This is a genomic window from Teichococcus deserti, from assembly GCF_001982615.1.
In the GTDB taxonomy this organism is placed as follows: domain Bacteria; phylum Pseudomonadota; class Alphaproteobacteria; order Acetobacterales; family Acetobacteraceae; genus Pseudoroseomonas; species Pseudoroseomonas deserti.
In genome coordinates, this window is record NZ_MLCO01000013.1 from 1 (window position 1) to 55540 (window position 55540).

The 55540-nt window shown below is 70.8% G+C and carries 49 protein-coding genes, 1 tRNA gene and 1 pseudogene (1 of these 51 cut by a window edge); 30 read left to right on the top strand and 21 right to left on the bottom strand.

Going from position 1 to position 55540, the window contains the following annotated elements; all coding sequences use genetic code 11:
- A pseudogene (locus tag BKE38_RS02020) lies at positions 1–593 on the bottom strand (bifunctional [glutamine synthetase] adenylyltransferase/[glutamine synthetase]-adenylyl-L-tyrosine phosphorylase); the annotation flags it as partial.
- 26 nt (positions 594–619) lie between these two features.
- On the opposite strand from BKE38_RS02020, the gene BKE38_RS02025 reads away from it, so the two are divergent.
- Complete coding sequence (locus BKE38_RS02025) at positions 620–3826, top strand: YhdP family protein (protein WP_242662135.1); 3207 nt, start codon at positions 620–622, stop codon at positions 3824–3826.
- An 18-nt stretch (positions 3827–3844) separates the two neighbouring features.
- Here BKE38_RS02025 and BKE38_RS02030 read toward each other — a convergent pair whose 3' ends face one another.
- Together BKE38_RS02030 and tyrS are read right to left on the bottom strand one after the other, a co-directional pair.
- Positions 3845–4237 carry a DUF3574 domain-containing protein gene (locus BKE38_RS02030; protein ID WP_076955705.1) on the bottom strand — a complete coding sequence of 131 codons (393 nt, stop codon included), beginning with the start codon at positions 4235–4237 and terminating at the stop codon, positions 3845–3847.
- Positions 4238–4315: 78 nt separating this feature from the next.
- On the bottom strand, positions 4316–5536 hold the full coding sequence (tyrS, locus tag BKE38_RS02035; RefSeq protein ID WP_076955706.1) for a tyrosine--tRNA ligase: 1221 nt from the start codon (positions 5534–5536) through the stop codon (positions 4316–4318).
- Positions 5537–5605: 69 nt separating this feature from the next.
- Here tyrS and BKE38_RS02040 point away from each other — a divergent pair, with 69 nt between their 5' ends.
- Positions 5606–6700, top strand: a complete 1095-nt coding sequence (locus BKE38_RS02040; RefSeq protein WP_165694092.1) for an anhydro-N-acetylmuramic acid kinase — start codon at positions 5606–5608, stop codon at positions 6698–6700.
- Between the two features lie 63 nt (positions 6701–6763).
- Here the strand turns inward: BKE38_RS02040 and BKE38_RS02045 are convergent, their stop codons facing one another.
- A complete protein-coding gene (locus BKE38_RS02045) occupies positions 6764–7432 on the bottom strand; it encodes an alpha/beta hydrolase (protein WP_076955708.1) in 669 nt (222 codons plus the stop codon).
- Positions 7433–7854: 422 nt separating this feature from the next.
- On the opposite strand from BKE38_RS02045, the gene BKE38_RS02050 reads away from it, so the two are divergent.
- From BKE38_RS02050 to BKE38_RS02085, 8 genes are all read left to right on the top strand, one after another.
- Positions 7855–8331 carry an Rrf2 family transcriptional regulator gene (locus BKE38_RS02050; RefSeq protein WP_083747245.1) on the top strand — a complete coding sequence of 159 codons (477 nt, stop codon included), beginning with the start codon at positions 7855–7857 and terminating at the stop codon, positions 8329–8331.
- The gene (locus BKE38_RS02055; RefSeq protein WP_076955710.1) at positions 8328–9413 is read left to right on the top strand and encodes a cysteine desulfurase family protein; all 1086 of its coding nucleotides are present in this window, start codon (positions 8328–8330) and stop codon (positions 9411–9413) included. Before BKE38_RS02050 ends, BKE38_RS02055 begins: the two co-directional genes overlap by 4 nt.
- A gap of 196 nt (positions 9414–9609) precedes the next feature.
- The gene (locus BKE38_RS02060) at positions 9610–10905 is read left to right on the top strand and encodes an ArgE/DapE family deacylase (protein WP_076955711.1); all 1296 of its coding nucleotides are present in this window, start codon (positions 9610–9612) and stop codon (positions 10903–10905) included.
- Between the two features lie 106 nt (positions 10906–11011).
- Positions 11012–12199 carry a cysteine desulfurase family protein gene (locus tag BKE38_RS02065; protein WP_076955712.1) on the top strand — a complete coding sequence of 396 codons (1188 nt, stop codon included), beginning with the start codon at positions 11012–11014 and terminating at the stop codon, positions 12197–12199.
- 9 nt (positions 12200–12208) lie between these two features.
- Entirely contained in the window at positions 12209–12532 is a 324-nt protein-coding gene (locus BKE38_RS02070) for a ferredoxin family 2Fe-2S iron-sulfur cluster binding protein (protein WP_076955713.1), read from the top strand.
- A gap of 2 nt (positions 12533–12534) precedes the next feature.
- On the top strand, positions 12535–13227 hold the full coding sequence (locus BKE38_RS02075) for a TenA family protein (protein WP_076955714.1): 693 nt from the start codon (positions 12535–12537) through the stop codon (positions 13225–13227).
- Complete coding sequence (mnmA, locus tag BKE38_RS02080) at positions 13224–14330, top strand: tRNA 2-thiouridine(34) synthase MnmA (RefSeq protein ID WP_076955715.1); 1107 nt, start codon at positions 13224–13226, stop codon at positions 14328–14330. The genes BKE38_RS02075 and mnmA overlap by 4 nt, the downstream gene beginning before the upstream one ends.
- Before the next feature lie 39 nt (positions 14331–14369).
- A tRNA-Met gene (locus BKE38_RS02085) sits at positions 14370–14446 on the top strand.
- A 65-nt stretch (positions 14447–14511) separates the two neighbouring features.
- Here the strand turns inward: BKE38_RS02085 and BKE38_RS02090 are convergent.
- A complete protein-coding gene (locus BKE38_RS02090; RefSeq protein WP_076955716.1) occupies positions 14512–14853 on the bottom strand; it encodes a DUF6525 family protein in 342 nt (113 codons plus the stop codon).
- A 214-nt stretch (positions 14854–15067) separates the two neighbouring features.
- Here BKE38_RS02090 and radC point away from each other — a divergent pair, with 214 nt between their 5' ends.
- The 4 genes from radC (at position 15068) to BKE38_RS02110 (ending at position 19776) form a co-directional block, all read left to right on the top strand.
- Positions 15068–15934: a RadC family protein gene (gene radC / locus BKE38_RS02095; protein WP_408887416.1), complete on the top strand. Its 867-nt coding sequence runs from the start codon at positions 15068–15070 to the stop codon at positions 15932–15934.
- Between the two features lie 94 nt (positions 15935–16028).
- Complete coding sequence (locus BKE38_RS02100) at positions 16029–17654, top strand: ABC transporter substrate-binding protein (RefSeq protein ID WP_076955717.1); 1626 nt, start codon at positions 16029–16031, stop codon at positions 17652–17654.
- Positions 17655–17791: 137 nt separating this feature from the next.
- A complete protein-coding gene (locus BKE38_RS02105; protein ID WP_076955718.1) occupies positions 17792–18685 on the top strand; it encodes an alpha/beta hydrolase family protein in 894 nt (297 codons plus the stop codon).
- Positions 18686–18792: 107 nt separating this feature from the next.
- Positions 18793–19776, top strand: coding sequence for an ATP-grasp domain-containing protein (locus BKE38_RS02110; RefSeq protein ID WP_076955719.1), 984 nt, complete (start codon positions 18793–18795; stop codon positions 19774–19776).
- 43 nt (positions 19777–19819) lie between these two features.
- Here BKE38_RS02110 and BKE38_RS02115 read toward each other — a convergent pair whose 3' ends face one another.
- Both BKE38_RS02115 and BKE38_RS02120 read right to left on the bottom strand, forming a co-directional pair.
- The gene (locus tag BKE38_RS02115) at positions 19820–22306 is read right to left on the bottom strand and encodes a sensor domain-containing protein (RefSeq protein ID WP_083747241.1); all 2487 of its coding nucleotides are present in this window, start codon (positions 22304–22306) and stop codon (positions 19820–19822) included.
- A 307-nt stretch (positions 22307–22613) separates the two neighbouring features.
- Positions 22614–23858, bottom strand: coding sequence for a Zn-dependent hydrolase (locus BKE38_RS02120; RefSeq protein ID WP_076955721.1), 1245 nt, complete (start codon positions 23856–23858; stop codon positions 22614–22616).
- A 90-nt stretch (positions 23859–23948) separates the two neighbouring features.
- Between BKE38_RS02120 and BKE38_RS02125 the strand changes: the two genes are divergently transcribed.
- The 3 genes from BKE38_RS02125 to BKE38_RS02135 are packed head-to-tail and all read left to right on the top strand — an operon-like array spanning position 23949 to position 26878.
- On the top strand, positions 23949–24737 hold the full coding sequence (locus BKE38_RS02125; protein WP_076955722.1) for an aldolase: 789 nt from the start codon (positions 23949–23951) through the stop codon (positions 24735–24737).
- Complete coding sequence (locus tag BKE38_RS02130; protein ID WP_083747242.1) at positions 24640–25614, top strand: DMT family transporter; 975 nt, start codon at positions 24640–24642, stop codon at positions 25612–25614. Before BKE38_RS02125 ends, BKE38_RS02130 begins: the two co-directional genes overlap by 98 nt.
- Before the next feature lie 46 nt (positions 25615–25660).
- Positions 25661–26878, top strand: a complete 1218-nt coding sequence (locus BKE38_RS02135) for a class I SAM-dependent rRNA methyltransferase (RefSeq protein ID WP_076955723.1) — start codon at positions 25661–25663, stop codon at positions 26876–26878.
- Positions 26879–26927: 49 nt separating this feature from the next.
- On the opposite strand, the gene BKE38_RS02140 is transcribed toward BKE38_RS02135, so the two are convergent.
- The 4 genes from BKE38_RS02140 to BKE38_RS02155 form a co-directional block, all read right to left on the bottom strand.
- On the bottom strand, positions 26928–27698 hold the full coding sequence (locus BKE38_RS02140) for a methyltransferase domain-containing protein (RefSeq protein ID WP_076955724.1): 771 nt from the start codon (positions 27696–27698) through the stop codon (positions 26928–26930).
- Positions 27695–27880 carry a hypothetical protein gene (locus tag BKE38_RS02145; RefSeq protein WP_076955725.1) on the bottom strand — a complete coding sequence of 62 codons (186 nt, stop codon included), beginning with the start codon at positions 27878–27880 and terminating at the stop codon, positions 27695–27697. Before BKE38_RS02145 ends, BKE38_RS02140 begins: the two co-directional genes overlap by 4 nt.
- A 118-nt stretch (positions 27881–27998) precedes the next feature.
- On the bottom strand, positions 27999–28790 hold the full coding sequence (locus BKE38_RS02150; RefSeq protein ID WP_076955726.1) for a 3-hydroxybutyrate dehydrogenase: 792 nt from the start codon (positions 28788–28790) through the stop codon (positions 27999–28001).
- 32 nt (positions 28791–28822) lie between these two features.
- Positions 28823–30268, bottom strand: coding sequence for a dihydrolipoyl dehydrogenase family protein (locus tag BKE38_RS02155; RefSeq protein WP_076955727.1), 1446 nt, complete (start codon positions 30266–30268; stop codon positions 28823–28825).
- A 395-nt stretch (positions 30269–30663) separates the two neighbouring features.
- On the opposite strand from BKE38_RS02155, the gene rpmH reads away from it, so the two are divergent.
- From rpmH to BKE38_RS02205, 10 genes are all read left to right on the top strand, one after another.
- Complete coding sequence (gene rpmH / locus BKE38_RS02160; protein ID WP_076955728.1) at positions 30664–30798, top strand: 50S ribosomal protein L34; 135 nt, start codon at positions 30664–30666, stop codon at positions 30796–30798.
- A 31-nt stretch (positions 30799–30829) separates the two neighbouring features.
- Positions 30830–31270, top strand: a complete 441-nt coding sequence (gene rnpA / locus BKE38_RS02165) for a ribonuclease P protein component (protein ID WP_076955729.1) — start codon at positions 30830–30832, stop codon at positions 31268–31270.
- Positions 31267–31614, top strand: coding sequence for a membrane protein insertion efficiency factor YidD (gene yidD / locus BKE38_RS02170; RefSeq protein ID WP_076955730.1), 348 nt, complete (start codon positions 31267–31269; stop codon positions 31612–31614). Before rnpA ends, yidD begins: the two co-directional genes overlap by 4 nt.
- A gap of 13 nt (positions 31615–31627) precedes the next feature.
- The gene (gene yidC, locus BKE38_RS02175) at positions 31628–33400 is read left to right on the top strand and encodes a membrane protein insertase YidC (RefSeq protein WP_076955731.1); all 1773 of its coding nucleotides are present in this window, start codon (positions 31628–31630) and stop codon (positions 33398–33400) included.
- Positions 33397–34077 (top strand): ribosome biogenesis GTP-binding protein YihA/YsxC, encoded by a 681-nt coding sequence (gene yihA / locus BKE38_RS02180; protein WP_076955732.1) that lies wholly within the window; start codon positions 33397–33399, stop codon positions 34075–34077. Before yidC ends, yihA begins: the two co-directional genes overlap by 4 nt.
- 97 nt (positions 34078–34174) lie before the next feature.
- A complete protein-coding gene (gene argB, locus BKE38_RS02185) occupies positions 34175–35059 on the top strand; it encodes an acetylglutamate kinase (protein ID WP_076955733.1) in 885 nt (294 codons plus the stop codon).
- 110 nt (positions 35060–35169) lie between these two features.
- Positions 35170–35991: a 2,3,4,5-tetrahydropyridine-2,6-dicarboxylate N-succinyltransferase gene (dapD, locus tag BKE38_RS02190; RefSeq protein WP_076955734.1), complete on the top strand. Its 822-nt coding sequence runs from the start codon at positions 35170–35172 to the stop codon at positions 35989–35991.
- An 8-nt stretch (positions 35992–35999) separates the two neighbouring features.
- Complete coding sequence (gene dapE, locus BKE38_RS02195; RefSeq protein WP_076955735.1) at positions 36000–37127, top strand: succinyl-diaminopimelate desuccinylase; 1128 nt, start codon at positions 36000–36002, stop codon at positions 37125–37127.
- Positions 37128–37134: 7 nt separating this feature from the next.
- Positions 37135–37740, top strand: coding sequence for a hypothetical protein (locus BKE38_RS02200; RefSeq protein ID WP_076955736.1), 606 nt, complete (start codon positions 37135–37137; stop codon positions 37738–37740).
- 233 nt (positions 37741–37973) lie between these two features.
- A complete protein-coding gene (locus tag BKE38_RS02205) occupies positions 37974–39356 on the top strand; it encodes a PleD family two-component system response regulator (RefSeq protein WP_076955737.1) in 1383 nt (460 codons plus the stop codon).
- A 104-nt stretch (positions 39357–39460) separates the two neighbouring features.
- On the opposite strand, the gene rpmG is transcribed toward BKE38_RS02205, so the two are convergent.
- The 10 genes from rpmG to ruvX all read right to left on the bottom strand — a co-directional run bounded on the left by rpmG (position 39461) and on the right by ruvX (position 52351).
- On the bottom strand, positions 39461–39628 hold the full coding sequence (rpmG, locus tag BKE38_RS02210) for a 50S ribosomal protein L33 (RefSeq protein ID WP_076955738.1): 168 nt from the start codon (positions 39626–39628) through the stop codon (positions 39461–39463).
- A gap of 188 nt (positions 39629–39816) precedes the next feature.
- Entirely contained in the window at positions 39817–41388 is a 1572-nt protein-coding gene (locus tag BKE38_RS02215; RefSeq protein WP_076955739.1) for a S41 family peptidase, read from the bottom strand.
- Positions 41389–41450: 62 nt separating this feature from the next.
- The gene (gene rnr, locus BKE38_RS02220) at positions 41451–43712 is read right to left on the bottom strand and encodes a ribonuclease R (protein ID WP_207553463.1); all 2262 of its coding nucleotides are present in this window, start codon (positions 43710–43712) and stop codon (positions 41451–41453) included.
- Entirely contained in the window at positions 43709–46462 is a 2754-nt protein-coding gene (gene topA / locus BKE38_RS02225; protein ID WP_076955740.1) for a type I DNA topoisomerase, read from the bottom strand. Before topA ends, rnr begins: the two co-directional genes overlap by 4 nt.
- Positions 46463–46543: 81 nt before the next feature.
- Complete coding sequence (dprA, locus tag BKE38_RS02230) at positions 46544–47650, bottom strand: DNA-processing protein DprA (RefSeq protein ID WP_076955741.1); 1107 nt, start codon at positions 47648–47650, stop codon at positions 46544–46546.
- Positions 47647–48231: a glycerol-3-phosphate 1-O-acyltransferase PlsY gene (gene plsY, locus BKE38_RS02235; RefSeq protein WP_076955742.1), complete on the bottom strand. Its 585-nt coding sequence runs from the start codon at positions 48229–48231 to the stop codon at positions 47647–47649. Before plsY ends, dprA begins: the two co-directional genes overlap by 4 nt.
- Positions 48231–49520, bottom strand: a complete 1290-nt coding sequence (locus tag BKE38_RS02240; protein ID WP_076955743.1) for a dihydroorotase — start codon at positions 49518–49520, stop codon at positions 48231–48233. Before BKE38_RS02240 ends, plsY begins: the two co-directional genes overlap by 1 nt.
- A gap of 8 nt (positions 49521–49528) precedes the next feature.
- Entirely contained in the window at positions 49529–50470 is a 942-nt protein-coding gene (locus BKE38_RS02245; protein WP_076955744.1) for an aspartate carbamoyltransferase catalytic subunit, read from the bottom strand.
- A gap of 135 nt (positions 50471–50605) precedes the next feature.
- Positions 50606–51778, bottom strand: coding sequence for a helix-turn-helix transcriptional regulator (locus tag BKE38_RS02250; RefSeq protein ID WP_076955745.1), 1173 nt, complete (start codon positions 51776–51778; stop codon positions 50606–50608).
- A gap of 90 nt (positions 51779–51868) precedes the next feature.
- On the bottom strand, positions 51869–52351 hold the full coding sequence (gene ruvX / locus BKE38_RS02255) for a Holliday junction resolvase RuvX (RefSeq protein ID WP_076955746.1): 483 nt from the start codon (positions 52349–52351) through the stop codon (positions 51869–51871).
- A 67-nt stretch (positions 52352–52418) separates the two neighbouring features.
- On the opposite strand from ruvX, the gene gatC reads away from it, so the two are divergent.
- The 3 genes in view from gatC to gatB are tightly spaced (at most 6 nt apart) and all read left to right on the top strand, a layout consistent with a single transcriptional unit that may run on beyond the window.
- Complete coding sequence (gene gatC, locus BKE38_RS02260; protein ID WP_076955747.1) at positions 52419–52706, top strand: Asp-tRNA(Asn)/Glu-tRNA(Gln) amidotransferase subunit GatC; 288 nt, start codon at positions 52419–52421, stop codon at positions 52704–52706.
- A gap of 6 nt (positions 52707–52712) precedes the next feature.
- Positions 52713–54194: an Asp-tRNA(Asn)/Glu-tRNA(Gln) amidotransferase subunit GatA gene (gatA, locus tag BKE38_RS02265; RefSeq protein ID WP_076955748.1), complete on the top strand. Its 1482-nt coding sequence runs from the start codon at positions 52713–52715 to the stop codon at positions 54192–54194.
- Positions 54191–55540: the 5' portion of an Asp-tRNA(Asn)/Glu-tRNA(Gln) amidotransferase subunit GatB gene (gene gatB / locus BKE38_RS02270; protein WP_076955749.1), read on the top strand. Its footprint extends 102 nt past the window's final position; the window shows 1350 of its 1452 coding nt (coding positions 1–1350); it begins with the start codon at positions 54191–54193; its stop codon lies off the right edge, out of view. Before gatA ends, gatB begins: the two co-directional genes overlap by 4 nt.

Sequence of the window (55540 nt, forward strand, 5' to 3'; positions counted from 1 at the left end):
ACCATGAGGTCGATATCCGACGAATAGTTCAGCTCGCCGCCGCCGAGCTTGCCCATCCCGAGCACCACCAGGCCGGAACCACGCGCAACACCGCGGGGGTCGCGGGCGCCGCCGCGCGGCAGCCGCAGCTCGCCGCGCGCCGCTGCCTCGCGCAGCAAATGCGCACAGGCATAGTCGATCGCGGCCTCGGCCAGCGTCGACAGTGCGCCGGTGACGCGGTCCAGCGGCCATTGCCCGGACAGGTCGGCGGCTGCGATCAGCAGTGCCGCCTGCCGCTTGGCCTGGCGCAGCAGGGCAGCCACCGCGGTCCGCGCCGCATCGGGATCGGCACGTCCGAGCGGGTCGAGGGCGAGCGCGAAAGCCTCGTCCGGCCCTCGCTCGGCGAAACGCAGCAGGGTGGCGCTTTCCCGCTCGGCGAGCTCCGCCAGATAGGGGCTGTGGCCGCCCAGCGCGCCGAGCAGCGCGCTTCCGGCTGTGCTCTCGGCATAGGCCCGCTCGGCAGCACCGCGCTGGGCGAAGGCCTCGATCAGCCGGCTGGCGGCGTCGCGGTCGAAGGGGACGGGCAGAGCGGCGGGCGCGGTGCTGGCGGACATGACGCGGAAGCCAAGCCGTGCAGGGGGTGAGCGGTCAAGCCCTGCGTTTCTGCGGCTGGCTGACCCGGCTGCTGATCGCGCTGGCCATCATCGCCGGGCTGGGTGCCGGGGCGCTGGCCTGGCGGCTGTCGCAAGGACCACTGCACCTTCCCGTGCTGGCCCGGGCGGTGGAAAGGCTGGGTCTGGAGCCGGGTCTGAGCGTGGGCGATGTTGCCGTCGCCTGGGCCGGGTTCCGCCAAGGCACCGGCTCGCCGCTTGAGCTGCGTCTTTCCGACGTCCGGCTGCGCGACGAGGCCGGCCTGCTTCGCCAGGTCCTGCCCGATGCCAGCGTCAGCCTGGCGCCCGGCCGGCTGCTGCGCGGCCAGGTGACACCGCTGCGCATCGCCGTGCAGCGGCCGAGCATCCTCCTCGAGCGCGACGCACAGGGCGGCATCAGCCTGGCCATGGGCCGCATCGCCAATCCGGCGCCGTCCAGCGACCCGGATGGGCCGCCGATCGAGGATCCGGCGGCTGCTCAGGCCGGTGGTGGCGAAATCCTTTCCGATCTCCTAGGCAATGGCGCCGCGGACAATCCGTTCGGCGCGCTGCGCGAGGTGCAGATCTCCGACGGCCAGCTGACCGTGCTGGACCGGCAGCTGAACGTTACCTGGCGGCTTGAGCGGGTCTCGCTCACCTTGAACCGGCTGCCGGGCGGGCAGGGCGTGACAGGCCAGGGCAGCGCCAGCCTGGTGCTGCCGGGCCAGGGCAACGTTCTGCCGGTGCATCTCTCGGGCAGCGCCCAGGGCCAGGGACCCGTCTTCGAAGGCAAGCTGTCGTTGCCGCAGCTGGAGCCGGCGCGCATCGCCGGCCTGCTGCCGGCGCTGACGCCGCTGCGGCTGATCGACGGGCGGGCCACGCTGGACCTCTCGGGTCGCTTCGACGGCCGCAGCCCGCAGGCGGCGCCGGAGGTCTCGCTGCGTCTGGCCGCCGGGCCGGGCGGCGTCACCCTCGACAACCACCGTATGGGCTTCGCCGGGCTGCTGCTGCAGGCGGAGGGCACGCCGACGGGGATGAAGCTGCAGCGGCTGCGGCTGGAGCTGCCGCCGATCGCCCGCGAATCCGGCACCCAGACCGCGCCGCCGGTGCTGGAGGCGAATGGCCAGGCCGCCCTGCGCGACGGCCGCTGGCGCGCCGGGCTGCAATTCAGCCTGGACCGGGTGGAGGCTGGCGATCTCGGCGCCTATTGGCCGGCCGAGATCGTGCGCAACGCCCGCCACTGGATCATCGAGAACCTGACCGCCGGCACGCTGCGCGACGGCCGCTTCTCGCTGCAGGCGGAGGCGGGGGCAGATCTCTCCGGCTTCGCTGTCACCCAGCTGGACGGCACGCTGCGCGCCGAGAACGCCACGGTGCACTGGCTGCGGCCGATGGCGCCGCTGGAAGGGGTCAGCGCCACGGCCCGCTTCAGCCTGCCGGAAATCACCATCCAGGTGGAGCAGGCGCGGCAATCCGGCACGGCGCTGACCACCCCGGGCGCCACCATCCGCTTCCACGCCCTCGACACGACGCAGGAACTGGCCGAGATCGAGGCGCGGCTGCGCGGTCCGGTGCCCGATGTGGTCACGCTGATCCGCCATCCGCGGCTGAAGCTCTTCGAGCGCCGGCCGCTCGACCTGAAGGAGCCGGGCGGCCAGCTGGAGGGCACGCTGCACCTGTCCTTCCCGCTGCTGGAAGACATTCCTTCCGACGTGCTGAAGGTGGCCGTCCAGGCGCGCATCACCCAGATGCGGCTGGCCGATGTGCTGATGGGCAAGCGGCTGGAGCGCGGCACCGCCGAGCTCAGCATTGACAACAGCCGGCTGCGCGCCAGTGGCAATGCCCAGCTGGCCGGCATCCCGACCAAGCTGGATCTCGAGATGGATTTCCGCCAGGGGGCGCCGAACCAGGTGGTCGAGCGCATCCGCGCCGAGGCCCGGCCGGACGCCGCCCGCATCGCCGAGTTCGGGCTCGACCTGGAAGGCTTCGTCGCCGGACCGGTCGGCGTGCAGGCGGTGATGGAGAAGCGGCGCAACGGCGAGATGCGCGTCGGACTGACCGGCGATCTCAGCGCCAGCCGCATGACCGTTTCGCCTTTCGCCTGGAGCAAGCCGGCGGGCGTCGCCGCCAGCGCCCAGGCCGAACTTCGCATCGCCGGCGAGGCGCTGCGGGCGGTGGAAAGCTTCCAGGTCGAGGCGCCTGGGCTTTTCGCCAAGGGCCAGGTTGCCCTCGCCGGCGCCAGCAGGGTGGATCGGATCGACCTGTCCGAGCTACGGCTGCAGCAGAGCCGGTTGACTGCTGAGGCGCGGCCGCCAGCCACGGCGGGTGGGCCCTGGCGGTTCCGCGCCTCCGGTCCGGTCATGGATCTCGGCCCCAGCATGGCCGAGCCCGAGCGCCCCGGCGCCGCCGCGGCTGAGGGTCCGCCGGTCACCGTCGAGGGCCATTTCGATCGCGTGCTGCTGGGCGAGGGTCGCGCGCTGACCGCGGTGCAGGGCCGGGCGGCGGCCGATTCGCGCGGCGTCTGGCGCGAGGCGCGCGTGACCGGCCAGGCCGGCGGCGCCAATGGCGGCTTCGACATCACCGTCACCCCGGTCGGCAACACGCGGGATCTGCGGCTGAACGCCTCTAATGCCGGCGCCCTGCTGCGGGCTTTCGACGTGCTGCAGACCCTGGAAGGCGGCCGGCTGGCGGTGACCGGGCGCTGGGCCAGCAACCTTCCCGGCGCCGTGTTGACCGGCAATGCCGAGATGTCCGACTTCGCCGTGCAGGAGGCGCAAGGGGCGGGCAAGCTGCTGCAGGCGCTGACCGTCTATGGCGTCTTCGATGCGGTGCGCGGCACAGGGCTGAGCTTCTCCCGCATGGTGGCGCCTTTCTCCCTGACGCCGGATGCGCTGCTGGTGCGCGATGCGCGGGCCTTCTCGCCCTCGCTCGGCGTCACCGCCAAGGGCAGCATTGGGCGCCATGCTGGGCCGATTGACCTGGAGGGCACCATCGTGCCGGCCTATGTGCTGAACTCGCTGCTTGGGCAGATCCCGCTGCTGGGCCGGTTGTTCAGCCCGGAGCAGGGCGGCGGCCTCTTCGCCGCGACCTGGCGGATGCGCGGGCCATCAGCGGATCCGGCGGTCAGCGTCAATCCTTTGGCGGCACTGACCCCGGGCTTCCTGCGCGGGATCTTCGGCGGCAATCAGAGCAACGTACCGCCGGGGCCAGCGCAATAGCCGAAGGGGCGCGCCGCCTCAGAAGGCGGCGCAGGCCTCACGCACCAGCAGCAGCACCGAGTCCTGCCCGTGACGCTGCCGCCAAGCCTGGGCCAGCGGCGCTGCGCGGTGGGCGGCGCCGGCGGCATCGGTGCCGGGCAGCACCAGCATCAGATGCTTGCTGGGCTCGCGGATCACCTGGCCATCGGCGTTGCGCCACTGGCCGGCGCTGTCCTCGACCGTCAGCCCGTCGGGGAAAGCCGGGGTGACGACATCCGCCAGGAACTCGTCCCAAGCGGAGGGCGGCACAAACCCACCGTCAGGCAGGCCGCGGCCGAAGAACAGCTCGGCGACGCTGACCGGCGCCAGGCTGGAGGGGCAGGGGCTGCAGGCCGCCAGCAGGGGCAGCAGCACCAGGAAGCTGAGCTGCATGCCCGACCCCGTTTGTTAAGGCGATCCTCTGGGCTGCCGCGTCCCACCTTCCGGCGTCGCCGCGGCAGCCCGAAGGTATCAAGGGCGGATCAGGACGTGGCGCTTGCGGCCGGCGGAGAGCTTGGCGGCGCCGTCGCGCAGATCGGCCGCTGTCACCTCCTGCGCCTCGTCGCTGATCGCGGCGTCGTTCAGCTTCAGCCCGTTCTGCCGGATCAGCCGCCGCGCCTCGCCCTTGCTGGCGGCGAAGCCGGCCTGCACTGCCAGGTCGATCACCGTCGCCGGCAGGCTGGCGGTGATGCTGGGCAAGGTTTCGGCCGCCTGGCCTTCCTCGAAGGCGCGGCGGGCGGTCTCGGCGGCGAGTTCCGCGGCCGCGCGGCCATGCAGCATGGCGGTGGCCTCGGTGGCCAACACCTTCTTGGCCTCATTCACCTCCGAGCCGGCCAGCGCGCCCAGGCGGCGCACCTCGTCCATCGGCAGCTCGGTGAACAGCGCCAGGAAGCGGCCGACATCGGCATCCTCGGTGTTGCGCCAGAATTGCCAGTAGTCATAGGCCGCCAGCCGGTCGGGGTTGAGCCAGACCGCGCCGCCGGCGGTCTTGCCCATCTTGGTGCCGGAGGCGGTGGTCAGCAGCGGGGTGGTCAGGCCGAAGACCTCGGCGCTGTCGCAACGCCTGTTCAGCTCGACGCCCATGATGATGTTGCCCCACTGGTCGGAGCCGCCCATCTGCAGCCCGACCCCGTGCCGGCGCTGCAGCTCGAGGAAGTCGTAGGACTGCAGCAGCATGTAGTTGAATTCGAGGAAGGAGAGCGGCTGCTCGCGGTCCAGGCGCAGCTTGACGCTGTCCATGGTCAGCATGCGGTTGACGCTGAAATGCCGGCCGATGTCGCGCAGGAAGGGGATGTAGAGCAGCTTGTCGAGCCACTCGGCATTGTCGAGCATCATCGCGCCGCTGCCGGGCGCGAAGTCGAGGAAGGCGTCGAAGGTGCGGCGGATGCCGGCCTTGTTGACCTCGATCTGCTCGTCGCTCAGCAGCGGCCGGGCGTCGTCGCGGAAGGAAGGGTCGCCAATTTTGGTGGTGCCGCCGCCGAGAAGGGCCACCGGGCGATGGCCGGTCTTCTGCAGCAGCCGCAGCAGCATGATCGACAGCAGGTGGCCGACATGCAGGCTGTCCGCCGTGCAGTCGAAGCCGACATAAGCGGGAAGCGGGCCCTGCTTCATCCGGGCGGCCATGGCCGCCTCGTCCGTCACCTGGTGGATATAGCCACGCTCGCGCGCGACATGCAGAAACTCGTCGGTCATCGCCAATGCCCAGTTGTGGCCCTGGGGGGACTTCCCCCGGGACTGCGGCCCTAGCACAGTAGGAGGATGCTGCGAACCATCGGGCTGATGAGTGGCACCTCGCTGGATGGCGTGGATGCCGCATGGGTTGAGACAGACGGGGAGAGGATCGGGCGGATCGGGCCAAGCCTGACCATGCCCTACGACCCGGCGCTGCGCCGCGACCTGCGCAAGCTGCTGGACCTGGCCGAGGCCATGCTGCCCGACGACCCCTTCCTGCAGGATTGCGAGCGCAGGGTCACCGAGCGCCATGCCGAGGCGGTGCTGAAGCTGGGTCTGGATGCCGATCTGCTCGGCTTCCACGGCCAGACCATCCTGCACCGGCCGGTGGCGGGAAAGCCCGGCGAGGGCCGTACCTGGCAGATCGGCGACGCGGCGCTGCTAGCGCGGCTGACTGGCAGCCCGGTCGCGCATGACTTCCGCAGCGCCGATGTGGCCGCCGGCGGGCAGGGCGCGCCGCTGGTGCCCGTGGTGCATGCGGTGCTGGCCGCCGCACTGCCGAAGCCGCTGGCGATCCTGAACCTGGGCGGGGTTGGCAATGTCACCTGGATCGGCCGCGACGGCCGGCTGATCGCCTTCGACACCGGTCCGGCCAATGGCCCGCTGGACGATTGGGCACGGCGGGCGACGGGGGCCGACTATGACAAGGACGGCCGGCTGGCCCTGGCCGGCCAGGCGGATGGCGCCATGCTGGGCCATCTGCTGGCGCATCCCTATCTGAAGGCGGCGCCGCCGAAATCGCTCGACCGGCTGGATTTCGACCGGGCGTTGCGCGATGCGGGCGCCTCGGGCCTGTCCCCGGCCGATGGCGCGGCGACCCTGGTGGCCTTCTGCGCCTGCGCCGTCGCTGCTGCCGGGCGGCATTTCCCCGAGCCACCGCTGCAGTGGCTGGTCGCCGGCGGCGGGCGGCGCAACCCGGCGCTGATGCGCGCCCTGGCTGGCGCCCTGCCGGAGCCGGTCCGCCCGGTGGAGGTGGCCGGGTGGGACGGCGATGCGCTGGAGGCCCAGGCCTTTGGTGTGCTCGCCGCCCGCGTCGCCAACGGCTTGCCGTTGACCTTCCCCGGCACCACCGGCGCGCCGCAGCCGCTGACCGGCGGCCGGCTGGTGACGCTGAGCAACGCTTAAAAACGAAAGGGGCCGGGAGGCGATTGCCCCCCGGCCCCTTTCGACAGGTTTGCCGACGGAGGGTCAGTCCGCCGCCATCGCCATCCGCGCGCGGTTCAGCATCGTCCGCACATGGTCTTCCGCGGCCGCGGCCACGCGCTCGGTCTGCTCGGCCGTGAAGACATGGCCTGCGCTTTCCTGCACGCGATAGTCGATCTTGATGCCGCGCTGGGTGTTCAGCTTGTCGACCAGCTTCCGCACCGAGGCCTCGGGCACCAGCTCGTCCTCGGCGCCATGCAGGATCAGCCCCGAGCAGGGGCAGGGCGCCAGGAAGCCGAAGTCGTAATGGCTGGCGGGCGCCGCGATGCTGACGAAGCCGCCGATCTCCGGGCGACGCATCAGCAGCTGCATGCCGACATAGGAGCCGAAGGAATAGCCTGCCACCCACAGCATCGAGGCGTTCGGATTGACCGCCTGCAGGAAGTCGAGCGCCGCGGCGGCGTCCGAGATCTCGCCGATGCCGCCGTCATAGCGACCCTGGCTGCGGCCGACCCCGCGGAAATTGAAGCGCAGGGTAGAAAAGCCCATGTCCTCGAAGCGCTTGTACAGCGCGTGGACCACCCGGTTGTTCATCGTCCCGCCATGCAGCGGGTGCGGATGCAGGACCAGCGCCACAGGGGCATTGGGCTGCTTCGCGTGATGGTAACGACCCTCCAGCCGGCCATCCGGCCCGGCAAACATCACCTCAGGCATCGTCCCCTTGCATCCAGTGCGGTGGGCGCGGCAGCGCCCGGTTGGGAAACCGTGAAGCCCAGGCGACCGCGTCAGCGGCATCCGGGCCGGTCAAGGCATGTCCCCGGCGGGGAAAGGGGCGGCCAGGGGAGGGGGCTGGTCTCGGCCGAATGGTTGACGCAATCGGTCGGGATCAATAGCCTCATCCCTCGCGACACGATGTCGCGGCAGTCCGGCTCCCATCATGCCTTTGACGTCTCGGGACAGGCTTCCGCTTCCCGCGACCGGGTTAATATAGGCAAGCGCGCGCCGCTTTCATAACGGATTATGGCATGGCCCCCCCGTCGGCGTGGTTACGCCCTCTTGAGCGCAGGTATCGCTCTGCGCCTGCACTTTCGAAAATTTGAGCCATGCGCCTGTCTACACGGGGGCGTTACGCCGTCATGGCCCTGGTCGAGCTGGCAGCTCGGATGCGAGATCGTCAAAATAGTGATGACTGCCATGCGCTTTGCGCGCCATCGCGCGAGCGCCCGGTCAGCTTGACGGAGATTGCCCAGGCTCAGATTCTGTCCGTGGCCTATCTGGAGCAACTTTTTGCAAGGCTCCGGCGGTCCGGACTTGTCGATTCGGCTCGCGGGCCTGGCGGCGGCTATCGTCTGGCCCGCCCCGCCGACGCCATCACCATCGGCGAGATCATCGAGGCGGTGGACGAGCCGATCACCGCCACCCGCTGTTCCGACGGTACGCCGGGTTGCCTGTCCGGCAATCGCTGCCTGACCCACGACCTGTGGCATGAACTCGGCGAGCAGATCCGGCTGTTCCTGCTTCACACCTCGCTGGCCGATGTGGTGGAGGGGCGGGTCTGCGGCCGCGCCGTGCCGCCAGCAGACTACCGCTGCCGCGACGAAGACAGCGCATGACCCTCTATCTGGACGCGAATGCCACCGAGCCGCTGCGCCCCGCCGCGCGGCAGGCGGTGCTGGAGGCGCTCGACCTGGTCGGCAATCCCTCCTCCATCCATGCCGAGGGCCGAGCTGCCCGCGCCTTGCTGGAAGGCGCCCGTGGCCGGATCGCTGCCCGCTTCGGCGGCAGGGCGCGCGACCTGGTCTTCACCGCGGGAGCCACGGAAGCCAATGCCCTGGCGCTGCTTGGCCTCGGCGCCCGGCGCCGCTTGCTGGCCGGGGCCACCGAGCACCCGGCCATTCTGCGCGCCGCCCCAAGCGTCGAGACCCTGCCGGTGCTGCCCGATGGCCAGCTCGACCTGGCCAGGCTGGAGGCCACGCTGGCCGGTGGCTCGCCGGCCCTGGTCGCGGTGATGGCCGCCAACAACGAGACCGGCGTGCTGCACCCGCTGGCCGAGATTTCTGCCCTTTGCCGGCATCACGGCGCGCTGCTGCATGTCGATGCGGTGCAGAGGGCCGGGCGGTTGCCGCTGTCGCTGGCCGAACTCGGTGCCGATTCCATGGCGCTCTCGGCGCATAAGCTGGGTGGGCCCAAAGGCGTGGGCGCGTTGTTGCTGCGCCCCGGGCTGGACGTCGCGGCCCAGTTTCCCGGCGGTGGGCAGGAACGCGGCCGCCGCGGCGGCACCGAGGCGCTGCCGGCTATCGCCGGCTTCGCCGCTGCGGTGGAGGCGGTCGACCCGGACGAGGCGCCTCGCCTCGCCGCGCTGCGTGATGCCATCGAGCAGGGCGCCGGCCTGCCGATCGCTGGCGGCAGCGCTCCGCGCCTGCCCAACACCAGCTGCCTGATCCTGCCTGGCGTCATGGCCGAGACTCAGGTGATCGCGCTGGACCTCGCCGGCATCCGGGTTTCGTCCGGCTCGGCCTGCTCCTCCGGCAAGGTCGGACCCAGCGGCGTGCTGCTGGCCATGGGGCTGGGTGACGCGGCGGGCTGCGCCATCCGCGTCTCGCTGCCCTGGAACGCGCCGGCCGATGCCGCCGAGCGCTTTCTCGCCGCCCATGTCGCCATGCGGCAGCGTATGGCGGCACGCCGGGCCGGCTAAGGTCGCCCGTATCGGAGGGCGATGGCCGGCACTGGGCGGATGCCCTGGGCCGGGGAACTTCGCCGTTATCGCCAGACAAAATGGCCAGGGCCGGGGTGGGGCTGGTGGCCGCCGGGGCGCGTGCTAGCGTCGTGGCCGAGACGAGTCCGGGCCCACCGGACCGCACGGCGCTCCCTTCCTGCGAGGATTCTTCCCGATGCCTGATCCCACCCTGCTGGCGCGGCTGCGCCAGGCCGTGGATGCGAATTTCGACGCCGAGATCGGCTTCCTGCAGGAGCTGGTGCGCTTCCCCAGCCTGCGCGGCCAGGAGGCCCCCCTGCAGGACTGGATGGCGCGCCAGATGGCCCAGCGCGGCTATTCGGTGGACCGCTTCACCATGGCCGAGTCGCCGCTGGCCGACCATGCCAAGGCCAGCCCGATGGTCGATGTCGACCCCGCCGGCTCGGTTCAGGTGGTCGCCACCCACCGCGCCAAGGACCCGACCGGCCGCAGCCTGATCCTGCAGGGCCATATCGACGTGGTGCCGGAAGGCCCGCACGAGATGTGGACCTACCCGCCCTATTCCGCGACCATCCGCGACGGCTGGATGTATGGTCGCGGCGCGCATGACATGAAGTCGGGCGTCGCCTGCATGGTCTGGGCGCTGGAGGCGCTGCGCAGCGCCGGGCTCGAGCCCGCCGCCGACGTCCATGTCCAGACGGTGACCGAGGAGGAGAGCACTGGCAACGGCGCGCTCTCGACGCTGGCCCGTGGTTACCGCGCCGAGGCCTGCCTGATCCCCGAGCCCACCGGCCATACCCTGACCCGCGCCCATACCGGCGCCGTCTGGTTCCGCATCCGGGTGCGCGGCGTGCCGGTCCATGTCATGCATGCCCAGACCGGCAGCAACGCCATCCTCTCGGCGCTGCACCTGATCCAGGCGCTGCAGGTCCATACCAAGGCGCTGAACCAGGCCGCCAAGGACCATCCGGTCTTCGGCGTCATCCCGGACCCGATCAAGTTCAACCCGGGCATCATCCGCGGCGGCGACTGGGCCAGCTCCACCCCCGCCTGGTGCGACGTGGATTGCCGCATCGGCCTGCTGCCCGGCACGGAGGTCTCGGAGGCCATGGCCGGCGTCGAGCGCTGCATCGCCGAGGCCCGCGCCGGCGACGCCTTCCTGGCCAACAACCAGCCGGAGATCACCTGGCACGGCTTCAAGGCCGATGGCTTCGTCCTGCCTGAAGGCAGCGACGCTGAGAAGGTTCTTGCCAGCGTTCACGGCCAGGTCTTCGACGAGGAAATGCCGGAGCGCCGCAGCACGGCGGTGAACGACACCCGCTTCTACGGCCTGTATTACGACATGCCGGCGCTCTGCTACGGCCCCTCGGGCGAGGGCGCGCATGCCTTCGACGAGCGCACCAACCTGGAGAGCATCCGCCAGACCACCCTGGCGATCGCCGCCTTCGTCGCCGACTGGTGCGGCGTGCGCGAGATCCAGAAGAAGGCCTGACCTCGGCGGGGATGCGCCGGGCCGGGAAACCGCCCGGCGCTTGCTGCCTTGCTGCCCCGAGGCCTCCGCACTTCCCCAGCCGCGGCCCGCGGCCCATATTCACGCCATGGCCGCCGCAAACCGCCCTGTCTACCTGGATAACCACGCCACCACGCCGTTGGATCCGCGCGTGCTGGCGGCCATGCGACCCTGGTGGGAAGAGAACTTCGCCAATCCGCACAGCGTCGAGCATGCGCTGGGCCGCGCCGCCGAGGAGGCGGTCGAGGAAGCCCGCCGCCATGTCGCCGCCCTGATCGGCGCCGATCCGCGCGAGATCGTCTTCACCTCCGGCGCGACGGAGTCGAACAACCTGGCCATCAAGGGCGCGGCGCGCTTCGCCTGCGACCATGGCGACCCACGCCGCCGGCTGATTGCCCCGGTCACCGAGCATAAATGCGTCCTGGAAAGCCTGCGCGACCTCGAGGCCGAGGGCTTCGAGCCTGTCCTGCTGCCGGTCGGCCCCGATGGGCTGCTGGCGCCGGAGATGCTGCGCGCGGCGCTGGAAGTGCCGACCCTGCTGGTCTCGGTCATGGCGGTGAACAACGAGATCGGCGTCGCCCAGGACCTGGCCGGGCTCGCCGCCATCGCCAAGGAGGCCGGCGCCCTGTTCCATTGCGACGCGGCACAGGGGGCAGGGCGGGTGCCGCTCGATGTCCAGGCGCTGCCGATCGATTTGCTGTCGCTCTCCGGCCATAAGATCTACGGCCCCAAGGGCATCGGCGCGCTCTATCTCCGCCGCCGTCCCCGGGTGCGGATCGCTCCCTTGTTCTCCGGCGGCGGGCAGGAGCGGGGGCTGCGCTCCGGCACCCTGCCGGCGCCGCTGCTGGTCGGCCTGGGAGAAGCTGCGCGCCTGGCCGCCGCCGAGGCGGCGACCGACGAGGCCCGCATCGCCGGCCTGCGCGACCGCCTGCTGGCGCGGCTACAGAAAGAAGTCCCGGAGATGAAGGTCAATGCCGCCGCCGCGCCGCGCGTCGCCGGCAACCTGAATCTGACATTTCCCGGCGGTGTTTCGGCCCAGGCCATGCTCGCGGCCATGCCCGAGCTTTGCGTCTCCACCGGCTCGGCCTGCTCCTCGGCCGAGATCGAGCCTTCCTATGTGCTGCGGGCCATCGGGCTGGATGCGGCGGCGGCTGGGGCGACCTTGCGGATTGGCATTGGGCGCTTTACTTCGCCGGGCGATGTGGATAACGCGGCCTCCCTGCTGGCGCGCGCCTGGACCCACGCGCTTTCCATAACCCGAGATGCGGCGGAGTAGACGACGGCGATGCCGAAGATGACCTTCATCGAGCGCGACGGATCGCGCCGCGAAGTCGAGGCCCCGCTCGGCCTCTCCGTGCTCGAGATCGCGCACAAGCATGACGTCGACATCGAGGGCGCCTGCGAGGGCAGCCTGGCCTGCTCGACCTGCCATGTCATCGTCGACGCCGAGTGGTTCGAGAAGCTGAAGGACCCGTCCGAGGATGAGGAGGACATGCTTGATCTCGCCTTCGACCTGCAGGAGACCTCGCGCCTCGGCTGCCAGCTCATCATGACCGAGGAGCTCGACGGCCTGGTCGTCAAGCTGCCCGCCGGCACCCGCGCGGCCTGACCATGACCTTCGCCCCGCCCTACGGCGCCCCCGACGGGCTGCTGCACCGTCTGCGCGATGCCGCGGCGGGGCGCTGGGATGCCTATTGCTGGCACCCCTTCGTGCAGCAGCTGGCCGAGGGCAGCCTGCCGCTCCCCGCCTTCCGCCGCTACCTCACGCAGGACTGGCTGTTCCTGATCCAGTTCGCCCGCGCTAAGGCGCTGGCCGCCTTCAAGGCCGAGAGCCTGGAGGCGTTGCGCAGCAAGGCGAGCTCGCTGAACGCGCTGCTCTCCGAGATGCAGATGCATCTGAACTTCTGCGCGGAATGGGGCCTGTCCGAGGCCGACGTCCTGGCCGAGCTCGAGGCGCCGCAGACCGTCGCCTATACCCGGTGGGTGATCGACCGGGGCCTGGCCGGCGATATCCTGGACCTCGAGGTGGCGCTCGCCCCGTGCACCATCGGCTATGGCGAGATCGCACTCCGCATCGCCGCCCATCCCGGCCGCAAGCGGGTCGGCAACCCCTATGAGGCCTGGATCGAGACCTATGCCTCGCTTGGCTACCAGGCGCTGGCCAGCGGTGCCGCGACGCGGTTGGACCGGCTGGGCGAGACGCATGGCGGCGCTGCCCGTTTCGCCTCGCTGTCTGCTACCTTCTCCGAGGCCGCCCGCCTGGAGGCGGATTTCTGGCAGATGGGGTTGGACGCGAAGTCATGAGGATCCTGGTCGCCATGTCGGGCGGCGTCGACTCCTCGGTCGTGGCCGGGCTGCTGAAGGAGCAGGGGCACGAGGTCATCGGCGCCACGCTGCAGCTCTACGACCATGGCGCTGCCATCGAGAAAAAGGGCGCCTGCTGCGCCGGCCAGGACATCCATGACGCGCGCGACGTCGCCGAGCGCCTGGGCATCCCGCATTACGTCCTCGACCGCGAGCGCCGCTTCCGCGACGCGGTGATCGAGGATTTCGCCGAATCCTACGCCCGCGGCGAGACGCCGATCCCCTGCGTCCGCTGCAACCAGACGGTCAAGTTTAAGGACCTGGTGCTGCTGGCGCGCGACCTCGGCTGCGACGCCATGGCGACCGGCCATTACGTCCGCCGCGTCGACGGCACCGACGGGCCGGAGCTGCACCGCGCCGCCGATCCTGCGCGTGACCAGTCCTATTTCCTCTTCGCCACGACGCGCGAGCAGTTGGCCTTCAGCTATTTCCCGCTGGGCGGCTACGCCTCCAAGGCGGAGGTGCGGGCGGAAGCCGTGCGGCTCGGCTTGGCGGTGGCGGAGAAGCCGGACAGTCAGGATATCTGCTTCGTGCCGCAGGGCAGCTATGCCGAGCTCGTCTCCAAGCTGCGCCCTGAGGCCAGCGAGCCCGGCACCATCGAGCATGCCGATGGTCGCGTGCTCGGCACGCATCGCGGCATTGCGCGCTACACCGTCGGGCAGGGGCGCGGCCTCGGCCAAGCCTCCCGCGATGGCGAGGAGGCGCTCTATGTCACTGCCCTCGACGCCACGCGCCGACGCGTGGTGGTGGCACCACGCGGGGCTTTGGCCTCGGTCGAAGTGCAGGTGGGCGAGGTGAATTGGCTGATCGCCCCCCCGATCGCGCCGGTGTCCTGCCAGGTGAAGCTGCGCGCGCGCGAAGTTCCGCAACCCTCCGTCGCTGTCTGGGACGCGGTTGCCGGCATCCTGCGCGTGCAGCTTGAGCAGCCGGCCATCGCGGCGCCCGGCCAGGGCTGCGTGCTTTACGACGGCGACCGCGTTTTGGGTGGCGGATTCATTCGTCGTGCCGCTCAGGCGGTTGACAGCGCAGGCCGGGCCGCCTAAACGGCGCCACCCGGTTGGAACGCCCGATCGGAAGCTTCTGGCGGTGTAGCTCAGCTGGTTAGAGCACGGCACTCATAATGCCGGGGTCGGCGGTTCAAGTCCGCCCGCCGCTACCAAACGACAAAGGCTGCGTTCCCTGACGGGATCGCAGCCTTTGTCGTTTCAGGACTTTTTCCCGCCGTCAACGGCGGCGGTAGCGCAGCACGCTGGCGCGCGCCGCCAGATGCGGCAAGAGCGTGCCATGCCGGTGGCGATAGGCCTCGGCATAGGCAGCGCGTTCCAGCGCCTCGCATTCGTCGAGATAGCGCAGCAGGCTGCGCAATGCCCGGTCGGAGCTGGCATGTTTGCGGCGGAAGCGGCGCCACAGCGTCAGCGCGTTCACCGCCCAAGCATCGTAAGCATGTTCCTGCAGACGCTGGCGGATCGTTGGCGGCAAGGCTTCGAAGGCCGCCCAGTCGTCACCGGACAGGCGGGTCCAGATCTGCGGGCGTTCGGTGACATCGTTGGTCAAAGCGGGGTGCATGGCAGAAACATTATAACATTCTATCTTCTCTGGCCAGTGACGATGGCTTCTGAACTCACGCCTCCGTGATTTCGGTCTTGAGAAACCAGAAAGTTGAATGATAGGAATCGGTGCGTAAGAGGCCCCGGGGGGGGCGGGGCGATGCAAGAGGGCGAAAGCCATGTGGTTGCAGCGCTTCTTCGGCTCCCGGCCGTCGGCCGCGGCTGGCCTTCCGATGGGACACGCGGCGAACCGGCGTCTTGACCGGGGCGTCCGTCCCGGCTTTGCCGAGGAGCTGCGGGTCTTCGACCCCGTGCGGCTCGACCCGATGCGGCCGCCCGCTGAGCTCGCCTCGGCCCGCGGCAGCCTGCCACGCGGCTTCGTCGCCGGCGAGCCCCGGATGCGTGGCGCCGGGCCGATGCCCTTCCCGACCACCGGGCCGCAGGGCCATCGCGGCCGCATGCGCAGCCGCCTGCTGGAGCGCGGCCCCGGCGGCCTGGCGGATTATGAGGTGCTGGAAATGCTGCTCTTCCTCGCCTTCAAGCAGGGCGACACCAAGCCTCTCGCCAAGTCGCTGATCAACCGCTACGGCAGCTTCGCCCGTGTGATGACCGCGCCGCAGCAGGAGCTGCTCGACACCCCGGGCCTGGGGGAGCACAGCGTCACCGCCATCAAGCTGGTGCAGGACGCCGCGATCCGCCTGAGCCGTGCCGAGCTGGCCGAGCAGCCGGTGCTGAACAATTGGGACCGGCTGATGGACTACCTGACCGCCGCCCTGTCGCGCGAGACGGTGGAGCAGTTCCGCGTCCTGTTCCTCGACAGCCGCAACCGCCTGCTGGCCGACGAGGCGCAGGCGCGCGGCACGGTCAACCACACCCCCGTCTATCCGCGTGAGGTGATCAAGCGCGCGCTGGAATTGCATGCGACGGCGCTGATCTTGGTGCACAACCACCCGAGCGGCGACCCGGCTCCCAGCCGCGCCGACATCGCCATGACCGCTGAAATCCGCAGCGCCGGCGAGCTGTTGGCCGTGGTCGTGCACGACCACATCATCGTTGGCAATGGCCGCCAGTTGTCCTTTCGCCGCGAGGGACTGCTGTGACCTGGCGGTTCGGCGATCGCCCTGCGCTACCCGCCCGTTGCATTCGGGCGGCCGCGGGTGTTCTTCCGCTCCAGTCCTTGGGGGAGACATCCGCATGCCCGGCTTCCGCGCCACCCTTGCCTGCCTGGCCTTGGTGCCGGCGCTGGCCTTGCCCGCAGCGGGCTCCGCCGTCGCGCAGACGCTGCGCATCGGGCTGTCGGCGGAGACCACCTCGGCCGATCCGCACAACTATGCGCTGACGCCGAACAACACGCTGCGCCAGCATGTCTTCGAGGCGCTGACCGACATCGACGCCGATTTCGAGGTGCAGCCGTCGCTCGCCGTCAGCTGGCGGCGTGAAGACGACATGAGCTGGGTCTTCAAGCTGCGGCCCGGCGTGCGCTTCCACAACGGCCAGGCGCTGACCGCCCGCGACGTGGTCTTCAGCTACTGCCGCATCCTCAACAACGAGGCGGAGGTGGTGCAGTCCTATTCCCGCCTGGTGCGGCGCCTCGCCAAGGTCGAGGCGGTCGACGAGCTGACGGTGCGGATCGTCACCCGCGAGGCCGAGCCCCTGCTGCTGAACGACCTGAGCAGCCTGCCGCTGCTGCCGCACAGCCTGATCGGCGAGGCGAAGCTGGATTTCGCCGCCGGTGAGAAATGCGGCTATGCCGGCGCCTGGCCGACGGCTGCGCAGTTCAATGACACCAGCGCCGCCATCGGCACTGGCCCCTATCGTCTGCGCGCCTATAGCCGCAGCGCGGCGACGGAGCTGGAGCGCTTCGATCGCTATTGGGGTCCGAAGCCGCATTGGCAGCAGGTGCGCCTGACCCCGGTGACCGCCGCCGGGCCGCGCCTGGCCGGGCTGCTGGCCGGCGACCAGGACCTGATCGAAAGCCCGGCCACCGGCGACCTGCCGCGACTGCGCGGCAATTCCTCTTTCACGGTCTCGGCCAAGCCGACCACCCGGCTGATCTTCCTGCAGCTGGACACCGCCCGCGCGCCCAGCCCCTTCGTCACCGCGCCCGACGGCAAGAACCCGCTGCAGGACGCCCGCGTCCGCCAGGCGCTGTCGCTCGCCATCGACCGCAAGGCGGTGCAGGAGCGGGTGATGGACGGCATCGCCACGCCCGCCACGCAGTTCCTGCCCGACGGCATGGTCGGCACCATCCCCAGCCTGCCGGTGCTGCCCTATGACCCGGCCCGCGCCCGCACCCTGCTGCGCGAGGCCGGCTATCCGGACGGCTTCAGCCTGACCTTCCATGCCACCAACAACCGCTACATCAACGACGCCCGCCTGGCGCAGGTGCTGGCGCAGTTCTGGCAGCGCATCGGCGTCAAGGTCGAGCTGGACGCCATGCCGAGCTCGGTCTTCTTCGGCCGCCGCGGCAAGCGCGAATTCAGCGTCGCCATGGGCGGCTGGTCGGCCGATGCGGCGGAGACGCTGATGTTCTTCCGCAGCTGGCTGATGTCGACCGACCGCGCCCGCGGTCTCGGCACCAGCAATTACGGCGGCTGGTCGGAGGCCCGCTTCGACACCCTGTCGAACCAGGCCATGGCGACCATGGACCAGCCGGCCCGCGCAGCGCTGCTGCGCCAGGCGAGCGAGGTGGCCCTCGAGCAGATGCCGGTCATCCCGGTGCATTTCGAGAACGCCGTCTGGGCCTTCCGCAAGGGGCTGCGCTTCGCCGGCCGAGTCGACCAGACCACGAACGCGGCCGAGGTGATGCCCGCCGAATGACGCCGCCGCGGCGCCGCGCCCTGCTGCGGCGGGCGCCGCTCGCTGCCCTGGCCGCCTGCCTGTCCCTGGCAGGAAGGCCGGGAGCAGCGCGACCGATTCCCCGTCAGCGCAGGCTGACCGTCCAACAGGATCCGTCCATGTCCTTCTCCGAGACCCTGGCCCAGGCGCTGGCCGGGCCCGGCCGCCAGGCCATTCCCTTCACCGACGAAGCCGGCGAGGCCGGCCGGCCGCTGGTGCTGCACACCTATCGCGCGCCGGGCTTCACGCCGGACAGCCCAGTGGTGCTGGTGCAGCACGGCATGGGCCGCAACGGCGACGAGTACCGCGATTTCTGGATCGAGGCCGCTGACCGCCACAACCTGCTGATCGTCGCCACCACCTTCAGCAATGCCGACTACCCGGGCGCCGAGCTCTACAACAACGGCCATGTGCTGGACTCGACCGGCGCGGTGCGGCCGCGCGGCGAATGGGGCTATGCGGTGCCGGCCCGGGTCTTCGGCTGGCTGCGCCAGGCTGGCGTCACCCGCCGCGGGCAGGCGCATTTCTTCGGCCATTCCGCTGGCGGCCAGTTCGGCCATCGCCTGGCCTCGACCCAGGACCTGTCGCCCTATGCCGCGATCGCCGTCGGCAATCCGGGCTGGTACACCCTGCCGGATCTGGCGAAGGCTTTCCCGGCGGGCATGGATGGCATCGGGCTGGGCGAGGCTGAGCTGACCGCGCTGCTGGCCTATCCGCTGCTGATCCTGGCCGGCGAGCAGGATATCGAGACCTCCGGCCCCAGCCTGCCGGCCCAGCCGGAGGCGGTGGCCCAGGGCCCGCACCGCTACGCCCGCGCTCACAACTACCTGGCCGCCGGCCAGGCCGAGGCCTCCCGCCGAGGCATCGCCTGCAACTGGCGCCTGGTGAGCGTGCCGCATATCGGCCATGACGGCGCCGCCATGTCGCGCGTCTGCGCCAGCCTGTGGTTCGAGGACCGGCTGCCGGCCGAGGCGACCCTGGCCTCCTGGGGCAAGGGCAGCGGCGCGCTGTAATCCACGCGCACGCCTGACCGGCGGCAAATCGATGGGACGTTGATTGACAATTATTACCGAACTTGGTGGTGTATTCGTCAATCAACGTCCATCGGGACCTGCCGGCCATGACCAAGATCTTCGTTATCCACGAGAACCCGCAGTGGCTGCCGCCGCTGGCCGAGGCCTTCGACCGCATCGGCCTGCCCTGGGCGGAGCTGGACCTGTCGCGCGGCGTCTTCGACCTGAGCTCCGCCCCGCCCGAAGGCGTGTTCTACAACCGGATGAGCGCCTCCTCGCATACCCGTGGCCATCGCTATGCCGCCGAGCTGACGGCGGGCGTGCTGGCCTGGCTGACCCGACATGGCCGCCGCGTGATCAATGGCCCGGCGGCGCTGGATCTGGAGATCAGCAAGGCCCGGCAATATGCCGCGTTGGAGCGCGCCGGCCTGCGGATTCCACGCACGATCCTGGTGCAGGACGACAATGCCGCGCTGATCGAAGCGGCGCGCCGCCATTTCGCCCCCGGCCCGGTGATCCTGAAGCCGAACCGCGGCGGCAAGGGGCTGGGCGTGCGGCTTTTCGCCTCGGTCGAGGCGCTGGAGGCGCATCTGGAGAACGCCCCCGCCGAGGAGGCGCCGGTCGACGGCATCTGGCTGCTGCAGGACTATATCCGCGCCCAGCGCCCGGTGATCACCCGCGCCGAATTCGTCGGCGGCCGCTTCGTCTATGCGGTCGAGGTCGACACGACCTCGGGCTTCGAGCTCTGCCCCGCCGATGTCTGCGCAACCGGTGACGCTTTCTGCCCGGTCGGCACGGCGCCGGCAGTGCCCGCCGCGCCGCGCTTCACGGTGCTGAAGGAAGGCATCGAGGCGCCGCTGCGCCACAAGCTGGAGGCCTTCCTGGCGGCGAGCGGCGTCGATGTCGCCGGCATCGAGTTCATCCGCGACGCTGAGGGCCAGCCGCTGGTCTACGACGTCAACACCAACACCAACTACAATGCCGGCGCCGAGGAAGTGGCAGGCATCGCTGGCACCCCGCGCTCCGGCCCGGGCGCCCTGGCGGAATTCCTGGCCAACGAGCTCGGCCACCGGCAGCGGCAGGCGGCCTGATCTCACGACAAGCGGCCGGGGACCTCCCCGGCCGTTTCGCCGTTCAGGCCAGCACTTCCTGGGCCCCGCCATCCAGGCAGAGCGACAGAAATTCTTCCGGCGCCATGGGGCGGCCCCAGAGCCAGCCCTGCACCTCGTGGCAGCCGATGCGGCGGGCCTGGTCCAGCTCTTCCACGGTCTCCACGCCCTCGGCCACCAGGCGCAGGTTCAGCGCATTGGCCATGGCGCCGATCGCCTGCAGGAAGGCGGTGCCGGCGGCATCCCGTGCGGCGTCGCGGATGAAGACGCGGTCGATCTTCAGCTCGTCGATCGGCAGGTGGCGCAGCCGCGACAGCGAGGAATAGCCGGTGCCGAAATCGTCGATGGCGACGGCGCAGCCCAGCCGCTGCAACTCGCGCAGGTTTTCGTCCAGCAGGCCGGGGCCGCCGATCAGCGCGCTTTCGGTCAGCTCGATGCCCAGGCGATCACCGGGCACGCCCTGCCGCGCCAGCCGGGCGGCGATCATGGCGGTCAGGTTGTGCCGGGCCAGCTGGGCGGGCGGGAAGTTCATCGACACCCGCTGCCCGGGGCGCAGCCGGGCCAGCAGCGGCATCACCTGGTCGAAGACGAACTCTGTCAGCGGCTGGATCAGCCCCGTCTCCTCCGCCAGGGGAACGAAGTCGTCGGGCGGGATCAGGCAGCCATCCTCGCGGCGCCAGCGCACCAGGGCTTCGCCGCCGGTCAGCTGGCGCTGGTCGGCGGTGAAGCGCGGCTGCACCTCGATGAACAGCCCGCCATTGTCCAGCGCCCGGCGCAGCCCCTGGGCCGTCGAGAAGCGGCGGGCGGCGGTGTTGCGCATGGTGCTGGCGAAGCCGCGGATGCTGCCGGGGGCGCGGCCCTTGGCGTCCAGCAGCGCGATCTCGGCGGCTTCCAGCAGCCCGTCGGGCCGGGTGTCGTCGGTCGGCGCCATGGCGATGCCGATGGTCACCGGCGGCAGGCGGAAGCCGCTCTCGCCATGTCCCTCCGGCACCGCGCCCTCGACCGAGACGGCGATGCGGCCGGCCAGCACCTGGGCGCGCTCGGCCTCGGCCAGGTCGCGCATCAGCACGGCGAAGCGGTCATTGCCGAAGCGCGCCAGCAGGCAGTCATGCGGCAGGACATCGGCGATGCGGCGGGCGGCGGTGCGCAGCACCCGGTCGCCCGCGGCAAAACCGATCGTGCCGTTCAGCGCGCTAAAATCCACCAGGTCGACCAGCAGCAGCGTGGCGCGCGCGCCGGGGCGCTCCAGCAGCCGGGCCAGCTCCTCCTTCAGGCGGCGCTGGTTGGGCAGGCCGGTCAGCTCGTCGTTATAGGCCAGCCGCTCGATGCGCTGCTGCGCCTCGTGGATGGCGGTGTTGTCGCGCAGCACGCCGATGAAGTGGCGCACCCCGTCGAGCTCGACCTCGCTCAGGCTGAAATGGATCCGCAGCATGCGGCCGTCGCGGTGGCGGGCGAAGCTTTCCTGGGCGCTGCTCCCGACCGGGATCGGGCTGATGCGCAGGTAGCGCTCCAGATAAGCGGCGTGCTCGCTGGCCTCCTGCGGGTTGCCCAGCTGCGCGACATGGCGGCCCTGCAGCTCCTCCGCCGTCCAGCCCAGGATCTCCACCACCTTGCGGTTGGCATAGACGATATGGCCGTGCTCGTCGGCCAGCACGATGCCCTCGGCGATGTTCTCGACCACCGTCCGGAACCGGTGCTCGCTTTCCGAAACGCGCAGCATGGCGTCCTGCAGCTCGGTGATGTCGCGGCCGATGCCGTGGATCTCGACCATCCGGCCATGCGCGTCGAAGGCGGCGATATTGACCCAGTGGCGCCAGCCGGGCCGGCCGTCCGGCCCCTGGTGGCGCAGGATATGGGCGAGCAGCGGCTCGGCCGGGGTCAGGCGCGCGAATTGTGCCAGCAGCGCCGGGCGCTCGGCGGCGGGGACCAGGTCGCAGAGCCGCCGGCCCAGCAGGTGCTGCGGTCCGCGGCCACCGGCGCGGGCATAGGCGGCGTTGACGAAGGTCAGCGCGGTGTCCGGCCGGCAGCGGTAGATCAGCGCCTCCTGGGCCAGGAAGGCATCGAGGACCAATTGCCCGCCGGTCTGGTGCGCCATCCGGCGCCGCGCCATCTCCCCCGGGTCGATGCCGTAGCCGACCAGTAGCCGGGTGCCGCCGGCGGGGTCGGGCAGGGGCACCAGCGCCATGTCCCAGTCGCGCGGGCCGTCGGCATGCGGCAGGCAGGCGGTCAGGTCGACGACGCAGCCGCCATTCCAGGCGAAGCGCAGCTGCTCGACCAGTTGGCCGGCCAGGTCGGGTGGGAACAACTCCTCCGGGCGGCGGCCGGCCAGCGCCTCGATGGGACGGCCGGTGGCGGCGGCCAGGGCCGGGTTGATCTGCAGGAAGCGGAAGCCAGCGTCATCCCGCACGGCCAGGAAGGCTGGCAGGGGGCATCGGGCCAGGAAGTGATGCAGGTCCCCTGGGGACATAACGGTCGTTCGCTCGGTCAGGACAGGAAGGCAGGCGCCCCGCATGCCGGCCAGGAGAGCAGCTCCTGCAGGCCGGCCAGGGCTTGAACGACAACCACGCGAGGTGGCGTGGAACGTCTCTATTCTGTCAATTTTGCGTCAGCTTTGACAAGCGACGGCAAGCCTTGTCGGATCAAACCTTGAAGCGCTGCGCAAGGGCACGCTGATAAAGTATAGGAAACAAAGACAAACCAGCTTCAAATTCCGCATACGAAATATCTCCGTCTGGTTGCCGGAGGGTGAATTTCTGCGCCCTTCGGTTGCTGGCCTGCCGCTTGTACCGAAATCCGCAATCCTGGGTTGCGGCGCGGCGTCATAGGGTTCGATTCGCCCGGGCCAGGACGGCCTCGAACAACACCTGGCAGCCGGCGGCGGCCTCCTCCGGCAGGATGCTCTCGGCCTCGTTGTGTGACAGCCCGTCCTTGCAGGGGGTGAAGATCATCGCGGTCGGCACGCTGCGCGCCACATAGACCGCGTCATGACCGGCGCCGGAGACGATCTCCCGCGCCGAATAGCCCAGCCGGGCCGCGCCCTGCCGCACCAGCTCGACGCAGCCGGCGTCGAAGGGCTGCATCGGGATGCGGAACAGCTCCGTTAGCTCCAGCGCGCAGCCATTGGTGGCAACCAGGGCGGCCGCCTCGGCGGGGAAGCTTCCGGCCAGGTGCTCGATCACCGCATTGTCCGGATGGCGGAACTCGATGGAGAAGCGCACCTCGCCGGGGATGACGTTGCGGCTGTTGGGCAGGACATGCAGCTGGCCAACGGTGCCGCGGCCATCCTCGCCGCGCTCGCGCATCAGCGCATCGACCCGCTCGATCAGCCGCGCCGCCGCGAGCAGCGCATCGCGCCGGGCGGAGGGCGGCGTGGTGCCGGCATGGGCGTCCTGGCCAGTGATCACCGCGTCGTACCAGACCTGGGCCTGGGCGCCGGTGACGATGCCGATCTGCTTGCTCTCGCGCTCCAGGATTGGACCCTGCTCGATATGCAACTCGAAATAGGCGTCGGCCGGGAAGGGGCGGGCCGGGTGCTCGCCCTTGTAGCCGATCGCCTCCAGCGCCTCGCCGACGGTGACGCCCTCGACATCGGCCAGGCCATAGACCTTCTCCAGCGTGTAGATGCCGGCCCAGGCGCCGCTGCCCATCAGCGAATGGCCGAAGCGGCTGCCTTCCTCGTCGGTCCAGTTGACGAGCTCGATCGGCGCCTCGGTCTGGATGTTCAGGCCATGCAGGGTGCGCATCACCTCCAGCCCGGCGATAACGCCAAGGGCGCCGTCGAACTTGCCGCCCGAGGGTTGGCTGTCCAGGTGGCTGCCCAGCAGCACGGGCTTGCGCGCCGGGTCGCGGCCCTCGCGGCGGGCAAACATATTGCCGATGGCGTCCACCCGGACCGTCAACCCGACCGCCTGGCACCATTCGGAAAAGCGCTGGCGGCCGGCCTTGTCGACCTCGGTCAGGGTCAACCGCTTCACGCCGCCCTTGGGCGTGGCGCCGATCTCGGCCATGGCCATCAGGCTGTCCCAGAGGCGCTGCGCGTCGATCCGCTGATTGGTGCCGGACATCAGATTTCCCTTGCGAGTTCAGCCGAGCATCTTGCCGCCAGGGCGTGGCTCTGCAAGCCTGCCCGGCCTGTTCCTCCGGGAGAACTCGTCATGGCCCATGCCCTGGGCGCGCCGCGCGCCGCCGCCATCCTGCGCAATTCCGACCTGGATGCCGATGCGGTCCGCCAGGCGCGCATCGACCTCGCCGCCTGCTTCCGCATGGCCGCGCGGCTCGGCCTGCACGAGGGCATCTGCAACCACCTCTCGGCCATGGTGCCGGGACGGGACGACCTGTTCCTGGTCAACCCCTATGGCTGGGCCTTCGCCGAGGTGACGGCGTCGCGCCTGTTGGTCTGCGACTTCCACGGCAACGTGGTCGCAGGCGAGGGCGAACCGGAGGCGACCGCCTTCTACATCCATGGCCGGCTGCACATGAAGAACCCGCGCGCCCGGGCCGCCTTCCACACCCACATGCCGAACGCGACCGCGCTGTCGATGCTGGAGGGCCCGCCGCTGGTCTGGGCCGGGCAGACCGCGCTGAAGTTCTATGGCCGTACCGTGGTCGACGAGGACTACAACGGCCTTGCGCTGGACGAGGCCGAAGGCGACCGCATCGCCGCCTCGATGGGCGAGGCCGACATCGTCTTCATGAAGAACCACGGCGTCATGGTGGTCGGGCCCTCGATCGCCGAGGCTTGGGATGACCTCTACTATCTGGAGCGCGCCTGCGAGGTGCAACGCCTGGCCCTGGCCACCAACCGTCCGCTGAAGCCGGTGCCGGCCGAGCTGGCGCAGCGCACCTATGACCAGATGCGCGCCGGCGACAGCGAGAGCGCCCGGCTGCATCTGGAGAGCGTCAAGCGCATCCTGGCGCGCGAGGAGCCCGACTATCTCGATTGACGCCGCGGCGGCTGGGCGCCGTATTGGCATCGCCTGCCTTGTCTTCACCGCGACCGGCTGGGGCATGACCTGGCCGGTGCTGAAGACGGTGATGCAGGAACTGCCGGCGCTGACCGCGCGCGGCCTGGGCGGGGTGATCGCGACGCTTGGCCTGGCATTGGCGGCGCTGGCACTGCGCCAGCCGCTTTCGGTGCCGCGCAGCGAGCGGCCGGCGCTGCTGCTCGCCGCCTTGCTGAATTACGCCGCCTGGATGGGTTTCTCGACGCTCGGCCTGCGCATCCTTTCGGCCGGGGAGGGCGCTCTGGTCGCCTATACCATGCCGGTCTGGGCGGCGCTGCTGGCCTGGCCGGTGCTGGGGGAGCGGCCGACGCTGGCCCGGCTGGCGGCGCTCGGCATGGGCATGGCCGGGGTCGCGGTGCTGATGAGCGGCCAATCGCTTTCGGCGGGGCTCGAGAAGCTGCCGGGCGTGCTGCTGGTGCTGGCCGCCGCGCTGTGCTTTGCGCTGGGCGCGGTGCTGAGCAAGCGGCGGCCACTGGTGCTGCATCCGCTGACCTCGGTGGTCTGGCAGGTGGGAATTGGCAGCCTGCCGATCCTGGCCGGCGCCGCGTTGCTGGAACGGCCGGACTGGGGCCAGGTCAGTGCGCTGAGCTGGAGCGGCGTGGCCTATATGGGCGCGGTGCCGCTGTCGCTCTGCTACCTGACCTGGTTCGCCGCGCTGCGGCGGCTGCCGGCCGGCACGGCGGCGATGGGCACGCTGCTGACGCCGATCGTCGGCATGCTGGCCAGCGCCGCGCTGCTGGGCGAGCCGCTGGGCTGGCGCCAGGCGACGGCGCTGACGCTGACGCTCGGCGGGGTGGTGCTGGCATTGCGCGGCTGATGCGCCAGGCTGGCATTGCCTGCCCGAAGCGCCTAAGCCCCGCCGCATGACCGACAGCCCCGACGCCCTGGACCACGCCCCCGACCGCCCGCTGCTGCGCCTGCTGCCCGGGCGGGACCGCCGGGTGAAGGGCGGTCACCCCTGGGCCTATTCCAACGAGATCGCCATGACGCCGGCGGCGCGCGCCCTGCCGGCCGGCACGCCGATCCGGCTGGAGGGTGATGACGGCGCCAAATACGGCACCTGGCTGTTCAACCCGCACAGCCTGATCGCCGCGCGCTTCCTGTCGCCGCATCCGGGCATTGTGCTGGACAAGCGCTTCTTCCGCGGGCGCCTGGCCGACTGCATGGCGCTGCGCGACCGGCTGGTCGGCGCGCCCTATTACCGCCTGGTGCATGCCGAGGCTGACCGGCTGCCCGGGCTGGTGATCGACCGCTATGACGACGTGCTGGCGCTGCAGGCGAACAGCGCAGGGATGGAGCTGGCGACGCCGCTGCTGGTTGAGGCGCTGCGCGACCTGATCGGGCCGCGCGCCATCGTCGCCCGCAACGATGCCGGCACACGCAAGCTGGAAGGCCTGCCCGAGGAAAGCCGGCTGCTTCTGGGCGACGACGCCACGGCGCGGGTCCAGGAAGGCGGGCTGGATTTCTCCATCGACCTGCTGTCGGGCCAGAAGACCGGCTGGTTCTTCGACCAGCGCGACAACCGGCTGCGGGTGGCGGCGCTGAGCCGCGGCACAACGGTGCTGGACGCCTTCTGCCACACCGGCGGCTTCGGGCTGTTGGCGGCGGCGGCGGGTGCAGCCAAGGTGACCCTGCTGGACCGCAGCGAGCATGCACTGGCGCTGGCCATGGACACGGCGCAGCGGCATGGCTTCGGCGACCGGGTCTCGGCCGTGAAGGGCGAGGCGATGGAGACGCTGGAGCGGATGCTGAGCGAGGGGCAGCGCTTCGAGGTGGTGGTGGCCGACCCGCCGGCCTTCGCCAAGGCGCGCAAGGACCAGCCGGTGGCGATGAAGGCCTATGCGCGGTTGGCACGGATGGCCGCCGGGCTGGTGGCGCCAGGCGGCATTCTGTTTATCGCCTCCTGCTCGCATCACGTGTCGCCGGGCGACTTCACCGATGCGGTGGCGCATGGGATCAGCCGAACGCGGCGTCCTGCGCGACTGCTGGCAACGACCGGCGCCGGCCCCGATCATCCGGTGCATCCGCTGCTGCCGGAAAGCGCCTACCTCAAGGGCCTGCTGTTCCACCTGCCTGAATAAAAATAGAAGGGGGGCGGGGGAATACTTTCCCCCGCGCTTTCTTGCTGTCTTACCTCGACGCCAGGATGAACAGCCGCCGGAAGGGCAGCAGCACGGTGCCGTCCGCCTGCACCGGGTAGTGCGGTCGCAGCTTATCAGCATAGTCCTGGAAAAAGTCTGGCCGCGCCGCTTCCGGTAAGGCGTCGAGATACGGCCGCAGGCTGGTGCCCATGGCCCATTGCACGACGGGGTCCGGCCCCTTCAGCTGGTGGACGTATTCGGTGAACCAGAGCTCCAGCCGGGCAACGCGCGGCCGCAGCAGGTCGTAGTAGTCGCCGGCGCCCAGGATCGGCGGCGCCGATCGGATACCGGCGAGCCGGTCCGACCAGGCTGGGCTGGCGGCGAGCTCGTCCTGCAGGGCGCGCAGCGGTGCGGCGTGCATGGCAGGCATCTGCACCGCAAGCGCCCCGCCAGGCGCCAGGGCGCCGAGCAGCCGCGAAAAGAGCGCCGCATGGTCCGGCAGCCAATGCAGCGCGGCATTGGTGAAGATGACATCGACCGGCGCGGCGGGGGACCAGCTGGCGATGTCGGCCTGCTCGGTCGGGAAGCCGGCGGCTTCGGCCTTGGCCAGCATGGCGGCCGAGCCGTCGATGCCGCGGATCTCGGCGCCAGGGAAGCGGGCGGCGAGCAGCGGCAGGGCATTGCCGGCGCCGCAGCCGAGATCGACGACGCGGCCGGGGCCCGGATGCTCGATGCGGGCGATCAGGTCAATCGCCGGGCGCAGACGCTCATCGGCGAAGCGCAGGTATTGCTCGGGGTTCCAGCTGGGATTGGCGCTCATCGAGGCAGGGTCCGGTCGAAATGCCGCTTCACCAGCAGCAGGCCATAGCCGACGGCGACCACGAAGAGGCCGAAGCCGAGATCCTGGGTGGTGACCAGGGTGATGTCGTCGCGCGCCAGCAGCAGGCCCATCACGGCCAGGATGCCGGCGCCGACCAGGCGCAGGACGTCGATCAGGGGCATGGTCCATCTCCCTCATGCGGCCCGGGCCAGGGGCGGCCGGCCTGGGCGGATGGCGCCGCCGCGGGCAGGCCGCGGCGGCGGGGCAGGGAGCGGCAGCTGTGCTCCCCTGGAAAGAAAATCAGGCGGCGACCCAGCCACCGTCGATCGACAGGGCAGAGCCGTTCACGCCGCCGCTGCCCGGGCCGCAGAGATAGAGCGCCATATGGGCGACCTCGTCCACCTCGACCCAGCGCTTGCTCGGCTGCTTGGCCAGCAGGAAGTCCTTCAGCGCCACCTCCTCGCTGACGCCATGCTTCTCGGCGAGCGCCGCGACCTGCTTCTCGGCCAGCGGGGTGCGGACGAAGCCTGGGCAGATGGCGTTGCAGGTGACGTCGGTCTGGGCGATCTCGAGCGCGATCACCTTGGTCATGCCGACCACGCCATGCTTGGCGGCAACATAGGCAACCTTCTCCGGCGAGCCGACCAGTCCATGCGCCGAGGCGATGTTGATGATCCGCCCCCAGCCACGCGCCTGCATCCCCTTCAGCACCGCCTTGCTGGCATGGAAGTTTGAGGAAAGGTTGATGGCGATGATGGCGTCCCACTTGGCGTCCGGGAACTCCTCCACCCGGCTGGTGAACTGGATGCCGGCATTGTTCACCAGGATGTCGACCTGGCCGAGCGCAGTCTCCGCTTCGGCGACCATGGCGCGCACCTGGGCCGGGTCCGAGAGGTCCGCGGCGGAATGCGGCGGCTCGGCGGCACCCACCTCGGCCACGGCACGGCGGGCGGCGGCGATCTCCTCGGGCGAGCCGAAGCCGTTCAGCATCACCTTCGCCCCGGCCGCGGCCAGCAGCCGGGCGATGCCAAGCCCGATGCCGCTGGTGGAGCCGGTGACCAGGGCGGTGCGGCCCTTCAGACTCTGTTCCATGCGCAGTTTCCCTTGCTGAAAGCGATCGGATGTCAGGGCAGCAGGCGCAGCCAGCCGGCGAGCGTCCTGGCCCAGGGGGGGGCGAGCTTCCCGCCGAAGGGCGTGGCTGGATAGATCGATCCGGCGCTGGACTGGGCTGCGTGCACCGCTGCCTCAGCGCGGCTCGGCGCCGGCAGGGAAAGGTTGGCCAGGGCGTCGAGCGGCAGGCGGCGGCCGATCATCAGGCTGAGCAGGCCGGCAAGCTCCGGCGCGCCCTGGCCCAGGATGCCGGCGCCGAGCAGGGTGCCGCGGCCATCCACCACAAGCCGGACCAGCCCCTCGGTCGCGCCTTCGGCGATGGCCTGGTCATTGCCGGCAAAGGGCTGGCGCAGGATGCGAGGGTCGTGGCCGGCGGCGCGGGCCTCGGCCTCGGTCAGGCCGATCTGCGCCAGGGCGGGCGCGGTGGCGATGGCGCGTGGGCTGGCGCGCCCGTCCAGCCGGACGGGCAGGCGGAACAGCATGCTGTGGGCGATCACCGCGGCATGCGCGCCGGCAGCCTGGCCGGGCCGCAGTCCTTCGGGATCGGCGATGTCACCGGCTGCCCAGATGCGGCGGTTGGTCAGGCTGCGCAGGTCGGCGCCGGTGGCGACGCCCCGGGAGGTGGCGCGGATGCCGCCGGCGGCGAGGTCGAGCGGCGCCAGCCGCGGCGCCTGGCCGAGCGCGAAGAGGAGGTGCGAGCCAGCGATGCGGGCGCCGCCCTCGAGCACCGCGGCGAGGCCGGCTTCGGCCGGCTCCAGCGCCGCGACCGGGCTGTTCTCCAGGATCTCGATGCCATCCGCCCGCAGCGCCTCCCGCAGCGGCTGGCGCAGTTCGGGCTCTTCCGTCTCCAGGAGGTTGGGGCTCGGCACGACCAGGGTGACGCGGCAGCCGAGCCGCGCGAAGGCCTGGGCCAGCTCGACGCCGCGCGCCGTGCCACCCAGCACCAGCAGATGCGCCGGCGGCGCTTGCAGGCCGAGTAGCGAATCCTCCGTCAGCCAGGGCAGGCCGACCATGCCGGGCAGGTCAGGCAGCACCGGGGCGGTGCCGGCGGCGATGACGGCGCGCCGGAAGCTGTGCACGCGACCGGCGGCCTCAAGGCGGTCAGGGCCGGTGAAATGCGCCGACGCCTGGATCAGCGTCACGCCATGCCGCTGCAGCGCGGCGGCGGAGGCAGGCGGCGCCGCCTCGGCGACGGCGCGGCGCAGATGCGCCTGCACGGCGGCCCAATCGACGGCGACCGGCCCGATGGACAGGCCGAAGCGCGTCGCGTTGCGCAGGTCTGCGGCACGGTGCGCAGCGGCGAGCAGGGCGGCGACGGCGACAGTGCCGCCTTGAGGAGAGGAATCGGCCGAGGCCTCGCGCTCGAACAGCGCCACCTTGAGGCCAAGGGCGGCGGCCTGGGCTGCCACCGAGAGCCCGGCCGCGCCGGCCCCGATGATCGCCAGGTCGTGGTCAGGCATCGGCTCGCATTCCTCTTCCGCGCGGGAGGGCAGGAAGCCGGGGTCAGCGCCCCGCGCCAGCGCGCCGCCCCGCCGGTCCCTGCGATTCGAGGCGCCGCCGGCTGGCGCGGGGTCCGGCAGGCGGCGGGCAGGGGGCTGGCGCGCCAGAGATGGGGCGGCATGAGCGCGGCTGGAAGGGCGAAAACAGTCTCTCGCGGCAGGTTTTCTGCTCGAAATGGGCATCGGCCGCTGCGACGGGGCCAGGCCATGCCGTCTGCGGTTGACGGGGGGGGAGGCGGCTCCCTATACGTCGCCACCTTCGCCGGACCTGCTTGCAGGCAGTCCGGTCTGTGCCGTGGCGGTTCCTCGATCGGAGGCGGCGCGGTCCCGATCTCGATCTTACGGAGTAGCGCGTCGTGAAGCGTACTTATCAGCCGTCCAAGCTCGTCCGGAAGCGCCGGCATGGTTTCCGCGCCCGCATGGCGACGGTGGGTGGCCGCAATGTCCTGGCCAACCGTCGCTCCAAGGGCCGCAAGAAGCTCTCCGCCTGAGCTCAGGCCGCATTCCGGCATCGCGTGCTGCATGGCCTCGCCGCCTCGCCTGAAGCGGCGGCGCGAATTCCTTCGCGTCGCCGGCAAGGGTAGCCGCGCCGCAAGGCCGAGCCTGGTGTTGCAGGCCCTGCCGGGAACGGCGGGGCCGCTGCGCGTTGGCTTCACCGCGACCAAGAAGCTGGGCAATGCCGTGGTGCGCAACCGCACCAAGCGGCGCCTGCGCGAAGCCGCCCGGCTGCTGCTGGGCGAGGGCGCGCCGGAAGGCTGGGACCTGGTCCTGGTTGGCCGCGAAGGCACCGCCGGCCGCCCCTTCGAGTTGCTGCAGGCCGATCTGCGCGGTGCGCTGCGCCAGGCGGGCGTGTTGCCTGGCGGCAAGCCGCGGCGCGAGGCAGGCCCGACCCCGCCGGCCGAGGATGGACCTCAGCCCCTGCCTGGGCCCCTGGCTGCTGCCGACGGCCCCTTGGGGCCATGAACCGGCTGCGGCGTGACTTTCGTACTGATCCGGCGGCCTGGCTGCTGAAGGGTGCGGTGCGTGGCTACCAGCTGACCCTGCGGGGGGTGATCGGCAGCCATTGCCGCTTCTACCCGCATTGCAGCGCCTATGCGATCGAGGCGCTGGACGAGCATGGCGCGGCCGGGGGTTCCTGGCTCGCCGCGCGGCGCATCCTGCGCTGCCACCCCTGGCATCCCGGCGGCTACGATCCCGTGCCCGCCGCGAAGCCTGGCGTGGCGGCGCCGCATGATTCCTCCGAGGCGCCCCCCGCGGCGTCCTCCCCCTGCCCGCCGCCTCGCGCGGTGGCCCACACCAAGGCCTGACGGCACGGATCCGATGGACCAGAAGCGACTTCTCGCCGCGATTGCGATTTCGATCGGCATCCTGCTGGCTTTCGACCTTTGGAAGCGGGAGACCACCCCGCCGGCGCCAACCCCTGCGGCTGTCAGCCAGCAGGCGCCTGCCGCCCCGGCGGCGCCCAACGCGGCGGTGACGCCGGCCAATCCGGGTGGCACCGATGCGACGGTGGCCGCCCAGGCCAACCGACCCGCGCCGCAGCGCCTGCAGATCGACAGCCCGCGCCTGTCCGGCAGCCTGCTGCTGCGCGGCGCCCGGCTGGACGACCTGATCCTGAAGGACTACCGCGAGACGGTGGCCCCGGGCTCGCCGCAGGTGCGCCTGTTGGCGCCGCGCGAGGAACTGCAGCCCTATTTCGCGCAGTGGGGCTGGTCCTCGGCCGATGGCCGCACCCGCGTCCCCGACAGCGAGACCGACTGGACCGCCAGCGGCGGCCCCCTGGGTCCCGACAGCCCGGTGACGCTGTCCTGGGACAACGGCCAGGGCCAGACCTTCCAGATCCTCGTCAGCCTCGACCGCAACTACATGTTCCAGGTCGAGCAGAAGGTGGTGAACAACGGCGCCGAGCCGGTTCAGGTGCTGCCCTGGACCCGCGTCCGCCGCGAGCGCACGCCCCAGGTCGCCGGCTTCTACATCCTGCATGAGGGCTTCGTCGGCGTGCTGAACGGCCGCCTGAACGAGCAGACCTATAGCCATGCCAAGGACGAGGCCGCCAAGGCGGCCGGCGTCGCGCTGAACCAGGAGACCAGCGGCGGCTGGGCCGGCTTCACCGACAAGTACTGGCTGACGGCGATCAGCCCGGTCGACGCGGCGCAGCCGCTGAAGACCGCCTGGCGGCATGTCTCGGAGAGCGGGCAGGATCGGTGGCAGGTCGACTTCACCACCCCGGCCCCGCAGTCGATTGGCGCCGGCGGCAATGGCGTGATGTCCACGCGGCTCTTTGCCGGCGCCAAGGAAGTGCACCTGCTGGATGCCTACCGCGACAACCTGGGCATCACCGACTTCGATAAGGCGATTGACTTCGGCTGGTTCTATTTCCTGACCAAGCCGTTCTTCTATGCGCTCGACTACCTGTTCAAGCTGCTCGGCAATTTCGGCCTAGCCATCCTCCTGTTCACGGTGGCGCTGAAGCTCGCCTTCTTCCCGCTGGCCAACAAGGCCTACAAGTCGATGGCGCGGATGAAGGTCCTGACGCCGAAGATGACCGAGATCCGGGAGCGCTATAAGGACGACCCGGCCAAGGCGCAGGCCGAGATGATGGCGCTGTACCGGACCGAGAAGGTCAATCCGGCCTCGGGCTGCCTGCCCATGCTGATCCAGATCCCGGTGTTCTTCGCGCTCTACAAGGTGCTGTTCGTCACCATCGAGATGCGGCATGCGCCCTTCTTCGGCTGGATCCGCGACCTGTCGGCGCCCGATCCGACCAACCTGTTCAACCTCTTCGGCCTGATCCCCTGGGATCCGCCGGCGATGCTGCACATGCCGGTCTGGGCGCTGATTATGGGCCTGACCATGTTCTTCCAGCAGAAGCTGAACCCGGCGCCGGCCGACCCGATCCAGGCCAAGCTGTTCACCTTCATGCCGATCATCTTCACCTTCATGCTGGCGAGCTTCCCGGCCGGCCTGGTGATCTACTGGTCCTGGAACAACCTGCTGTCGATCGCGCAGCAGGCCTATATCATGCGCCACGAGCGAGAGGCCCGTAAGCGCGAGAAGGCGGCCGGCAAGCTGCCGGCGAAGGCCAAGGGATGAGCGGGGGCCTGCTCGACGCGCGCGACGAGGGCGAGCGCGCGGCGCTGATCGAGGAGGGGCGGCTGCTGTTCTGCCGCCCCTGCGACTTCTACTTCGCCGCGCAGAAGCTGGAGCAGCTGCCGCCCTCTGAGCTGCCGGAGGTGGCCTTCTGCGGCCGCTCCAACGTGGGCAAGTCGTCGCTGGTCAATGCGCTGACCGGACAGACCGCGCTGGCCCGCGTCTCCAGCACGCCGGGCCGCACCAAGCAGCTGAACTTCTTCAACCTGGGTGGCCGCCTGGCGCTGGTCGACATGCCCGGCTACGGCTACGCCCAGGCCGCGAAGAGCGTGAAGGAGGACTGGCAGGGGCTGATGTTCGACTTCCTGCGCGGCCGGCCGAACCTGCGCCGCGTGGTGCTGCTGATGGATGCCCGGATCGAGACCAAGGCCAGCGACCTGGCCGCGATGAAGCTGCTGAGCGACGCCGCGGTGATCTTCCAGATCGTGCTGACCAAGGCCGATGACGTGAAGCCCGGACCTCTGGCGCGCCGCCAGGAAGAGGTGCAGGGGCTGATCCGCAAGAACACCGCCGCCCATCCGCTGCTGATCACCACCAGCAGCCGCAGCGGCGACGGCATGGCCGAGCTCCGCGCCGAGCTCGCCGCCCTGGCCGAGCCGGCGGCGCCCCCGGCCGGCTGAGCCGACCGGGCGGGCCGTCATCGGCCCGCCCCTTGACCCTTTCGCCTGGCTTCCCGTAAGGCGGAGCGCCACACGGGACCGGACGAGAGCCAGGGTCATGACCGACGACGCGCGTAACCAGATGGAAATTCTCGCCGGCGCGCTGCCCTTCCTGAAGCGATATGATGACCAGATCATCGTCGTGAAGTATGGCGGCCATGCCATGGGCGAGGAGGCCGCGGCCGCCCGTTTCGGCCGCGACATGGCGCTGCTCGAGCAGATGGGCGTGAATCCCGTCGTGGTGCATGGCGGCGGGCCGCAGATCAACGCGATGCTGAAGCGCCTGAACGTGCAGTCGACCTTCGTCAACGGGTTGCGCGTCACCGATGCCGCCGTGGTCGACGTGGTCGAGATGGTGCTCTCTGGCACCGTCAACAAGCAGGTCGCCGACTGCATCACCCGGGCCGGCGCCATCTCGGTCGGCATCTCCGGCAAGGATGGCGGGCTGATTCGCGCCCGCAAGCTGACCCGCACCTACCGCGACCCGGACAGCAACATCGAGAAGGTGCTCGACCTCGGCTTCGTCGGCGAACCCGAGCATGTTGACCCGCAGGTGCTGGAGCTGCTGATCGCCGCCGACATCGTGCCGGTCGTCGCACCGGTGGGGGTCGGCGCCGACGGGCAGACCTACAACATCAATGCCGACACGGCGGCCGGCGCCATCGCCGGCGCGCTGAACGCCTCGCGCCTGCTGATGCTGACCGACGTGCCCGGCGTGCTGGATGCCGAGAAGAAGCTGATCCCGGAGATGACGGTCGCCGAGGCCCGCGCCGGCATCGCCGCCGGCTGGATCTCGGGCGGCATGATCCCGAAGATCGAGACCTGCATCTACGCCATCGAGCAGGGGGTGAAGGGCGCCGTCATCGTCGACGGCCGTGTTCCCCATGCAGTGCTGATCGAGCTCTTCACCGATGGCGGCGCCGGCACGCTGATCCGGCCCTGACCGGCGGGACCGGGGGGCATGGCTTCCGGTCCGTGCCGCACGGCGTTGACAGGACTTTTGGCGACCCCGATACCGGCGCGACGGATTTCGTGCTGATCGGGGTTTCTGCCATGACGCTTGCCGCCACCATTGAGGCTCTCTGGGAGCGCCGCGCCGAGCTCTCCGCCGCCACCCAGGGCGCCGACCGGGAGGCGGTGGAGACCGCCCTCGAGCTGCTGGATTCGGGCCAGGCGCGCGTCGCCGAGCCTGACGGGCAGGGCGGCTGGAAGGTCAACCAGTGGCTGAAGCAGGCCGTCCTGCTGTCCTTCCGCCTGGAGGACAGCGCCGTCATGGAAGGCGGCTATTACGACAAGGTGCCGCTGAAGTTCGCTGGCTGGGGTGAGAACCGCTTCAAGGAAGCCGGCTTCCGCGCTGTCCCGGGCGCCGTGGTGCGCCGCTCGGCCTATATCGCGCCGGGCGTGGTGCTGATGCCCTCTTTCGTCAATCTGGGCGCCCGCGTCGACGCCAACACCATGATTGACACCTGGGCCACCGTCGGCTCCTGCGCCCAGATCGGCAAGAACTGCCATATCTCGGGCGGCGCCGGCATTGGCGGCGTGCTCGAGCCGCTGCAGGCCAATCCGGTGGTGATCGGCGACAACTGCTTCATCGGCGCCCGTTCGGAAGTGGCCGAGGGCGTCATCGTCGGCGACGGCGCGGTGCTGGCCATGGGCGTCTTCCTCGGTGCCTCGACCAAGATCATCGACCGCGCGACCGGCGAGGTCTTCGTCGGCCAGGTGCCGGCCTATTCCGTCGTGGTGCCGGGCAGCCTGCCGGGCAAGACGCTGCCGGACGGCACCCCGGGTCCCAGCCTCTACTGCGCCGTCATCGTCAAGCGGGTGGACGCGCAGACCCGCAGCAAGACCTCGATCAACGAGCTGCTGCGGGACTGAGCGCCGCCATGGACCCCGTGCCGCTGCTGCAGGCGCTGATCCGCTGCCCGAGCGTCACCCCGGCCGATGCCGGGGCGCTGTCGGTGCTGGAGGCGGCGCTGCAGCCGCTGGGCTTCGCCTGCACCCGGCTGCGCTTTGGCCCGGAGGGGGAGGAGGTAGAGAACCTCTTCGCCCGCCGCGGCACGGGATCGCCACATCTCTGCTTCGCCGGGCATACCGACGTGGTGCCGCCTGGTGACCTGGCCAGCTGGACCGCCGATCCCTTCGCCGCGGAGATCCGCGACGGGCTGGTGATGGGCCGCGGGGCCACCGACATGAAGGGCGGCATCGCCGCCTGGATCGCCGCCATCGCCAGCCTGCCGCGCGACCTGCCGGGCAGCCTGTCGCTGCTGATCACCGGCGACGAGGAAGGCCCCTCGGTCGACGGCACGGTGAAGGTGCTGAGCTGGATGGCCGAGAACGGCCAGATCCCCGACGTCTGCGTGGTCGGCGAGCCGACCAGCAGGGCCGTCCTCGGCGACACCATCAAGATCGGCCGCCGTGGCAGCCTGAACGCTGCCATCACCCTGCACGGGGTACAGGGCCATGCTGCCTATCCCCAGCGGGCCGACAATCCGGTGCACCGGCTGGTGCGGGTGCTGCATCGGCTGACCGCCCAGCCGCTGGATTCCGGCAGCGAATGGTTCGAGCCCTCGACCCTGCAGGTGACCAGCGTCGATGTCGGCAATCCGGCGACCAATGTCATCCCGGGCACGGCGCGCGCGAAGCTGAACATCCGCTTCAACGACCTGCATTCCTCGACCTCGCTGATCGCCCTGCTGCGCGCCGCCCTGGACGCGGAGGAGGCGCGCTACGAGCTCGACACCGTCTGCTCCGGCGAAAGCTTCCTGACCTCGCCTGGACCTTTCGTGGATGCGCTGGTTGCGGCGACCCGGGCGGAGGCGGGGGTGACGCCGAAGCTGGATACCGGCGGCGGCACCTCGGATGCGCGCTTCATCACCCGCTACTGCCCGGTGGCCGAGCTCGGCGCCGTGGGAGCCACCATGCACAAGGCCGATGAATCGACGCCGGTCGAGGAGCTGCGGGCGCTGGCCCGTCTTTATGCCGGCGTCATCCGCCGCCTGACCGCCGGCTGACGGCGGCATGCCGCCTGTGCCCGTCGGAGAGATCTATGCCGGCCTGCGCGGTGCGCTGCTGCTGGCCCGCGGCAAGGCCGAGGGCCTGGCCTGGATGCCCTCCCATGCCGAGGGGGCGGGTCGCTCCTTCTGGGCCGCCGCGCTGTGCCTGCCGATCTTCCTGATCATGCGGCTGCTGCTGGACGGCGCGCCCGGCGATGCCTCGGCCGAGGCGGCCGCGGTCGGCGGCACCCTGGCGACGCCGCGCGCCGTGCTGGCGCAGCTCACCGGCTATGTCGTCGGCTGGGTGGCCTTTGCCCTGGCGGCCCTGCCGATGGCCGAGCGGATGGGACGCGGCGCACTCTGGCCGCGGCTGGTGGCGACCTGGAACTGGGTCAACCTGCTGCAATACGCCATCCTGCTGGTCTTCACCCTGCTGTCGCGCTGGCTGCTGCCGGCGGCGCTGCAGCCGGCGGCGAGCCTGGCCGGCATCGCCTATGCGCTCTGGCTGCAATGGTACGCGGCGCAGCTGGCGCTCGGTGTTGCCGGCATCCAGGCGGTCGGGCTGGTGCTGCTCGACCTGGCACTCAGCCTGTTCCTGGCCGGCCTGGTGGCGCAGCTTTCCATCGGCTGAGCCGCCGTCGGAGCGCGCGGCGGACGGTCGTGGAGCCTCGCTCCGGCTGCGCAATCTTGCTAGGATCGACACGGTCGCAGGGCAGCCAGGCTTCAGCCAGCCTCCCCCGGCTTCGATGGGAAGATCCCGTCGGCAAGCTCCGGCAAGCAGCGGGAAACGACACGGATGGCTGGCAGGGATAAACGCGTGGCGCGGCGACGGGCAGGGGCAGCCCCTGGCGGGAGATTTGCGGCATGACCGCCCGCGTCCTGGTGGTCGATGACATCGCCGCCAATCTGCGCCTGCTCGAGGCGCGGCTGAACGCCGAATATTACGAGGTCACCCTGGCTTCCTCCGGGCCCGAGGCGCTGCAGCGTGCCGAGGAGTGGATGCCGGACGTCATCCTGCTCGACGTCATGATGCCCGGCATGGACGGCTACGAGGTCTGCCGCCGGCTGAAGGCCAATCCGCTGACCGCGCAGATCCCGGTCGTCATGGTCACCGCTTTGGTCGACCCGGCGGAGCGGGTGCGCGGGCTCGAGGCCGGCGCCGACGACTTCCTCTCGAAGCCCGTGGACCATCCGACGCTCTTCGCCCGGTTGCGCGCCCTGCTGCGCATGAAGCAGGTGCTGGACGCCTTCCGGTTGCGCGCCGAGACCGCCCTCGACCTCGGCTTCGAGCCGCAGGAGCGGCCCTCCGAGAGCATCGCCGGCGCGGCCGTGCTGCTGGCCACCGAGGATGTCAACGAAGCCGAGCTGCTGGGCAGCGTGCTGGCCGCCGAAGGCGTCACCCTGCAGCTCGCTGGCAGCCTGACGGAAGCCTGGGCGGCGCTGTCCCAGGGCCGCCACGACCTGGCGATGCTCAGCCTGTCGTTGGAAGGCGGCGAGGGGCTCCGCTTGGCGTCGCGGCTGCGCGCCCAGGCGGCAACGCGCGATCTGCCGCTGCTGCTGATCGCCGATGCCGACCAGCGTGCGCAGGTGCTGCGCGGCTTCGACCTCGGCGCCAACGACCATGTGCTGCGCCCGGTGGATCCGAACGAGCTGCGCGCCCGCATCCGCAACCAGATCCGCCGGAAGCGCTATCAGGAGCGGCTGCGCGCCGACCTGGACCGCTCGCTGGAGCTGGCGGTAACCGACAGCCTGACTGGGCTGCGCAACCGCCGCTACGTCACCCGCCATCTGGAGGGGCTGCTGCGCGCCGGCGCGGTCGCCGTGCTGCTTCTGGATGTCGACCGCTTCAAGGCGGTGAACGACACTTATGGACATGCCGTCGGCGACCAGGTGCTGCGCGAGGTCGCCGGCCGGATGAAGGAGCATCTGCGTGCCGTCGACGTGGTGGCGCGCTTCGGCGGCGAGGAATTCATCGTCGCCATGGCCGAGACCCAGCAGGAGGAGGCGCTTCAGGTCGCCAACCGCCTGCGCCAGGCCATGGCCGAGCAGCCCGTGGTGATCGGCCAGGCGCAGTCGCTGTCGATTACTGCCAGCATCGGCGTGGCGCTGACCGGGCAGGGGCAAAATCTGGCGACGCTGGTGGCGGCGGCCGATTCGGCGCTCTACCGGGCCAAGGCCAATGGCCGCAACCGGGTCGAGCTGGCCGGCCCCGAGGACTGGAAGAAGAAGGACGCCGATGTCGCCTGAAGAGGGCGCAGGGCGCTAGGCATGAAAAAGGCCGCATCCGAAGATGCGGCCTTTGTCGTGTCTGGACCGGGCAATCCCGACCGCGGCGAGGCCGCGGCAGCGGATCACTTGATCTTCGACTCGCGGAACGCGACGTGCTTCCGGGCGACCGGATCGTACTTGCGCATTTCCATCTTCCCGGTGGTGTTCCGGGTGTTCTTCTTGGTCACATAGAAGTAACCGGTGTCAGCGGTGCTGACGAGCTTGATCAGGATGGTGTTCGACTTGGCCATGACGTTGTTCCGTGGGCGCCGTTGGGGCACCACAAGCCGGGCGACGCAAGGCCGCGCACCCGGGTGCGACGCGAGATGGCGCAACCTAGCCATCTGCGCCCGGCAGTCAAGGGGAAGCTGCGTCCGGGGGGAGTTTTGCCGCTGCTAGTCCGCTGTTTTGCTGCGAATCGGGCCGCGGGAGAGCAGGCTCAGCGCGGCAAGGCGGCGCGGTAGGTCGCCGGGCTGTTCAGCAGGGTGCGCGCAGCCTGGACGTCCAGGTCGCGCCCCTCGGCCGGCGGACAGCTGGCGCGCAGCGCGGTAACTTCGCTGGCCGGCACCGGCGGGCGTGCTAGCCGGGCACGGGCCAGCACCGGGCCCATCGGCGGCTGGCCTTGGCCCAGCATCTGCAGCCCGTTGCGCAGCGCCTCGGCGCCCAGGCTGGTGCAGACCGCCGGCAGCACGCCCAGGCCCTGCACCGGCCAGCCCTGCGGCGCCAGGACGCGCGACCAGGAGATCAGCACCTCCGCCCCATTGGACAGCGGGATGACGATCTGGATCAGCCCTTTTCCCAGGGTGGCGCTGCCGACCACCACCGCGCGGCCGCGATCGCCCAGCGCCGCCGCGACGATCTCGGCGGCCGAGGCGGTGCGGCCATCGACCATGACCACCACCGGCGCGCCCTGGGCCAGGTCGCTGCCGGCGGCGTTCCAGACGCGCTGCGCCTCCGGGTGCCGTCCCAGGCTCTGCGCCACGGGGCCTGCGGACAGGAAGGCGTCGGCGACGGTCATCGCCTGGGTCAGGATGCCGCCGCGATTGCCGCGCAGGTCCAGCACGATGCCGCGCGGCGGGGTGCCTTGGGAGAAGGCCGCATTCAGCGCCGCCGAGACCTGCTCGGTGGTGGTGGCCGAGAAGGCGGCGATGCGCATCCACAGGATGCCGTCCTGCGTCTCGGTCTGCAGCGGCTGCAGCAGCTGGCTGGCGCGGCGCAGGACGACGGAGAGCCGCTGGCCGCCGCGGCGCAGCTCCAGCGCCACCTCGCTGCCCGGCGGGCCCTCCAGCATCTCCGCGGCCATGATGATGCGGCGGGCCGAGATGGCGACGCCGTCGATGCTGCGCAGCACGTCGCCCTCGCGCAGGCCGGCGCGCGCAGCCTCGCCATCGGGCACCAGCGTCGCGATCACCAGCGTGTCGCGCGGCCCGGCGGCGACGCGCAGGCCCAGGCCTGACTGACCGACCCGGCGCTGCCGCGCCTGCCAGGCCTCTTCGGCGGTGATGTAACGGCTATAGGGGTCGAGATGGTTGAAGACCTCGTCGAAGCCGGCCTGCAGCAGCCCTTCCAAGCCGGCGCGGCGCAGCGCCGCCGAGGCCTGCCAGGCCTCGGCGTAGAATTGCGACAGGCTGTCGGCCAGCAGGTCGGGCATGGCGGAGGCTGGCAGCACGACCGGCGCGGCCGGCGGGCGGCCGCGCGTCGCGGCCTCGGGCACCACGCTGACCGGGCGGCCGGGCAGCGGCGCCTCGCGCAGCACGGCCGGACCTTGGCGCAGCCGCAAGTTGCCGTCTTGCACCTCCGCCACCAGGCTGGTGTCGAGCGCGCCCAGGCCGCGGAGCGACCAGAGCGCCAGGTCGCCGGGAGCGGCCGCCTCCAGATGGCGGTCGATGATGGCGGTGAAAGCCTCGCGTAGCACGCTGCGCAGCTGGGCGCGGGAGAAGGTCGATTCGCCCTGCGCCGCGGCCGGTGTCAGCAGGCTCGCCAGCAGCAGCACGAGAAGGAGCGCGGCCATGCCGCGCAGCAGGGCTGGCAGACGGGGACGCGCGAGGCGCGCCGGGAAACGCGCGGCCGCGCCTAGCGCCGTTCCGGGCCGCGCCCGGCGGCTCCCTGCTTGGACTTCGAGGCGGTCTTCTTCGGCGGCGCCCGCCGCACCCGGCTGCGCCGCGCGCCCGGCGCAGGGGCCAGCCCCTCCAGCAATTGGAAGCGCAATCCGCCGGTCAGCGGCACGGCCTCGGCCAGGCGCACCTCCACGGCCTGCCCCAGGGTGAAGGCAAGACGCGTAGAGCGGCCGGAAAGCCGGTGCTCGGCTTCCTCGTAAGTCCATTGATCGTCCGGCAGGGATGAGGATGGCACGAGTCCGCCCGCGCCATTCTCCTCAACCGTGACGAAGAGACCGAAGCGTGTCACCCCTGAAATCCGCGCGGCGAATATGCTGCCGACGCGGGACGCCATGTGGCGCGTCAGATAGCGCTCCAGCGCCTCGCGCTCGGCCGCCGCGGCGCGGCGCTCGGTGCGGGTGATGTGCTCGGCGGTGTCGGGCAGGCGCTCGATCTCGGCATCCTGCAGCCCGTCCTCGCCGAGCTTTAACCCGCGCACCAGGGCGCGGTGCACGACAAGATCGGCATAGCGCCGGATCGGGCTGGTGAAATGGGCATAGCGCGACAGGGCCAGGCCGAAATGGCCGACATTCTCGGGGCTGTAGGCGGCCTGGGATTGCGCGCGCAGCACCGTCTCGTGCAGCAGCCGCGCCTCGGGGCGCTCGCGCATGCGGTCGAGCAGGGCGGCGAAGTGACGCGGCCGCAGCTCGCCGGCGGCGGGCAGGTCGAGCTCCAGCGAGTCGAGGAACTGCCGCAGCGCCTCCAGCTTCTCGTCGGAGGGCCGGTCATGCACACGGTAGAGGCAAGGCTGGCGCAGCCGCTCGAGCTCCTCCGCCGCGCAGACATTGGCGGCGACCATGAACTCCTCGATCAGCCGGTGCGAGTCCAGGCGGGCGCGCGGCAGCACGTCGCGCACCTCGCCCTCGGCATCCATCACCACGCGGCGTTCCGGCAAATCGAGGTCGAGCGTGCCGCGCCGCTCGCGCGCCGCCTGCAGCACGGCGAAGGCGCCATAGAGATGCTCGATCTGCGCGGCGACCGCGGTCTGCGGCGCGCCGGGAGTGCGGGTCGCCTGCACCTCCTCATAGGTCAGCCGCGCCGCCGAGCGCATCAGCCCGCGGCCGAAGCGATGCGCCTGCTTCTGGCCCTGGGCGTCGAAGCGCATCTCGACGAAGAGGCAACCGCGCTCTTCGCCCGGGCGCAGGCTGCAGAGGCCGTTGGACAGCGCCTCGGGCAGCATCGGCACGACGCGGTCGGGGAAATAGACGCTGTTGCCGCGGCCCCAGGCGGCGCGGTCCAGCGCGCTGCCGGGGCGGACATAATGCGCGACATCGGCGATGGCGACGACCAGTTTCCAGCCCTGACCCTCGGGCTCGGCCCAGACAGCGTCATCGAAGTCGCGGGCATCCTCGCCGTCGATGGTGACCAGCGGCAGGTCACGCAGGTCGGTGCGGCCGGTGAGGTCGACGGGCTGCGCGGCGGCAGCCTCGTCCAGCGCCGCCTGATCGAAGCTGTCGGGGATGCGATGCGCGTGGATGCAGAGCAGGGAAACGGCGCGCGGCGCGTCCATCGGGCCCAGCCGCTCGGTGATGCGGGCCGGGCTCAATCCGAAGGGGCGGCCGGGCAGCGGCTCGGCCAGCACCAGCTCGCCATCGACAGCGTCGAGCGAATCCTCCGGCGCCACGCTCCATTCGGCGCGGGCGCGCTTGTCGGTTGGCTGCAGCCGGCCGTCGCGATAGACGCCCAGGAGGCGGGCCGCCGCCCCCATGCCCAGCCGCTTGAAGGTGCGGCCCTCGTAGCGGCCCGGACCGATGGGTTTCAGCCGCGCCACCACCCGCTCGCCCGGCGCCAGCGCCGGCTGTCCGGGGCGCTCCGGCCGCATATAGACCAGCGGCGCGCGGCCACCCCCTTCCCAGGCCAGCGGGCGCGCCAGGGGCTCGCCATCCGCATCGGTGCCGAAGACTTCCACCGGCGCCATCTCGGGCAGGCGCCCAGCGGGCTGCGGCTTGCGGCCGGCCTGGAACAGGGCGCCTTCCCGCTCCAGCGCCTTCAGCAATTCGCGAAGCGCCGGGCGTTGCTCGCTGGTCAGGCCGAAATGCCGGGCAATCTCGCTCTTGCCCGGGCGTCCTTGTGCCTCGCGCAGGTAGCGCCGCAGCGCCTCGCGCGAGGGCAGGGCGGGGGCCGCCGTTTCGAGATCGGCAGCCCGCGCTTCCCGGGGCGTTTCCCCGGACCCGGTCAAGCCTTGGCCTTCGCCGCGCTCTTGGCCTTGGCCGGCGGCTTGGCGGCCGCCGTCTTCGCGCGGGCAGCCGGCGCCTTCGCCGCGCTGCCCTTGGCGGCCGCAGCCTTGGGGGCCGCCTTGCGCGCCGGCTTCGGCTTCGGCGCTGCCTCATCCGCGGCCTCGGCGGCCGGCTTCGCCTTACCCTTGGCCTTGCTGGCGGCACCCTTCTTGCCGAGCGGCGGCAGCTTCTTGCCCTTCTCGGCCAGCAGCAGGACGGCCTGCTCGAGGGTGACGTCTTCCATCTGGGTGCCGCGCGGCAGGCTGGCCACCATGCCGCCATGCTGGGCATAGGGGCCGAAGCGGCCGCGCTTCACCTCCACCGGCTCGCCATCCTTCGGATGCGGCCCCAGCCCGCGCACCTTCGCCTTGGCATCGGCCAGCAGGGCAACGGCACGGTTGATGCCGATGCTGAGGACGTCGTCATCCTTGTCGATCGACTTGAAGATGCTGCCCATCTTCACGTAGGGGCCGAAGCGGCCGATCGCCGTGGTGATCTCGTCGCCGGTCTCGGGATGCAGGCCGATGATGCGGGGCAGGGAGAGTAGCGCCAGGCCCCGCTCCAGGTCGATCGAATCCGGGTCCATGCCGCGCGCCAGGCTGGTGCGCTTGGGCTTCACCGCCTTGCCCTTGGCGTCGGTGCTGCCCTCGCCAAGCTGGACATAGATGCCGTAGGGGCCGCGGCGCATGGTGACCTGGGCGCCAGTCACCGGATCGGTGCCTAGCTCCTTGATGCCGCCGTTCAGCGCGCCTTCGCCCTCGGCCTCGGCGCCGGCCACCGAGAGCGGCCGGGTGTGGCGGCATTCCGGATAGTTGGAACAGCCGATGAAGGCGCCGTTGCGGCCGAGCCGCAGGCCGAGCCGGCCCTGGCCGCAGGCCGGGCAGGCGCGCGGGTCGCCGCCACCATCGGCCGGCTGCGGGAAGAAATGCGGGCCGAGCTCCTCATCCAGCGCGTCGATGACGGCGCTGATGGTCAGGTCCTTGGTGGCGACGATGGCAGCGTTGAAGTCCTGCCAGAAGGCGCGCATCACCGCGCGCCAGTCGGCCCGGCCGTCGGAAATCTCGTCGAGCTGCTCTTCCAGCGTCGCGGTGAAGCCGGTGTCGACATAGCGCTCGAAGAAGTTCACCAGGAAGGCGGTGACCAGCCGGCCGCGGTCCTCGGGCACGAAGCGCCGCTTGTCGATCTTGACGTAGTCGCGGTCCTGCAGGGTCTGCAGGATGGAGGCGTAGGTAGAGGGGCGGCCGATGCCGAGCTCCTCCATCTTCTTCACCAGGCTGGCCTCGGAATAGCGCGGCGGCGGCTGGGTGAAGTGCTGGTCGGCCTGGGCCGCGGTCAGCTTCGCCGGGTCCTTCTCGCGCATCGGCGGCAGGGTGCGGCTGTCCTCGTCCTCGCTGCCGGCGGCGCCCGCGGGGGCGTCGTCGACATCCTCGCGGTACAGCTTCAGGAAGCCGTCGAAGGCGATGACGCTGCCGGTGGCGCGCAGCTTGGTCTTGCCCGAGGGCTCGACCAGCTCGACCGCGGTCTGGTCCAGCTCGGCCGACTGCATCTGGCTGGCAACGGCGCGCTTCCAGACCAGCTCGTAGAGGCGGCGCTGCTCCGGCGTCAGGAAGCGGGCGACCTGCTCCGGCGTTCGGGTCACGTCGGTCGGGCGGATCGCCTCATGCGCTTCCTGGGCGTTTTTCGCCTTGGAGGAGTATTCACGCGGGGCGGCCGGCACGTAGTCGGGACCAAAGGCGGATTTCACATGGTCGCGGATGGCGAACATCGCCTCCCGCGCCATCTGCACGCCGTCGGTCCGCATATAGGTGATCAGACCGACCGTCTCGCCCTGGATATCGACGCCCTCGTAGAGCTGCTGCGCCTGGCGCATGGTCTGCTGCGCGCCGAAGCCGAGCTTGCGCGAGGCCTCCTGCTGCAGGGTCGAGGTGGTGAAGGGCGGCGGCGGGTTGCGCCGGGTGCGCTTCTTCTCGACGCTGGCAATGGAGAAGCTGCCGGCCTCGACGGCGGCCTTGGCGCGGTTGGCGCTGGCCTCGTCGTTGAGGTCGAACTGCTCGAGCCGCTTGCCGTCCAGATGGGTCAGCCGGGCGGAGAAGGGGGCGCCGGCGGGCGTCAGGAAGCGTCCCTCGACCGTCCAGTACTCGCGCGCCCGGAACACCTCGATCTCGGCCTCGCGCTCGCAGATCAGGCGGAGGGCCACCGACTGCACGCGGCCGGCCGAGCGGCTGCCCGGCAGCTTGCGCCACAGCACGGGCGAGAGGGTGAAGCCCACCAGATAGTCCAGCGCGCGGCGCGCCAGATAGGCGTCGATCAGCGGCGTGTCGAGCTCGCGCGGGTGGGCGACCGCATGCTGGATGGCGCGCTTGGTGATCTCGTTGAAGGTGATCCGGTGGACGGTCACGCCCTTCAGCGCGCCCTTCTGCCGCAGCATCTCCTGCACATGCCAGGAGATCGCCTCGCCCTCGCGATCCGGGTCGGTGGCCAGATAGAGGTTGCGCGCACCCTTGACCGCCTTGGCAATGGCCGAGACCTGCTTCTCGCCGCGATCCTCCGCCGTCCAGTCCATGGCGAAGTCCTCGTCCGGGCGGACGCTGCCATCCTTGGCGGGCAGGTCGCGCACATGGCCGAAGCTGGCCAGGACGGTGAAGTCCTGCCCGAGATACTTGTTGATGGTCTTCGCCTTGGCCGGCGATTCGACGACGACGACGTCGGTCATGGCGGGTGCGGTGCGCTTTCTCTGCTCGCCCAGGGGCGGAACTGCCCGGGGCCAGGCTGCTGAACGGCTCAGTTGATGCTTCTAGCCTAATCCGCTGCGGACCACCCGGTTTCCCGGCAGGACCTCGATCCGTCCCTCCAGTTCGAGCTCGAACAGCAGGGCCTGCACCGCAGCGGCAGAGAGGTGGCAGCGTCGCATCAACTCGTCAACCACAACCGGCGAAGCCCCTATCAGATCAAGCAGTTGCGCGTCCGGCTCGGCGCCGCCGGGCGGCAAGGGCGGGGTTTCGGGCAGGTTTTTCGCTGCCGGGCGCGGGGCGAGCAGCGGCATCTCACGGGGCGCCGAGGGCAAATTCGCGAGAACGTCATCGACGCGCTCGGTCAGCCAGGCACCCTGCCGCAGCAGGTCGTTGGCGCCGGCCGAGCGCGGATCCAGCGGATGTCCCGGCACCGCGAAGATCTCCCGCCCGGCATCAAGAGCGAGGCGCGCGGTCATCAGCGTGCCCGAATTCAGCGCTGCCTCGACCACCACCACGCCAAGGCTGAGGCCAGCGATGATGCGGTTGCGGCGCGGGAAGTGGCGGGCGATGGGGGCGGTGCCAAGCGGCGCCTCGGCGACCACGGCACCATGCTCGGCGATCAGCCCCTGCAGCTCGGCATGCTCGGGCGGATAGGCGCGGTCCAGCCCGCCGGGGATGACGGCGATGGTGCGGCCGCCGCGCAGGGCGCCGACATGCGCGGCGCCGTCGATGCCGCGGGCCAGGCCCGAGGTGACGACGACACCGGCCCGCGCCAGCGCCTCGGCCAGCTCGCCGGCGAAGCGGCGGCCGAGGGCGGTGGCATGGCGGGCACCGACCAGCGCGACCTGCCGCTGCCGCAGCAGGCCGGCATCGCCAATGACGGCAAGCGCCGGCGGCGCGTCGGACAGCTGCGCCAGCAGCGGTGGATAGTCCGGGTCGTCGATGAAGATGAAGCGGCCACCCAGGCCAGCGACGGCCTCCAGCTCGCGCTGAATGCGGGCCGGCGGCGGTGGACGGTAGGTGAGGCCGCGGCCGGCGCCGGGCAGCGCGTCGAGGACGGCGGCGGCGCTGCCGTGGCGCGTCAGCAGGCGGCGGAAGGTCAGCGGGCCGACGCCCTCGGTGCGGGCCAGACGCAGACGGGCCAGCACGCTGCCTTCCGCAGATGTCATGTCTTGCGGCCGATCCGCGGCTCGGTGCCGGCCAGCAGGCGGCGGATATTCTCGTGGTGGCGGGCGATGATGATGGCGGCCAGCACGAAGGCGAAGCCCGCCAGCATCCAGTCCCCGGTCAGCAGCGCGATCACCGGCGCCGCGGCGCAGGCGGTCAGCGCCGAGGCCGAGGAGATCCTGGTCACCCTGGCCATGACCACCCAGATCACCGCGCAGACCAGGCCGAGCCACCAGGCGGCGGCCAGCAGCACGCCGGCGCCGGTGGCGACGCCCTTGCCGCCCTTGAAGCCCAGCCAGACCGGGAAGACATGGCCGATCAGCGCGGCGAGGCCGGCCAGGAGCCCGGCCTCCCGGCCCCAGAGCGCGGTCAGCAGCAGCACCGGCACCACGCCCTTCAGCGCGTCCAGCAGCAGCGTCGCCGCCGCCACCTTCTTGTTGCCGGTGCGCAGCACGTTGGTGGCGCCGATATTGCCGCTGCCGATCTGGCGAATGTCGCCCAGACCGGCGGCGCGGGTCAGCAGCAGCCCATAGGGCACCGACCCCGAGAGATAGCCGATGACGGCCGCTGCCAGCAGCAGCATCAGCCGAACACCCGGCGGCCGGCCTTCCAGGTGCCCAGCACCCGGCCTTCCAGGGCGCGCCCGTCGAAAGGCGAGTTCTGCGCTTTGCCTGGCAGCTTGCCGGCCTCGACCTTCCAGGCGCGCTCCAGGTCGAAGAGCACCAGGTCGGCCGGAGCGCCGCGCTCCAGCCGGCCGGCCTCGATGCCCAGCAGGGCGGCGGGACGGCTGGTCAGCAGTGCCAGCGCGGTGCCGAGCTGCAGGTCGCCGGCATGGACGCGGGCGAGGGTGATGCCCAGCAGCGTCGCCAGCCCGGTGCCGCCGGCCGAGGCCTGGGCAAAGGGCAGGCGCTTGTCGTCGGGATCGGCCGGCTGGTGGTCGGAAGCAATGGCGTCCACCGTGCCGTCGGCCAGGGCTGCCACCACCGCCAGCCGGTCCTCCTCCCGCCGCAGCGGGGGGGAGAGCTTGGCATAGGTGCGGAAGTCGCCGATCGCCGTTTCATTCAGGTCGAAATAGGGCGGCGCGGTGTCGCAAGTGACCTTCAGCCCCTCGGCCTTGGCGCCGCGGATCAGCTCGAGCGCGGCAGCCGTCGAGACATGGGCGAAATGCACATGGCCGCCGGTCAGCCGGGCGAGGGCGATATCGCGCATCACCATCATGGCTTCCGCCGCCGGCGGGATGCCGGGCAGGCCCATGCGGGTCGCCTGCTCGCCCTCGGTGGCAGCGCCGCCCTTGGCCAGCGCCGGCTCCTCCGGATGCTGCACGACGAAGGCACCGAAGGCCCGGGCATAGGACAGCGCCAGCCGCATGGTGCGGGCATTGGCGATGGCCTTGCCGCCATCGGTGAAGGCGATGGCGCCGGCCTCCTTCAGCAGGCCGAACTCGGAAAGCTCCTGGCCGGCGCAGCCCTTGGTGGCGGCCCCATAGGGCAGCACGCTCAGGCTGCCGGTGGCCTCGCCCTTGCGCAGCAGGAACTGCACCAGGGCCGGATCGTCCAGCGCCGGCTGGGTGTCGGGCAGGGCGCAGACCGTGGTGATGCCGCCGGCCGCGGCGGCGATGGCGGCCGATTCGATGGTCTCGCGGTATTCGGCGCCGGGCTCGCCCAGCGCCGCGCGCAGGTCGACCAGGCCGGGGGCCAGGACCGCGCCACCGCAATCGATGACGGTGGCGCCGTCCGGCTGGCCGAGCGAGCCGCCATGGTCGGCGATGCGCCCGCCGCTGACCAGCAGGCTGCCCGGGGCATCGAGGCCGCTCGCCGGATCGACCAGCCGCGCATTGACGAACAGGGTGTCGGGGATGGTGGTCAGGGACATCGGAAGGGTCACCGCGCGTTGCGACGCTGGTTGCGCGAGAGGATGTCGAGCACCGCCATGCGGACCGCGACCCCCATCTCCACCTGCTCGCCGATCACGCTGCGCACCGGGTCGTCGGCGATGGCGCTGTCGATCTCGACGCCGCGATTCATCGGGCCGGGATGCATGACGATGGCATCCGGCTTGGCCAGGGCCAGCTTGGCGGCGTCCAGCCCGTAGAAGCGGAAGAACTCGCGGGCGGAGGGCACCAGGCCGCCCGCCATGCGCTCCTTCTGCAGGCGCAGCATCATGACGACGTCGACGTCCTTCAGCCCGGCCTTCATGTCGTGGAAGACCTCGACGCCCAGCCGCCCGGCCTCGGCGGGGATCAGCGTCGGCGGGCCGACCAGCCGGACCCGGCAGTTCATCGCCAGCAGCAGGTGGATGTTGCTGCGCGCCACCCGGCTGTGCAGCACGTCGCCGCAGATGGCGACGGTCAGGTTCTCCAGCTGGCCTTTGCGGCGGCGGATGGTCAGTGCGTCGAGCAGCGCCTGGGTCGGGTGCTCATGCGTGCCGTCGCCGGCATTGATCACCGCGGCGTCAACCTTCTGGCTCAGCAGCGCCGGCGCGCCGGACTGGGCGTGGCGCACCACCAGCAGGTCGCAATGCATGGCGTTCAGGGTGGAGGCGGTGTCGAGCAGCGTCTCGCCCTTGTTCACGCTGCTGTTCGAGACCGACATGTTGATCACATCGGCGCCCAGCCGCTTGCCGGCCAGCTCGAAGCTGGTGCGGGTGCGGGTGCTGTCCTCGAAGAACAGGTTGATCAGCGTGCGGCCCTTGAGCAGGTCGCGCTGAGTCTTCCCGCTGCGGTTCAGCAGCGCGTAGGATTCCGCCAGATCCAGCAGATCGGCGATATAGGGCGGCTCCAGACCCTGCAGGGCGAGGAGGTGCCGGTGAGGATATGGCAGCATGAGGACCAGTCCGGCTAGAGGCGGGGGACCATAGCCAGAGGCGACGCCGGCCGGAAGGGGCGGGCTGCGGGGCGGCCGGTCATGCCTGCGGTCAGGGCAGGGCTGTGGCGCGCGCGACGGCCCGACCGGCATGTCCTACCCTTCGGGTCCGGCCAGGCGGGGCAGCGAGAGCAGCAGCCGCAGCAGCTCGCCCTGGCGGTTGGTGCCGGTCTTGGCCAGCAGCGACTGAACCTGGCTGCGCAGCGTGGTCAGGCGGACGCCGCGCTGGGTCGCCACCTCCTCGACACTGAGGCCGGTGGCCAGGCTGGCCGCGACCTCGGCCTCGGCCCGGGTCACGCCGAACATGGTGATCACCTGGTCGGCCAGCTGATTCGGCCGGGCATTGGGGTCGGTCACCATCATCAGCGCCAGCGGCCCGGGCAGGATCGGCAGCTCGCCGAGGCCGAGCGGCGCGCCGGTCGCCTCGGGGCGGAAGGGCACCATCATCAGCGCCATGGCCAGCCGGCCATCGGCCCGGCCGCAGCGCATCGAGCCGCCGCTGCGCAGCGCGCCGGCGCTGGTGGTGGCCTGGGCGAGGAGCGTTGCAAACATCGCGTCGCCGCCGGGCTGCAGCATGCGCAGCCGGCCCTCGGTGGTCTGCAGCATCGGCCCGCCGCGGTCGAGCAGCATGCGCCGCGCCGACCGGTTCATGAAGAGCGGCCGGCGGTCCGGCTTCAGGATGGCGAGGCCGATCGCCAGCGCGTCCACAGCGGCGAAGCCGATGCCGGCCACCGCTTGGCTGCTGCGCAGCCGGTCCTCGACCCGGATGGCGCGCAGCAGATGTGGCCAGACCTGGCGGATCAGCTGCGACTGGCCAGCGGTGAAGGGTCCCATCTCGCGCGGCCTAGCCAAGCCCAGCACCAGCATCTTGTCGTCCAGCTCGCCCCGGCTATGCGCGGCGTAGAAGGCGTTGCCCATGCGGTGGCGCAGCAGGTCATTATAGAATTCCGAGCCTTCGACCTCGACCTCGCTCAGATAGTCCTGGCTAAGATGGGTGTGGCCGTCCAGCGCCGGGCCCTGCCGCTGCAGGAACAGGTCGCGGCTGAAGAAATGGCTCTCGTAATCGGCGGCGACATCAGCAGGCAGGTTGCGGGCAGCCAGCACGGCGGTGCGCTGCTGCCGCGTGTCGCTCAGATGCAGCGCCGCCGTCTGCGCGCCCACCATCTCGGCGACATCGTCGATGATATCCGGCCAGCCACGCTCCCCGGTCGGGCCGGTGGCCAGAGCGTAGATATCCCCGATCAGCGATGCCAGGCGATCCTCTGCCATGCCGGACCTTGTGCTACCGCGCTGATGCAATGTGACCGATCAGCCGCGGTTGCGCCAGTGTCACGTTAACGGAAGCGTGAAGTCTCCCTGTCACAGTGGCAATGCTGCCGCACCGGACGAGGCGTCCAGCGCTGCCTGCAGCATATAGGCCGCTGCCGCGGCATCCACCGCCTTCGCCCGCTTGGCACGCGTCAGATCGGCCTCCTGGATCAGCATGCGATTGACCGCCGCCGAGGACAGCCGCTCGTCCCACAGCGCCGCCGGCAGGCCGGTCGCGGCGGAGAGGGCAATGGCCCAGTCCTTGGCCGCCTGGGCCGCCGGGCCGAAGCTGCCGTCGAGGCCGAGCGGCAGGCCGACCACCAGACCGCCGGCGCCCTCCCGGCTGGCGATGGCGGCGATCTCCGCGGCATTGACGCCGAGCTTGGCCCGGGCCAGGCCGCGATAGGGGCTGGCCAGCATCAGCGACACGTCGGACAGCGCGACGCCAACGATCTTCTTCCCCGGATCGAGGCCGATCAGCCTCTGGCCGGGGGAAAGGGTGGCGCGAAGCTCGCTCAGGTTGATGATAGGCATGCCGGTGTTTATGGTCCGGCCCCGTTTGCGCGCAAACCCGACCTGTCACTTCCGGAAGAAAAACAGAATGTCGCTCGACACCGCCACAGTCAGGCGCGTCGCCTCGCTTGCCCGCCTCAGGGTGGAGGAGGCCGAACTGCCCCGCCTCGAGGCCGAACTCAATGGCATCCTGGGCTGGATCGAGCAGCTCCAGGCGGTCGACACCACGGGCGTCGAGCCGATGGCCGGCGGCGGCGCCGAGCAGCTGCGCCTGCGCGAGGACCGGGTGACCGACGGCGGCATCCAGCAGCAGGTGCTGGCCAATGCGCCGGACCGCGCCGATGTCTTCTTCTCGGTCCCCAAGGTGGTGGAGTAAGCCACGATGACCGCAGCCACCGATTTCACCATCGCCGGCGCCCGGGCCGCGCTGGCCCGCCGCGAGATCAGCGCGACCGAGCTGGCCACCGCCCATCTGGACGCTATCGCCGCGCTCAATCCGCGGGTGAACGCCTATATCACCGTGACGCCCGAGGTGGCGCTGGCCCAGGCCGCCGCTGCCGACGCCGCGCTGTCCAAGGGCGAGGCCGGGCCGCTGACCGGCATCCCGCTGGCGGTCAAGGACCTGTTCTGCACCGCCGGCACCCGCACCACGGCGGCCAGCAAGATCCTGGGCGACTTCAAGCCACCCTATGAGAGCACGGTGACCTCGCAGCTGCTGCGCGACGGCGCGGTCTTCCTGGGCAAGGCCAATCTCGACGAATTTGCCATGGGCTCCTCCAACGAGAGCTCGGCCTTCGGCGGCGTCGAGAACCCCTGGAAGCGGCAGGGTGACGATGCCGTGCTGGTGCCCGGCGGCTCCTCCGGCGGCTCGGCCGCAGCGGTCGCGGCGCGGCTGGCGCTGGGGGCCACGGCCACCGACACCGGCGGCTCGATCCGCCAGCCGGCGGCCTTCTGCGGCATCGTCGGCATCAAGCCGACCTATGGCCGCTGCTCGCGTTTCGGCATTGTGGCTTACGCCTCCAGCCTCGACCAGGCCGGACCGGTGGCGCGCACCGTCGAGGATTGCGCCATCCTGCTGAACTCGATGGCCGGCTTCGACCCGAAGGATTCGACCAGCGCCGACCGCGCCGTGCCGGACTTCGCTGCCGCCGTGGCGCGTGGCGTGAAGGGCCTGCGCATCGGCATCCCGCGCGAATACCGGGTCGAGGGCCTGTCGCCCGAGATCGACGCGCTGTGGCGCAAGGGCATGGAGTGGCTGAAGGCCGAGGGCGCGACCCTGGTCGACATCAGCTTGCCGCACACGAAATACGCACTGCCGACTTATTATATCGTGGCGCCGGCCGAGGCCTCCTCCAACCTCGCCCGCTATGACGGCGTGCGCTTCGGCATCCGAGAGGAAGGCGCCGACCTCAAGGATCTCTACGAGCGCAGCCGCGCCGCCGGCTTCGGGGCCGAGGTGAAGCGCCGCATCCTGATCGGCACCTATGTGCTCTCGGCCGGCTATTACGACGCCTATTACGTCAAGGCGCAGCAGGTGCGGGCGCTGATCAAGCGCGACTTCGACCAGGCCTGGGGTCAGGTCGACGCCATCCTGACCCCCGCCACGCCCACCGCCGCCTTCGGCCGGGACGAGACGCAGGACGACCCTGTGGCCATGTATCTGAACGACGTCTTCACCATCACCGCCAATCTGGCGGGCATCCCGGGCATGTCGGTTCCCGCCGGGCTCGACGCCCGCGGCCTGCCGCTCGGCTTGCAGATCCTCGGCCGTCCCTTCGACGAGGAGACGGTCTTCGCCGTCGGCGGCGCCATCGAGCGCGTCGCCGGCTTCACCGCCACCCCGTCGGTGAGGGCCGCGGCATGAGCTACACCATCGAAGGCAGCACCGGCACCTGGGAGGTCGTCATCGGCCTTGAGGTGCATGCGCAGGTGACCTCGGAGGCGAAGCTGTTCAGCGGCGCGGCCACCACCTTCGGCGCCGAGCCGAACAGCCAGGTCAGCTTCATCGATGCCGGCTTCCCCGGCATGCTGCCGGTGATCAACGGCGAATGCGTGGCGCAGGCGGTGCGCACCGGCCTCGGGCTGAACGCCCAGGTCAATCTGTGGTCGCGCTTCGATCGCAAGAACTATTTCTACGCCGATCTGCCGCAGGGCTATCAGATCAGCCAGTTCGCCTATCCTATCATCGGCACCGGCCAGATCGAGATCCAGCTGGCCGACGGCAGCACCAAGCAGATCGGCATCACCCGCCTGCATCTGGAGCAGGATGCCGGCAAGTCGTTGCATGACCAGCATCCAACCAAGAGCTACATCGACCTGAACCGGTCGGGCGTGGCGCTGATGGAAATCGTCTCGGAACCCGATCTTCGTTCGCCTGAGGAGGCGGGTGCCTATCTGACGAAACTGAGACAGATCCTGCGCTACCTCGGCACCTGCGACGGCAATATGGAGCAGGGGTCGCTGCGCGCCGACGTCAACGTCTCCGTGCGCCGGCCGGGCGAGGGGTTCCGCACCCGCTGCGAGGTCAAGAACGTCAACTCGATCCGCTTCGTCATGCAGGCGGTCGAGGCCGAGGCGCGGCGCCAGGTCGAGCTCTGGGAAGGCGGCGAGGAGGTGGTGCAGGAGACCCGCCTGTTCGACACCACCCGCGGCGTGACGCGGTCGATGCGCTCCAAGGAGGATGCGCATGACTACCGCTACTTCCCCGATCCCGACCTGCCGCCGCTGGTCATCGAGCAGGCCTGGGTCGACCAGCTGAAGGCCGCCTTGCCGGAGCTGCCGGATGCCCGCCGCGCCCGCTATGTCGGCGATTTCGGCCTGACGCCCTATGACGCGCATGTGCTGACGCTGGAGAAGGAGACGGCCGCCTTCTACGAGACCGTCGCCAAGGGCCGCGACCCCAAGGTCGCCGCCAACTGGCTGACCGGCGACTTCTTCGCCGGCCTGAACCGCACCGGCCATTCCATCGGCGACAGCCCGGTGACGGCGGCGCATCTGGGCGAGCTGCTCGACCTGATTGCCGACAGCACTCTCTCCGGCAAGCTGGCCAAGGAGGTGCTGGAGGTCATGTTCGAGACCGGCAAGGCCCCGGGCGTGGTGGTCGAGGAGCGGGGCCTGAAGCAGGTCACCGACACCGGCGCGATCGAGGCGGTGATCGACCAGGTGATGGCCGCCAATGCCGGCAAGGTCGAGGAATACCGCAGCGGCAAG

Coding starts and splice junctions, on each gene's coding strand:
- BKE38_RS02150 (WP_076955726.1), bottom strand. CDS start 28,790: ATGGAACAGAGTCTGAAGGGCCGCACCGCCCTGGTCACCGGCTCCACC.
- plsY (WP_076955742.1), bottom strand. CDS start 48,231: ATGCTGCTGCTGGCAGCGGCCGTCATCGGCTATCTCTCGGGGTCGGTG.
- dapD (WP_076955734.1), top strand. CDS start 35,170: ATGACGCTTGCCGCCACCATTGAGGCTCTCTGGGAGCGCCGCGCCGAG.
- dapE (WP_076955735.1), top strand. CDS start 36,000: ATGGACCCCGTGCCGCTGCTGCAGGCGCTGATCCGCTGCCCGAGCGTC.
- BKE38_RS02130 (WP_083747242.1), top strand. CDS start 24,640: ATGACCAGATGCGCGCCGGCGACAGCGAGAGCGCCCGGCTGCATCTGG.
- BKE38_RS02060 (WP_076955711.1), top strand. CDS start 9,610: ATGCCTGATCCCACCCTGCTGGCGCGGCTGCGCCAGGCCGTGGATGCG.
- BKE38_RS02105 (WP_076955718.1), top strand. CDS start 17,792: ATGTCCTTCTCCGAGACCCTGGCCCAGGCGCTGGCCGGGCCCGGCCGC.
- yihA (WP_076955732.1), top strand. CDS start 33,397: ATGAGCGGGGGCCTGCTCGACGCGCGCGACGAGGGCGAGCGCGCGGCG.
- BKE38_RS02045 (WP_076955708.1), bottom strand. CDS start 7,432: ATGCCTGAGGTGATGTTTGCCGGGCCGGATGGCCGGCTGGAGGGTCGT.
- BKE38_RS02030 (WP_076955705.1), bottom strand. CDS start 4,237: ATGCAGCTCAGCTTCCTGGTGCTGCTGCCCCTGCTGGCGGCCTGCAGC.
- BKE38_RS02125 (WP_076955722.1), top strand. CDS start 23,949: ATGGCCCATGCCCTGGGCGCGCCGCGCGCCGCCGCCATCCTGCGCAAT.
- mnmA (WP_076955715.1), top strand. CDS start 13,224: ATGAGGATCCTGGTCGCCATGTCGGGCGGCGTCGACTCCTCGGTCGTG.
- BKE38_RS02140 (WP_076955724.1), bottom strand. CDS start 27,698: ATGAGCGCCAATCCCAGCTGGAACCCCGAGCAATACCTGCGCTTCGCC.
- gatA (WP_076955748.1), top strand. CDS start 52,713: ATGACCGCAGCCACCGATTTCACCATCGCCGGCGCCCGGGCCGCGCTG.
- BKE38_RS02215 (WP_076955739.1), bottom strand. CDS start 41,388: ATGGCCGCGCTCCTTCTCGTGCTGCTGCTGGCGAGCCTGCTGACACCG.
- argB (WP_076955733.1), top strand. CDS start 34,175: ATGACCGACGACGCGCGTAACCAGATGGAAATTCTCGCCGGCGCGCTG.
- BKE38_RS02120 (WP_076955721.1), bottom strand. CDS start 23,858: ATGTCCGGCACCAATCAGCGGATCGACGCGCAGCGCCTCTGGGACAGC.
- rpmG (WP_076955738.1), bottom strand. CDS start 39,628: ATGGCCAAGTCGAACACCATCCTGATCAAGCTCGTCAGCACCGCTGAC.
- BKE38_RS02205 (WP_076955737.1), top strand. CDS start 37,974: ATGACCGCCCGCGTCCTGGTGGTCGATGACATCGCCGCCAATCTGCGC.
- radC (WP_408887416.1), top strand. CDS start 15,068: ATGGGACACGCGGCGAACCGGCGTCTTGACCGGGGCGTCCGTCCCGGC.
- topA (WP_076955740.1), bottom strand. CDS start 46,462: ATGACCGACGTCGTCGTCGTCGAATCGCCGGCCAAGGCGAAGACCATC.
- BKE38_RS02250 (WP_076955745.1), bottom strand. CDS start 51,778: ATGGCAGAGGATCGCCTGGCATCGCTGATCGGGGATATCTACGCTCTG.
- BKE38_RS02110 (WP_076955719.1), top strand. CDS start 18,793: ATGACCAAGATCTTCGTTATCCACGAGAACCCGCAGTGGCTGCCGCCG.
- BKE38_RS02100 (WP_076955717.1), top strand. CDS start 16,029: ATGCCCGGCTTCCGCGCCACCCTTGCCTGCCTGGCCTTGGTGCCGGCG.
- BKE38_RS02070 (WP_076955713.1), top strand. CDS start 12,209: ATGCCGAAGATGACCTTCATCGAGCGCGACGGATCGCGCCGCGAAGTC.
- yidD (WP_076955730.1), top strand. CDS start 31,267: ATGAACCGGCTGCGGCGTGACTTTCGTACTGATCCGGCGGCCTGGCTG.
- BKE38_RS02115 (WP_083747241.1), bottom strand. CDS start 22,306: ATGCGGGGCGCCTGCCTTCCTGTCCTGACCGAGCGAACGACCGTTATG.
- dprA (WP_076955741.1), bottom strand. CDS start 47,650: ATGACATCTGCGGAAGGCAGCGTGCTGGCCCGTCTGCGTCTGGCCCGC.
- BKE38_RS02145 (WP_076955725.1), bottom strand. CDS start 27,880: ATGCCCCTGATCGACGTCCTGCGCCTGGTCGGCGCCGGCATCCTGGCC.
- tyrS (WP_076955706.1), bottom strand. CDS start 5,536: ATGACCGACGAGTTTCTGCATGTCGCGCGCGAGCGTGGCTATATCCAC.
- yidC (WP_076955731.1), top strand. CDS start 31,628: ATGGACCAGAAGCGACTTCTCGCCGCGATTGCGATTTCGATCGGCATC.
- BKE38_RS02055 (WP_076955710.1), top strand. CDS start 8,328: ATGACCCTCTATCTGGACGCGAATGCCACCGAGCCGCTGCGCCCCGCC.
- BKE38_RS02135 (WP_076955723.1), top strand. CDS start 25,661: ATGACCGACAGCCCCGACGCCCTGGACCACGCCCCCGACCGCCCGCTG.
- BKE38_RS02240 (WP_076955743.1), bottom strand. CDS start 49,520: ATGTCCCTGACCACCATCCCCGACACCCTGTTCGTCAATGCGCGGCTG.
- BKE38_RS02065 (WP_076955712.1), top strand. CDS start 11,012: ATGGCCGCCGCAAACCGCCCTGTCTACCTGGATAACCACGCCACCACG.
- BKE38_RS02245 (WP_076955744.1), bottom strand. CDS start 50,470: ATGCTGCCATATCCTCACCGGCACCTCCTCGCCCTGCAGGGTCTGGAG.
- gatC (WP_076955747.1), top strand. CDS start 52,419: ATGTCGCTCGACACCGCCACAGTCAGGCGCGTCGCCTCGCTTGCCCGC.
- BKE38_RS02090 (WP_076955716.1), bottom strand. CDS start 14,853: ATGCACCCCGCTTTGACCAACGATGTCACCGAACGCCCGCAGATCTGG.
- ruvX (WP_076955746.1), bottom strand. CDS start 52,351: ATGCCTATCATCAACCTGAGCGAGCTTCGCGCCACCCTTTCCCCCGGC.
- rnpA (WP_076955729.1), top strand. CDS start 30,830: ATGGCCTCGCCGCCTCGCCTGAAGCGGCGGCGCGAATTCCTTCGCGTC.
- BKE38_RS02200 (WP_076955736.1), top strand. CDS start 37,135: ATGCCGCCTGTGCCCGTCGGAGAGATCTATGCCGGCCTGCGCGGTGCG.
- BKE38_RS02075 (WP_076955714.1), top strand. CDS start 12,535: ATGACCTTCGCCCCGCCCTACGGCGCCCCCGACGGGCTGCTGCACCGT.
- BKE38_RS02050 (WP_083747245.1), top strand. CDS start 7,855: ATGGCCCTGGTCGAGCTGGCAGCTCGGATGCGAGATCGTCAAAATAGT.
- BKE38_RS02155 (WP_076955727.1), bottom strand. CDS start 30,268: ATGCCTGACCACGACCTGGCGATCATCGGGGCCGGCGCGGCCGGGCTC.